A 57,671-nucleotide genomic window follows, 5' to 3' on the forward strand; every position below is an offset into this window, starting at 1 on the left:
CATCCCTCCCGTGATAACGGGGCGCGGGCTCTTTCTGCTTGTAGGAAGCCTCGTGTTCCTCGTCTACAATAATCAACCCCAGCCGCCGGTAAGGCAAGAAAATAGAGGAACGCACACCGAGCACCACGGGATAAGGCTCCGTCCCGTTCTGTTTGCGCCACATCTCGGCACGGGCATTGTCCGTCATTCCCGAGTGATACACCCCCACTCGGTCGCCGAACACCCGCCTCAAACGCTTCACGATCTGCACCGTCAATGCGATCTCCGGCAACAGATACAACACCTGTTTCCCCTGCCGTATCGTTTCTTCTATCAAATGTATATATACCTCCGTTTTCCCGGAAGAAGTCACCCCCTGCAACAACACGCAATCCTTCTCCTTGAAATCCTCCCGGATCTTCACCAACGCCTGTTCCTGCGCCTCGGATAAAGCGTGCATGTCCCGCGTTTCCTCCCCCGCGCTATCCAGACGGCTTACCTCAACCGCCGCGATCTCCAACACCCCCCGTTCACACAATCCCTTCAACGCTGAAGCAGAATTGCCGATCAACCGTGCGAACTCCGCCCTCGGTAACGAATCCGCGTGATTCTCGTCGCAATATATAATCCAGTCGCACAACATCTTCTGTTGCGCCCTCGCCCGCTTCAACTCATCCATGATCTTCCCCAACTCTTCGTTAGAAAACTCCCTCGCCCAACGAACCAACCGTTCCAACTTGGGCTTAAACAGATCATCCACGGACTCTTTCACTTGAATAACACCCCGTTCCAACAAAGAGCGCACCGCCACGTACACGTCTTTCTTCCGCAACAGCTTCTCCACCTCCGCCATGCAAATCTCCCCGTTTTGCCGGAACACTCCGAGGACCTCCCGTTCTGCCGGACTCCACTCTCCCGCCTCAAACCCTCCCTCTTTCCATTCTCCCGACAGGCAAAGGCTCGTGTAACTTTCCAGACGCATGGCGACAGGCAACGCCGCCCGGGTCACCTCTCCCGGGGGAGCCATATAGTACTCGCTCAACCACAGCAAAAACTTCAAATGAGATTCGGAAAGGGCAAAACCTTCCTCTATCACCCGTTCGATAGGTTTAGCCTCGAACCCCACGGGAGGATTAGAATGTAACGCGTAAATGACCCCCGTGTAGCGTTTGTTTCTCACGAACGAAACAACCACAAGTGCCCCCACCGTTACCGAACGTTCATATTCTTCCGGTACCGAATAAGTAAAAAAACTCTCCACACCCAGGGGGATGATGACGTCAGCGTACAACAAAACGAATTACAATTATTCAGTGATTTAGTGATTGCCGATAGAGTGATTAAAGAATCGCCTAATCACTCTATCGGCAATCACAGAATTATTAAATGGACAAGATTTCCGTCAACCCCAACAAATTATTGTTCAACGGTTTGGTATTCTTGATCGCTTTATTGAACGGAATATGCACGATATCCTTGTTCATGATACCCACCATAATACTGGTCTGGTCATCCAGCAAAGCATCCACGGCTGCCACGCCCAGCGTACTTGCCGTCACGCGGTCGAATGCCGAAGGCGATCCGCCCCGTTGGATATGCCCCAACACGGTCACCCGCACGTCATACTCGGGATGCTTTTTAGCGATCTTATCCGCGATCGTGTAAGCCCCTCCCGACTTATCCCCTTCTGCCACGATCACGATACCGCTCGATTTATGGGGTTTATAATCATGTTCCAAGAACTTGTCCAGATCGTTCACGTCCGTTTCGATCTCCGGCACCAACACCGCTTCCGCACCCGTGGCAACCGCCGAACGCAAGGCAATAAAACCGGCATCACGTCCCATCACCTCGATAAAAAACAAACGGTTGTGAGCGCTCGCCGTGTCGCGTATCTTGTCGACAGCCTCTACCACGGTATTCACCGCCGTGTCGTACCCGATCGTGTAATCCGTACCGTACAAATCGTTATCTATCGTACCGGGAATCCCCACGACAGGCACATTATGCTCTTGGCATAGCAAGCGGGCTCCCGAGAAAGTTCCATCCCCGCCGATCACCACCAGCGCATCCAGCCCCAACTTCTGCATTTGCTCGTAAGCCTTCGTTCGCCCCTCCGGGGTACGGAATTCGGCACTCCGCGCCGTTTTCAGAATCGTTCCTCCCCGTTGGATGATATTACTCACGTCATGAGATTCTAATTTTCTCACATTCCCTTCGATCAACCCTTCATAGCCATCGTAAACCCCATACGCCTCGCAGCCGTTAAATATTGCCGCTCTCACCACCGCCCGAATCGCGGCATTCATTCCCGGTGCATCCCCTCCCGAGGTTAAAACACCTATTTTATTAATCTTTCCCATAACTCGTATTAATTGAAAATTGTATCTCTTCCATCACCCATCTCGGTGTAGAGGTCGCCCCGCTGATTCCGACGCTTTCCGCTCCCTCGAACATGTCAGCCCGCAAGTCGTCTACTCCCTGCACGAAATAGGTTCTCGGGTTCACTTCCCGGCACACGGCGAACAATTGTTTGCCGTTAGAACTTTTTTCCCCGCTCACGAACAATACCACGTCATGCTGCACGGCGAACTCCCTCAACTGTGGTATCCGGTTAGCCACCTTGCGGCAAATCGTGTCGTTCACCTCCACACTACCCCGGGCATTTTCCCGCACCAGCTCCACGATTCGCTTGAACCCGTCGAGGCTCTTCGTCGTCTGCGAGAACAGGATCACCGGTTGCGAGAAATCAATTCCCCCCAAATCTTCCTCCCGCTCCACGACCAGCGCTTCCCCGTTCGTCTGTGCCACCAGCCCGTTCACCTCGGCATGCCCCCGCTTCCCGTAGATCACCACCTGCCCGCCATTCACTTTCACCCGTTCGTATGCCGCCCGAATCTTCTGCTGCAAATTTAATACCACGGGACACGAAGCGTCAATAACTTCGATACCGTTCTCCTTCGCCAACACGTAAGAACTCGGCGGTTCTCCATGCGCCCGGAACAACACCCGGCAATCTTTCAACCCGGCAAATGCCTCGTGGTCTATCGTCCGCAGTCCCAACCCCTTCAAGCGGTCAACTTCACGGCTGTTATGCACGATGTCCCCGATGCAGTAAAGCTCTCCCCTTTGCAATTCTTCTTCCGCCTTGGCAATGGCGTTCACCACACCGAAACAGAAACCGGAATTTTCATCAATCTCTACTCTCATATCTTGAACGAATGATCTGTATCATCTTCTCCACTTCTTCCTCCACCGTCATATCGCTATTATCAATCAACACGGCATCCGGCACCCGCACCAGCGGGGCAGTTGCCCGGTGTTCGTCAATATAATCCCGCTTCCGCACGTTCGCCTCCACCTCCTCGTAAGTTACCCGCTCGCCCTTCTCCGTCAACTCTTTGTAACGCCGCTCGGCACGCACCTCGGGACTCGCCGTCATGAAAAACTTCACTTCAGCGTTCGGGAATACCACGCTGCCGATGTCCCGTCCGTCCATGATCACCCCCCCCTCGCGTGCCATCTCCCGCTGCTTCTCCACCAACAACTCCCGCACGTAAGGCAACGCGGCAACCACGCTCACGTTACCGGACACATCCATTCCCCGGATCGCCGCTTCCACGTACTCCCCGTCCATGTACGACTCGTAACGCCGCTTCCCTTCATCATATTTAAAACCGAAAACGATCGTCGGGAGCACCCGTTTCAACCCCTCGTCGTCCACCTTGCCGTCACGGATTAACCCGTCCCGCATTGCTTTCAACGTCACGATCCGGTACATCGCTCCCGTGTCAATATAAGTATATCCTAAACGTGCCGCCAAAATCTTGGACACCGTGCTCTTCCCTGTCGAAGAATGCCCGTCCACGGCAACTATCAAACCTTTCTTTTTCATCTTTATCAAATCTATTCGAATGGCGAAGATACAAAAAAAGGAGACACCATAAACCTCCACATGAAATAAAGAAGAAATCCTTATGTATTCCTACTAAAGAGAGAGAGAGCTAATAAATTTTATATATATCTTATTTGTAGAATAACGTTTTCATATCCTAATTATTTGCTATTAACTTCCTATTAAAATAGGAGTTGAATGGGAGATGATATAAACTAAATAGTAATTATATACATATTTTATAAATTATATATATATTATCTCATACTATACTCCTCGTGATTTTCCAACGCACTCCCCCCATCTCAAAGACGTGATAAAAGAATGTTTCTACTTTTAAAATATTAACACTATATTTGCATAATCAATTCTCGGGACATGGAAAACAATATAAATGGCATTGATACATTCAAAGAATTGTACATAAACCACTTTCAGGCTGTGGTAGGCTTCTGTCATACCTATTTGAAAGATCGGGAACAATCCATGGACGTTACTCAAGAAACCTTCTTCAAACTGTACGAGCGGCTCGACGACGCTTATTCCCGCCAAAATGCCATAGCCTTTCTTTATATCACGGCTAAAAACCTCTGCATGGACATTCTGAGACATGATAAGTTCAAAACAGAGGACGTCAACGAATTGAAAGAAAAATTATACTCCGATGAATTTTTTCTGGATGAAATCACGAACCGGGAAATGATCCGTTTCGTTCAGGCTGCCGTTGAACAACTAACCGGTCGCAGCCTTGAAATAGCCCGCCTTTCGCTCGACGGAATGGGGAACCAGGAAATAGCCGACACACTGGGTATTTCTATCAATTCTGTCAAATCTCTAAAAAAAGAGATGTACACAAAACTTCGTAAAATCATTGGTAACGAGTATATTATACTATTCTTCGCAAAATATTTGTTAAAAATCGAGAAATAAACTCACCCAGTTTTCAACTTCATCCGTATTCATATAGCATAACAAAAGAATATGGAGAAGCAAATTATAAAAAGAATCGAGGTCGCCCGGCTGGTTGCCCTGCACAAGCTGGGGGTTCTCCCCAAGAGCGAGGAGCAACGTCTGGCGGCATGGGTGACACGAAGTGAGGCAAACCGCCGGCTTTACGAGAGATTGCTACGCCAGGGAACTTCCAGGGAGAAGGGAATGCCCACTACCGATAAAGCGTGGCAGGACTTCACACGAAGATACCAGATACGCCCAAAAAGATACGCCACATGGCGCCGGATAAGTTACATGGCTGTTGCCTGTTGTGCAGCACTGCTACTTGCGACGGGTATTCTGCATTTCTACTCGCGGGATAAAGCTAACGAAATTGCGACTCCACGTCCGCTCAACTCGGTACAACTCGTGCTCGATAACGGCAATACCATCGCCCTCGACCATCAGGAAGCCGCCACTATCAAACAAGCCACAGGTATACTTCTCGGAAAGACTCAAAAAGAGATCGACTACACGGCTGCGAAGCACAACCCGGTACGTAATACATTGACCTACCACACGATTATCGTACCGAAATACGGGGAATACACCGTGAAACTTGCGGATAACACTGTCGTGAAACTGAACTCGGAGAGTCGGTTGAAATACCCGGTGACATTTAACGGGGAGAACCGGGAAATCTGGTTAAATGGGGAAGCCTACCTTGAAGTGGCACGCGATACATCCAAACCATTTATAGTCTATGCCGCAGGAACCGAGATCACCGTGCTAGGCACCACGTTCAACGTGAACGCATACGACACGAGAAAAGAAGTTGCCACGACTCTCGTCAGCGGCAGAATAGAAGTAAGCAACAACGTCACATCTCAAATTATCAGCCCCGGGCAACAAGCTATCACCAACCGCAATAACCCTCGAATAGAAGTAAAAAAAGCAGACACGAAAGTGGTGACAGCATGGGTACGAGATATGTTCTATTTCGACGAAAAACCCCTTGCCGAAATCATGGAAACTCTTGCCCGTTGGTACGAATTTCAAGTGGTCTTTGAAAATGATAGCGTCAAACAACGGCGGTTCACCCTTGAAGTTTCACGCTATGGCGATATAGACAAAATACTTCATTTAATAGAGGAAACACAGGTCGTCAAATGTAGGAAAGAAGGCAAAACCATATATATCAGGTAAAAAAAACAGGTCATGCTACCAACACGACCTGCCGCAAATTTAATGATATACACTCCCCCGTCAAAGCGAGTGTAATTATAAACCTATAAAACAAAAGTATGAAAAAAGATTGTTTTATTCATGCCCCCGTGCATGAAAAATTAAAAAAACTATTGCTAATTATGAAGTTAAGTGCATTATTCGTATTGTTGTTCTGCATGAACTTGTCGGCAGGAGTACTCGCGCAAGAGACGCTCCTGACGGTTGAGGTGGAAAACGGCAGCATCCGTGACGTGATGCAAACCATCAAACAGCAAAGCGATTACACGTTCGTCTACAACGTGGAAGAAGTCGGGCATCTCGCGAACATCTCCATCCACATGAAGCATGCCGCCGTCCGTGCCATTCTTGACGAATGCCTGAAAGGCAGCGGGTTGGAATACAGCATCCACGAGAACGTCATCGTGATCCGCAAGATGATCGCCCCAAAGCAAGACGAGGTCCGGAAAATCAAAGGTATCGTCACGGACAAGCAAAAAGAACCGCTTCCGGGCGTGACCGTCATGATCAAAGGAACAACGCTCGGGGTATCCACCAACGCGGAAGGACGCTTCGAGCTCGCACAACCGAAAGACACGAGCGACATCGAGTTGATCATCTCGTTCATCGGGATGAAAACACGAACGATCCGCTACAAGGGAGAAGAACTTCTAACCGTGGTGATGGAAGAAGACACGCAGGAAATGGAAGAGGTGGTGGTGACGGGGTATCAAAAAATTAATCGAAAGAAAAACACGGGATCCATACAAAGCGTCAAAATGGACGAGATCATGACAGCGGGAGTTTCCAATCTCGACCAAATGCTGGAAGGACGGATATCCGGGATGACACTAGTAACCGGTTCAGGAGAGGTGGGTGTTGCCCCAAAAATCCGTATCCGCGGTACCTCCACGTTAATCGGGAACCGCGAACCGTTATGGGTAGTCGACGGGATCGTCGTGCAGGATCCGGTGCCCATCTCTGCCCAAGAACTAAATGACCCGGACTACATCAACCGCATCGGTAACGCCATTGCCGGCCTGAACCCACAAGACATCGAACGTCTGGACGTATTGAAAGATGCCGCCGCCACCGCCTTGTACGGGACAAAAGCGGCCAACGGGGTTATCGTGATCACAACCAAAAAAGGACGTATAGGAGCCCCCGTCATCAACTACAACATGAACACCACATTCCGTCAACGCCCCCGTTACACGGACCGCAATATCAACTTGATGAATTCCAAAGAAAGAATCCAATTCTCACGCGAATTAAACGACCAGCACTACGTGTTCAGCACAACCGTCAATTACGTGGGGTACGAGGGATTGCTCAATGATCTCTACACGGGGAAAATCAATGACACGGAATTTGCCCAAAAGGTGGCATACCTCGAAACACTCAACACAGACTGGTTCAAATTATTGACAGAAGATTCTTTTTCCCACCAGCACACGATCAGTATGTCCGGCGGCTCGGAAAAGACACGCTACTATGCCTCAATCGGTTACTCGCGGGACAACGACGTGATCAAAGGGAACTACAACGAACGATACACCAGCAGCCTCAATCTTGAATCGACGCTGAAAGATTGGTTTACAGCTTCGTTTCAATTACAAGGAAACGTGAGCCGCAGAATGTATAACCAGAGTTCAATCAGTCCCATGGACTACGCCTACAACACCAGCCGGGCAATTCCCGCTTACGATGAGAACGGAGAATATGCTTATTACACGTTACTGGAAGGCCATGATTACCGGCAATACAACATCTTGAATGAATTGGAAAACAGCTACAACGACCAACACACTTCGAGTATCACCGTAACCTCCAACCTACAATTCAAGTTCACCCCGTGGCTGGATGCATCCGCCATTGTTTCCTACACGAATTCCAACGCGGAAATCGAAGGGTACTGGGGCGAGAAAACACACTATATTGCAGCCCTACGGGGTTCCGATTACGGCGAAGTTCCCTCCTCTTACGCGACCTGCCCTTACGGCGGTGAACTCAATACCAATAACACCAGAAATAACTCTTACACGATACGTTTGCAGCTTAACGCGAACAAAACTTTCGGAGTGGACGAACAACACAACATCCTTGCCAGCGCCGGAATGGAAATGAGTTCCACCAAATACAAGGGATACAGCCGCACGGACCGATGCTACTACCCGGACCGCGGGATGACTTTCGTGTCCAATATCGACCTGGAAAAATTTCCTTCATACGGGGCTTGGCTGACTTCCAATGTACCAGCACTCACGAACAACTTGACAAACCTTCTCTCCGGGTACGCCACACTCTCTTACAGCTATTACCAGTATTTCACGCTAAACGTGAACGCTCGGGTTGACGGATCAAACAAATTCGGGGACCAAAGCAACGACAAATTCTTGCCCATCTGGTCGGCCTCCGCGGCATACAATATCTCGGAACACGAAACTCTAAAAACCGATTGGATCGACTACATCACCTTGAAAACGTCTTTCGGTTATCAAGGGAACATGCTCGATAGCGAATCCCCCGTTATGCTGATCCAAAAACTTCCCACCAATCCCTATTACAACGAGGTGGAAAGCAGTATTTCCAAATACCCGAATCCCAACTTAAAGTGGGAAAAGACCAGTTCATTCAACGCGGGGTTACAATTCTCCCTGCTACAAAATCGCATTCAACTGGAAACACAATATTATTACAAGCGCACGAAAGACGCTTTCATGACCAAAGAGGTAGCCACCATGAACGGGGTCGACTCCTACACGATCAACGGGGGTGACATCGAAAACAAAGGATACAGTTTCGATCTTACCGTGTTGCCGATCAAACGGAAAGACTTGTACTGGACAATCTCCACCTCGTTCTCGAAAGACAAGAACACGATTAAAAACGATCCGGATTCCCAAACTTACAATTACTCAGACTTCCTGAGTGGAACAGCCGTGATCAAGGGCAAAGCAGTCAACACGTTCTATTCCTACGATTTCATCGGTCTCAACCCCATGGACGGAGGTCCCATGTTCAACGACATGGAATTCCAGAAACACGAACTTTACGGGCTCAGCAAATACGAGACATTCACCCGCGTGTTGAAAGCCACGGGACGCCGGGAACCGTTCATGTCCGGAAATCTTTCCACATCCCTCCGGTACAAACAAATCCGCCTGAATGCCCACTTCGCGTATAGCCTAGGGGCAAAGACCAGGTTATTCCGCATGTTCAACAAAAACCTATCCCCGGAATACAACGTGCACCGGGATTTCATGAAACGATGGAAAACACCGGGCGACGAATTGAAAACCAATATTCCATCCCTCTTGTCGTACTCAAGCACGGCATATTGGAATTACCTGACACATTACTCGGACATCACCGATAACATTCAAATGTTTGCCGAAGACGCTTGGATGATGTATGATTACTCGGACTCCCGGGTTGTAAGTGCCAATTACCTGAAATGCAGTAGCTTGAACATCACTTACGCATTCGGGGAAAACATGCTGTCCAAGATTGGTCTTTCACGCTTGGAACTCTCCCTGTCCGGTACTAACCTGTTCACGCTCTGCTCGGGTAAACTAAAAGGACAAACCCCGACTCAAGGCGGGTTCAGCGAGATACAACTATCAGATAGACCCACCTACACATTTGGATTAAGTGTTTCATTCTAAAAAACGAAAACATCATGAAAAATATATTCATAATCGGATGCCTTCTACTCACGCTCAACGCTTGCGATAGTTTTCTTGAAGAGTATTCACAAGATTTGGCAAGAGTGGAAACAATCACGGACTTAGATGAACTGTTATTGGGAAGTGCATATTACCAACCTGCATATTACTATCTCAGTATGAGCACTCTTTACTTGGCAGGCGAACCGTTTTTTCCCTTCATCCACTTCATGAGTGATGAATTAAAACAAAACGAGATTACAAAGGGGGGAGATGCTGGCAGCATGGAAAAGTACTTCGGGTATTTCACATGGCAACGACAAGTCGGTATAAATCCGGAAGGAACCAGAGTGGGAATAGAAAATACTGATTGGAAAAAAGCCTACCAGCATATCAACGCGGCCAACATGATTCTCGACGAATTAAATGAAGTCAAGATAAACAACAAGAAAGAAGAAGAAATGAAAAACCGCATAAAAGGAGAAGCCCATTTCCTGCGCGCATTATACTATTTCACCCTCGTGAACCTGTACGCTGCCCCGTACGAACCGTCAAAAGCGGAAAGTACCGTCGGGATCCCGTTAAAACTGACCTCGTACGTGGAGGACAAAGAGTACGAGAACAGTTCCGTGGCACGCGTGTACGAACAAATTCTTCAAGATCTGGAAGATGCCATCGATTGCTTGTCCAAGACCTCCCGTAAAAGCGTCTACCGGGCCGATCTTACCGCGGCTTACCTGTTAACCGCACGCGTTTACCTGTACATGCAGGATTACCCGAACGCCCGCGAATACGCCCAACTCGTGCTGGATCGGAACAACGCGTTGACAGATCTCAACACGTTCTCCGGGGAAGATAACGTGTTCACTTCCGAGAACCCGGAAATCATATTCTCCATGGGCGGTCATTACCTGACTCTTGATATGTATGGAAGAGACCGTTACGAGGACGAGTGTTCCTATTATATCTCCAATGACCTTATCGAAGCATTCTCCGACGAGAATGATTTGAGAGGAACGAAATACATTCAAGAAGGAGAAAGCGGCTATTCTTACAAAAAAATCTACTGGGGACGTGCACATTACGGTTCAGCTTGCAGCGTTTCCGACAATTTCCTGTTCCGCACCTCGGAAGCTTACCTGATCCTCGCAGAGGCTTGCGCCTTTGATGAAGATGAAGGTACTGCTCGACAGAAAATCGGCCAATTGCAAGCCAAACGCTTCCACACCCCTCCAACCGTCAACGAAAGCGGGAATGCCTTGATCGACCTAATCCGGCAGGAACGGCAACGGGAATTATGCCTGGAAGGTCATCGCTGGTTTGACTTGCGCCGCTACACGGTATGTGAAAAATACCCGTGGTCAAAAACGATCCGCCACACGTATATAGATTACGACACCCAATATCCTTATCCCATAGAAAGAACACGGGTATTTGAACTAGAACCTTTTGACAAAGCATACACGCTGGCCTTCCCGAGGGAGGTATTAGATTTCCAGAACACGCTGAACACGAACGACAGACCGGAACGCACACCGGTTAGCGACTCAAACAATCAATAAAACAAAATTACCATGAAAAGAACATATTACTTTATATCTCTTTGTATCCTGACACTCATCTTTTCTTGCAGCAAGGAAGATGCACTGACCCCGACGGATACGCAATATGACTATTTCACGGTTTCTCCCGATGCCACAGATGCAGAATCCGTGTTACGCCGAAAATTTCACGAAGACCACAATATTCATTTACTTTTCAACGACACGCTGCGCCACGAATTGCAAGGAACATACGCAGATGGGACACCTTATTATTTCACGGAATTACTCGATTTACCATATAATATAACAAGCACCCTAGACGACGTCCAATTCACGTACATCAAGAATTACGAACAGAAAGAAAGTAGCGTCAAGTTTGTCGAGAAATACATACTCACTCATTTGGGAACAAGTTTACGTCCCTATTCCATATTCTTGGTAGATGAATTGTATGAAGCAGACTACTACGGAGACTGGGATCCTATCGATTTTTATATCGGAAGACGCTGTTTAGCCCTGGCGACACGCGATATTCCGGAAACCGACGAAGATGAGATCAGCGAATACGCCTTGGATGTACTTTACAATTTTATCAAAAGTCAAATATCGTACAGAGACGCGGAATTCACCGAATTTCTATCTTTCGGATCAGAATACTACGGGGAAGATTTTATTGACCATAACGACGTATTCAAGAATGGATATGAAAAACCGCAACACGATGATTTATACGCTTTGGGATTCATTTCTTGGAATGGCAGGAACAAATATTTCCCGTATGAAAACAACGATTTATCAGCCTATTTGCGAGCTCTTTTCTATGATGACGAGGAGGAATTTAAAGCCCAGTACGCAAACTACCCAGTTATTATTCAAAAATACAACATTTTGAAAGAGGTCGTGAAACAAAAAGGTTACATATTCTAAAATCAAACACATGAAAAAATTACTTTATATATTAAGCGTTGCATTAGTTATTTTCGCTTCCGGATGCAGCGATGATCATGAAAACTTACCACACAAAACCCCGGAAGCAACGGGAACATTTACTGACACGGACGGGACCGAATACAAGTGGGTACGCTACAACGGACTCGACTGGATGACCTCGAATTACAAGGGAGGTTCTCCTTATTACGAAAGTACAGACTACTGGGGAGATGACCTTATTTATTTTGAAGACAAAGATTTATCCATCTCAGACTTCGAGATTTTCGGGAACATGTACACCTACGACGAGGCAAACACGCTCGCACCCGAAGGGTGGCGCCTGCCGACAGACGAGGATTGGCAGAAACTGGAACAAGCCATGGGCATGTCCGCCCAAACAGCGGACACCCGGGGCTGGCGCGGAGCCGGAGTCGGGACATTGCTTCAACAAGATGAATCGGGAACGGGAATAAACCTGTTGTTAGGAGGAATCGTCTGCAATAGAGCCGGACGCCCCGAATCTTTCATGTTGCGTCATGTCAGGGCATACGGGTATTATTGGACCGCCGACTTGGACAGCACCTACACCGCTGAACGCATGGCATATTACAGGAGAATCCGCTATAATTCCACAGAAATAGAACGAGAAGTAACCGGTATCGAAGTATATGACTACTGGGGTGACCTGTACCCGACCTACATGAGTGTACGTTACGTGCGGGATGCCCAATAAAACACGAACCATATTATATCAAATACATGAATAAATTATTTTACCTTGCCCTGGCGCTGCTTTTTTGCAGTGCCTGCGGCAACAAGAACGAATACGTCATTGAAGGCTGCTTCCCCGGCTTACAAGACGGGATGACGGCCACACTTCGAAATGTTGAAGGAGAAGAGGCTATCCTATTGGCTTCGGACACGATCCGAAACGGTCGTTTCGAATTGCGCGGACAGGTGGCTTCGCCCACTTTTTGCGAACTGACTGTTTCAAACAGTCCGCTTGTCAACCAGAAACGTGACGTGAAAGCCCGGAAAGCCTGGCTCTTTCTTGACAACTCCCGTTTAACCCTTGACGTTCCTCATTTTGACAGCATTGGCTACGTGAGCACGCTTATGCCTTTCGCACAAGAGCGTATCGGGGCCGTGACGGGTAGTCCACTGCAAACAGAATTCAACGCGTACCGGAAGAAAATGCTTCCCCTAGAACTGGCTGCTTATCAACCCTACGACACCTTGTCGAATCTCCGGTTCTGGCACAAGCACGAGTATCCGAAGGAAATGTACGACAAGATTTTCGCCGAATTCTATCCCCAACAAGTGGAGCAACAGGCGATTGTCGATGCCGCCCGGATGGAATTTATCCGACAACACCCCACTTCTCTCCTGTCGCTTTATATAGCAGAAGACCTGATTAAAAAGGAATTTACCCGCACAAAGGAGGAATTGGAGGAACTGTCCCGTGTAGCGGAACAAATCACGGACACGGTGCGCGTACCCCGTTTCCTCAAACGGATGGAATTAGCCATGAAGCAATATAAAAGCGTCAAGTACGCTGATGTAGAACTGGGAACACCTGCGGGAACAAGGGAAAAACTCTCGTCACACGTTCGTCCGGGAAGCTACACGCTGATTGACTTTTGGGCATCGTGGTGCGGACCGTGCAAAGCGGCAATCCCTTCCGTGAAGGCGCTCTACAACACGTACAACCGGGAGCAATTGAACGTGGTCAGCATCTCCATGGATGAAAAAAAAGCGGATTGGGAAAAGGCGATGAAAGAGGAAAACATGCCGTGGGCGCAATTGCGGTGTGACGACCAAAAGAGTTATACCGAAATCTCCAAGGCTTACCGAGTCACCAGCATTCCCCGCCTCGTGCTCCTCGACCCGCAAGGAAGAGTGGTGTTCAGTAGCTTTGATGCGGATGCTTTGCAATTGACTATACACCAATTACTGGGAAATAATTAATTTATAAATCGTATCGTAAAAATTACTTGTATGAAAAGAATCTATTTGTTGATCGCTATCCTGTTTGTGCAAATCACGGTGTTCGCACAGGAAGGCGTGAACTTCCGTGATTTAACTTTCACCGAGGCTTTGGCGGAAGCCCAAAAAGAGAACAAACTAGTATTTATGGACTGCTACACCTCGTGGTGCGGACCATGCAAAAACATGACTAACAACGTATTCCCGCAAAAAGCGGCGGGTGATTATTTCAATCCCCGTTTCGTGTGCGTGAAATACGACATGGAGAAAGGCGAAGGTGTGGAACTGGCTAAAAAATTCGACGTGCACGCCTACCCCACTTTCATCATCATCCGTCCCGACGGCACAGTGCAACACAGGCTGGTAGGAGGCGACAAGCTGGAAAGCTTTATCAAGAGAGTGGAAAAAGGCTTGAACGAGAAAACTTCGTTAGTGTACCTGACCCTGGAATACAAGCAAGGGAAAATGAGCAACCCGGAACTGCTAGTGTATAAAAATACGCTCTCGGATGCCGGCAAGGACAAAGAGGCCGCACAAGTATACCGGGAATTGCTAAAACGCCTCACGGACAAGGAAAAAACAGAAAAAGAATACTGGTCGATTTACGAGGATGAAAGTTGCGTAATCGGTTCGCCGATGTTCGACTTTTTACTGGCAAACCTGGATGCCATCCGTGCAAACACGGGGGAAGCGACCGTGGACAGATTCCTGTTCCGTCACTACGCCGACATCTTGCAGGACTACATTGCCGGGTACGCCAAGGAGGATGCCGCACCCATAGAAAAAGTGAAAGCACAGATCTACGGGTTCCGGATAAAAGGACAGGCAGAACTGGAAAAAATGTTGATTTTGGCTGAACCCGTCAGCCAACGGGACATCGAAAAGGTTGCCGCCATCGTGAAAGAAAAAATCCCACTCGCAAGTGCCGATGAGTTGAAAATGTACGCTTTCGGTTTTCGTGCCATCCTCTGGAAAAGTGAAGAGCCTTATCCCACCCTCTACGGGAAACTCGGAAAAAAACTCACACACCAAGTGATCGCCCACATGGAGAAAAAGGCGAATAGCTTATCCGATGACGATTTTAGCACTTACGATATTATCCTGTCATGCTTCGGCGAGGGATTGGAGAAAAAGGATTATACCCGGCTCATCGCAGTGGGAGAAAAAGTGCTTTCCGGATTGCCCGATGACGACAGGAAACGCCACGCAGAATGGATACTCAACGGGTACAAGAAACGCCTGGAAAAAATGAAACAAACCCCTAACAAATAAGATGAACATGAAAAAAAGATACCTTTCACTCCTGTTGTTGGCAGGCACGATGGTGTGCTGCAATAACAAACCGATGGATCACTTCGTGCTCCGCGGAACGATTCCCGGGGCAATGGACAGCACGGAAATAGAACTGGTTATTCCCGGGGAAGGTTACAAAAACGAGCGACTGCGAGCATTCATCGTCAACGAGCGATTCGAGTTCCAGGGAAAACTGGAACAGCCCGTGCGTTGCGAACTACGCCTGAACAATTACGACATTTGCGAACGGAAAGGAATAAAAGAGGAGAACAAGGTCGTGTACGCAGATATCAATTTCTTCGTCGAAAACGGGCAACTGACTTTCACCACGCCCCACGTGGACAGCCTCCCGAAATCCTTCTGGCAATACGACATCCGCAAAGAGAAAAACTACTCCCTGAGCGGCTCGCCCGCACAAGAAGTCTACCACGCCTACCAACAACAGACGATCCCAGCGCGCCATCTCCTCCGGAAATACCAGATGACCAAGGACAAGCGACCGGAAGATTTTCAAAGGAAGCAGGCGGCACAAGCCCAACTTACACAACAAACCCGTGAATTTATTGCGGGACACACGAATCTCGCCGTGAACCTTGTGCTCGCGGAGGAATTAAAAAAAGAACCATTCACTTACAACCAACATTACCTCGATGACCTGGGAGAATTATTCGCCTCCTACCGGGACACCTGCCCGGGGCTGGAAAACTTCCGCCGCTACCTGCAAGAGGCTAGCGCTTTCGCCCAAGACAAACCGTTGCAGGAAGGAAAAGTAATCACCCCGAAAGGCGACACGTTGTCCTTACCCGCCCAATTGAAAGCGGGACAATACACCCTGATTGACTTCTGGGCATCGTGGTGCGGACCCTGCCGGGCAAGTTTCCCCCACTTGCGGGAAATGTACAAATTACACGGGGAAAAAGTCAATTTCATCAGCGTGTCGCTGGATCAAAATGAAGAAGAATGGCAAAAGGCAATGCGGGAAGAAAAATTGCCTTGGGCACAATTCCTCGCCACCCGCACTTTGAGCAAAGAGGTCGGCAAACACTACAACATCAAATCGATACCGACATTCTTGTTCATCGATCCCGCGGGAAATATCATTTTCTCCGGACATGATAGCGATGAACTGGAATCAGAATTAGCGAAAACACACTAACTAACATCTCTATTTTTCTTTATTAGATTAATTGTAAACGAGGCTGTTTCGACTGCCTCGTTTTATTATTCTCCCCTCTTCGAACAATAAAATCCTACAATTTCATCCAGCATTATCAAAAATTAATAACTTTGTAGGATTCTTATGTGTTTACGTGTTTATGTATTTTTTTAATTAGTTGATGATGGAACAAAAGAAAAACTCTTACAGCATGGGGATTATCATTATCGGTATCCTCTTCTTTATTTTCGGGTTCGTCACGTGGTTGAACGCTACCCTAATCCCTTATCTTAAAATTGCTTGCGAGCTGCAACACGAGTGGCAAAGCTACCTCGTGACCTTCGCCTTTTACATTGCCTACTTTGTCATGGCTCTGCCCTCGTCATGGGTATTGCGCAAGACAGGCTACAAAAACGGAATGATGCTCGGGTTGCTCGTGATGGCAGTCGGGGCATTGTTGTTTATCCCCGCAGCTATGACCCGCACCTACGGTTTATTTCTGTTAGGTCTTTTTATCATGGGTACCGGGCTTTCCGTGCTGCAAACCGCATCCAACCCTTACGTGATTGAACTGGGAGCCCCGGAAAGTGCCGCCCAACGGGTGAGCATCATGGGTATTTGCAACAAGGTGGCTGGCGCCATCAGCCCGCTTATCCTCGGGTCAATCATGTTGAAAAATATCGACGCGCTGGAAGCAAGTCTAAAGACAATGGACCCTATCCAGAAAGCGGCAGAACTCGACCTCTTGGCATCGAAATCCATCGTACCTTACGTCGTGATTATGGTATCGCTCGTCGTGCTGGCATTATTCGTGCGATTCTCACCGCTTCCCCAGATCGAAGATCCGGAAGAAGAAGAAGGCAGCATCCAACACGGGGGTAAATCAAGCATATTCAGTTTTCCGCACTTGTGGATCGGCATTGTCACCCTGTTCCTTTACGTGGGAGTCGAGGTGATCGCTATCGACACGGTCATCGGGTACGCCAAATCATTAGATATGAACATGGAAACCGCACGGATATTCCCGACCTTCGGTATGATCGCCATGATCGTCGGTTACATTATCGGTATCATCGCCATCCCGAAATACATCACCCAAGAACGAGCTTTAGCTTACTGCGCCATCCTAGGCGTGATCCTCGGGATATGTACTGCCGTTCTTCCGGCTAACACATCCATCTGGTGTTTAACCTTGTTAAGCCTTGCCAACTCGCTGATGTGGCCTGCTATCTTCCCGCTTGCCATCTTCGGCTTGGGACGCCACACGAAAACCGGATCGGCACTGCTCATCATGGCTATCGCCGGGGGAGCCTTGCTTCCTATGTTATACGGTTCGCTTACCCCCTGCATGGGCTTCCAAGGCGCATACTGGATGGTAGTGCCATGCTACCTATTTATCCTTTATTTCGCCGTGGCAGGTCACCGGGTGGGTATCAAACATTTATACAGTAAATAAATAGTTACAAGTTGCAGGTTACAAGTTTAAAATGAACTTGAAACTTGTAACCTGCAACTTGCCCAAAGTAAATAACAAATTTATGGAAAAGACAAAAGCACTCAAGAACAGAAAACTATTCGGCATTGCCGCTATCCTATTGCTCTGCGTCGGCATCGTCCACGTGGGTTACCAAATCATACAAATTGCAGACCACCCGGAATGGGGAGCCCCATGGTATTTTGCCCTGTTCTCGCCCGGCATAGTTTATCTTTTCCCCTTGCTCGTGTCCTTCGCCGCCTATCGCTTCTTCTTGAAAGAGGCGGGGAAGAAGGAAGAAGAATAAATAATTATAAAGGAGGGTGCTGAAGAATCACCGTCACCCCTCTTGCCCCGTGAGCCCCGATGACTAGAGCCTGCTCGATATCGGCAGTCTTCGAGGGACCGGCGATAAAGCACCCGTAACCGTAATCATCAAAATCGGGGCGGGCATAAGCTTCATGCATATTATTCACCAACTCATTACGATCCAGCAAAACCACCAGCGCCTCGGCGATAAAAAACAACGCTTTATAACGGGTATGTTGATTAATCCACACCATCCCGTTTTCCAGCACCCCGAACTCTCCTCGAATCACCCCCACATCCGTGCCGTTCAACTCCCGGGGATCATCCAGTTTATCGGGATTCACCGTTGCACAAGTAACCTCCGGCAAATTGGAAGCGATCGTCTTCGCCTCCGGGTACGCCTTCCGGATAGCCTCGTTCACGTCCTGCCCCTTTTCCAGCAACACGTAATTCGCCCCCACCGCTTTCAGAATCTTCTCGAACTGCACCAGCGGTTCGGGAAAAGTCAACGGTGTAAACGTCATCTCCGGACGTTCCACCTGATCGACGCCATGCGCCTTTATCCTTGCAAATATTTCTTCTTTACTACCCATAACCTAATTTTAGATTTTAAATTTTAGATCTTAGATTAAAAAACTCTCGACAGACAATAACAAGAATACTCGTAAACTTCAATTATTCAATTTAAAATTTACAATTTAAAATCTAAAATCATTTCATTTTTCCTTTCTTCCACATTGCATTAAATGTTTCTTCGGCAAATTGTGGTAATTCCCGCCCGATACCCCACGCGTCGAGGCTGTTATATAGCACGAAGCGAGGCATTTTCTCCGCAATCCGTCCGGCTTTTATTGCCGGGTAGAACAGACCGGGATGCTCCATCACGAACTTCATGCCCTTTTCCATGAACTTCTTCGACGGGGCGGCAAGATGCAGCGGTGCCAGATTCTGCCGCCACTTGTAGATTTGCTCCGCCAAGTCGATCTTCACCGGGCACACGTTCGAGCAGGAATAACACAGCGAACAAGCCGACACGTTACCCGAGTATTTCTCCGGAGACTTCAGCATCCCCAGGTTTATCCCGACCGGTCCCGGGATAAAATAGGAGTAAGAATACCCGCCCGTACGGCGGTACACCGGGCACGTGTTGATACACGACCCGCAGCGGATGCACTTCAACATATTCACGTGTTCCGTGCAAGCCAGGATATCAGAACGCCCGTTATCCACGATCACCACGTGCATCTCCTGCCCCTCCACCGGTTTCTTGTAATGCGAGGTATAAGTCGTCGAGGGTTGCCCGGTCGCCGAACGAGCTAGTAAACGAACATACAACGACAACGCCCCGTAATCCGGGATCACTTTCTCCAATCCCATGATGGCGATATGCACTTTCGGGAAAGAAGTACCCATATCGGCATTCCCCTCGTTCGTGCAGACCACGAAAGCCCCCGACGAAGCCACGGCAAAATTGACCCCCGTCATGGCAATATCCGCATGCAGAAACTTTTCCCGCAAAGCAGCACGAGCGGCATGCGTCAGGTAAGTCGGGTCACTGTTCCCCGGCTCCGTGTGCAACTCCTTCTCGAACACCTTTCCCACCTCCTCCCGCCTCACATGAATAGCGGGAAGCACTATATGGCTGGGCGGCATCCCCATCAACTGCATGATCCGTTCCCCCAAATCCGACTCCACGGCATCCACTCCCCGAGCCTTCAGGTAGGGCGTCAATCCACATTCTTCCGATAACATTGACTTACTCTTCACCAAGTTTTTACCCCCGTGTTTCTGTATGATCTCGTACACGATACGGTTATGCTCCTCGGCATCCTTCGCCCAATGCACGTGTATCCCGTTCGCCGTGGCGTTCCGCTCGAACATATCGAGGTAATACGCCAGATTACTGATCGTGTGCCGCTTCATCCGGCTAGCCATCTCCCGCAATTCCTCCCACTCGGGCACATCATGCGCCATCTTATCCCTTTTCTCCCGGACGAAATAGAGTGCCTGGTCATGCCACGCCGTCCTCTCCCTGTCCGCGATAAACTTCTTGGCTGCTTTCGCGTGTGAACTCATAATATATAGATTTACATTATTTACAAACCATTACTTAATATCTCCGCCACGTGTATCGTCTTGATCGGCAACTTCTCCCGGCGAATGATACCTTCCATGTGCATCAGGCACGAACTGTCGGCTCCCGTGATGTATTCCGCCCCGGTAGACATATGGTCATGCACCTTGTCCTGCCCCATACACACGGATGTCGCCGCTTCCTCCACGGCAAACATTCCCCCGAAACCACAGCACTCGTCCACCCGTTTCGGCTCGAACACCTCCACGTCCTTCACCAGCGACAACAGATCCTTCAACTTCGAATAGCGAGGGATCACCAGCTCGCTCGGCGACGACAAGTGCAACAACCGCTCGCCGTGGCAACTGTTATGAATGCTCACCTTGTGCGGGAAACGGGCATTCAGCTTGTCGACCTTCACCACGTCGTGCAGGAACTCGCAAATCTCAAATATCCGGCTGCTGATACAAGCGTGTTCCTCCTTGTGCAGCAACGTCGGGTAATGCTCTTTCACGAAAACCACACAACTTGCCGAAGGCCCCACCACGTAATCATACTTCTCGAACAACCGCTCCATCCGTTCCGCCAACTTCGCGGAATCCTTCTGGAAACCTCCGTTCGCCATGGGTTGCCCGCAGCACGTCTGATCCAGCGGGTAATCGACATCCAATCCCAGCGACTTCAATAACTTGTACGACGCTACTCCCACGTTCGAGTAAATCGCATTAATATAACAGGGTATAAATAATCCTATCTTCATAATATAATAATTAGTTACAAGTTTCATTTTCCGGTTTTCCCATCACGCAAAAAGATACACCACCCCGGTAATCACCACGTAAACCAGCACGTAAGGGATAGCCGCCTTCAATGCTACCCTCCTGCCCTTGCTGGTCGCAAGCGGAAGTCGCAATGACGATGCTCTGCGGCGATATGATCTTTCCACCCGTTGCAGCAGGCAATTCCCCGTAGCGATCGCTTTTCGCTAAACTTTCTCACGTTTAACACTAACGAAATTAAAGAAAAATATGTTACAATATTATCACGATTTATTCATTCAATATTAGAATCACAGAATCGGCAATCAATAAATCACAGAATTTATTAAATCTAAAATTAATTCGTACTTTTGCGGTATGATGAAAAGAGCGAATTTCAAGGGCATATACGCCAGAACACGGGAAATGCTGTTCCACCCGGACACCGAGTGGCAAGCCGTGAAACGGGAAGACATCGCAGGAGCCGAAGTCTTCCGGGGATACCTCGTACCCCTAACCCTAACCAGTTCCGCCTGTACCCTAGTTTTACAGCTATTGCACACGCCCCCCCTCTACGCCCTCTTGACAGCCGCCATCACCTTCGCTGCCTCCGTTGGCGGGGCATACCTCACGTACCGCATCACCCGCGAATACCTCACCGACAAGATCGCCGAAGCCAACAACGTGGCACTCCGGCTGTCGGTCTACTGTTCGGCAATATTCATCGTGTTCCATTGCCTCTCGGAAGGAATGCCCGACGGCTTTTTCAGCCAGTTGCTGGGCTTGCTCAGCCTGCTTTGCCTCCGCACGCTCTACATCGGGATAAACCAAATGAGCCGTCTGAACGTACAACTCCGCAAGAGTACCCTTATCATAGCGGGGCTACTGCTCGTCGTATCGCCGATGATTATCCAGCGGTTGCTCATGCTCCTGTTCAGGGTACCTACCATCACGCTTAATATATAAAAGTATGCAAAACGACATCAACATAAAGAACAAAAGAGCCTCCTTCGACTACGAGTTTCTTGAGGAATACACCGCAGGCATCGTGTTAACGGGGACGGAAATCAAATCCATCCGTGCCGGGAAAGCCAGCCTCGTCGACGCCTACTGCTATTTCCACAACGGGGAACTGTGGGTAAAAGGGATGTACGTTGCCGAGTACAAACTGGGCACCTACTACAACCATATCGAACGCCGCGACCGCAAGCTCTTGTTGCAACACAAAGAACTTGTCAAACTCGAACGCAAGACGAAGGAAAGCGGGCTCACCATCGTGCCCGTCCGCCTCTTCCTCAACGAGAAAGGATTCGCCAAACTGCGCATAGCCCTTGCCCGAGGCAAAAAAGAGTACGACAAACGCGAAACCCTCAAGCAGAAAGATGCCAAACGAGAAATGGATCGCTACATGAAACGATAATACCTGCATCCCGAGAACGCTGTTCCGTCCGCCCGCTCGAAAAACACGTACACGTGAACGCCGCCTCCCAAGCGCCCGTCCAGGCGGAACGCACCTTCCCGCTCCCGCCTCGTCCCCCGCACCTCCAGCGCCACCCGGGGCGACAACGGCATATCACCATATATCACGCCAACCCGCAACCGGTCGTCGGCCGTGGCCTTATCCCACTCCCGCTCATCCTCCCACGTCACCCGGAAACAATCCCCGTCACGCCACACCTTTATATCTCTCGGCAACAATAACCTTCCCGTCGAGAAACTCAATCCCTCGAAATCCACCAGCGCCCCGCTACCGTCAAAACACGTGTAATTCTCCTTGAAAAACAAATTATGCGGGGGCATACCTTCCACCTTCCCCGCTATCCTCCAGATAACAGGCGACACGGACAAGCCGTAAGCCCGGTAAAAAGCCTGCACCGCGGCAAACCGCGTGATCGCCCCCTGCTTCTTCTCGCTATGCCCGTTCACCTCCCACGCCCTCTTCTTGCCGGGAATCGCCGCCCGCCGCGAGCACCACGTCTCGCCTCTCTTGTAAATAATCAAATTTCCTTTCTTGCCACGCAACACGTCATTTATAAAATCTTCTATTCTCATAACGTAAAAATTAAAAAGAGAGGTGTGTTAAACACACACCTCTTAATTCCCGCTCTCGATATTCACGTGCAAGGTATCGGACGCCATCTTGCCGTCCGCCCTCACCGCGAAAGCGTACGCTTCAACACTCTCCGCCTTCCACGTCCCCGGGATCGTCACCGACGTGGAGCCGCTCTCGCCTCTCTCGCGAAGCGCGACCAAGCGGCACAATTTCTGCTCCTTCTCGAGCAGGACACCATACACCCGGTCATCCGGGTAACAATTCGAGTCCACTTCCATCCCCGTTTGCGAGAAAATAATCTTACCGCTCTCCGCGTTTAACGTGGCACTCGCGTCGGGCAACTGCAAACGCCCTTTCGAGCACACCAGACGCCCGTAATCCACCTCAACCGTCCCCTCTACCACCGAACAAATGTCCTTGTTACACGAGACAAACGCGTTCTCCGGCGACCATCTCCGCTTCCTCCGCGGGAAACCCACTTCACAGGCCGGACTCATGGCAAGCGCCAGAATACCTAATTCAGCAAACTTCATACGCTGTTCAACAGCCTCTCCCGATTTTGATTTCTTACCGGGAACACCTTTTTTACGGGCGATATTATCACCCTTCCAGAAATAATACGTGGTTCCGCCCACGGACCCCTTGTAACCTCCAGCGAGGTCTGGGTAAATTTTTGCCATACAGAAATTATTTTGACAAAATTATTATTAAAAACCCCTCAATCCCTCAACCTCTTCTCACGTGTCGAGCCTCCGCGCGCCATCTACAAATTTTATCCTATTTCCAAATTTAATAACAACCAAGCCAAAATTTAAAGGTGCCTTTCCCAGGCAAAAACGCTTGTAAAAATTTTACACATTAAAAAATTTAATCTCCTGCACACAACCATTCCCTCGACAGTAAAATCAATAACCCGTGATCACAGTATGTTAAATTTTACAATGCAAATATACATCATTATTTTTAATATTCCAAGAAATAACAACAAAATTTTTACAATTTTATTTACAATCTTATTTTTTACCCACGTGAACCATTATGAACTTGACCGATACATCACCTTTGTCATACATTCGCGTATTAATTCACAAATAAATACACATACGGTATGAAAAAATTGACTTTATTATTGATTGCCGCTCTCGCTCTTTTCATGAGCAGCTGTTCCACGCTTAGCAAAACAACCAACGTGGCGAGAAACTCGAACACGGACGTTTTAATCAACCCGATCGGTGCGTCTTTAGATTTAAACAACGTTCAAAAAATTTCAGGCGAAGCACAAGCCTGGTACTTCTTATGGTTCAGGGTATGGGGAGACAAAAAATACACGGAAACACCACAAGAAGGTGCCGCATCCGTGTTCAAAGGAAGAACCTTGAAAGTTCGTTCGGCAGCCTTGTACAAGGCACTGGAGGGAAAAGACTACGATGTCGTGCTAAGCCCGCGCTACGATTCAAAAATGAAAAGCGTCTTGTTCGGTCTGGTAAAACGTTACCGGGTAAAAGTAAACGCTTACGGTAGCAATATCAAAGAATTTAAACATCGCATCCCGGGAGAAGAAGACTTTGACATCATGTTCTATAACCGCAAACGCTAAACTTTTTATAACTTTTCTTTTATAACTTGAAGGAGAGATGTGTTTCGGCACACTCTCCTTTTTTCCGGACAGACATACAAGATTTCCAACTCGTCAGCCCCGATAAAAACCGCCTCACCACCGCCTCATCACCCCGCGCACGGGATGATGAGGCGGTGGTGAGGCGGGTATGATGTGATGACACTCCCCACCAACTCCCTCTATACCCACTTCACCAAGGCAAAGTCCTGCCTGTGTGGTAACAATATATTCTTCGGGAATATCCGTAAGCCTAGCATGAACTGCCCGGGATCATCCGGAGTTACCTCTATTGAGTAGAGCGCCTTGCCATTCTCGAAAGACACGGGAACGAACTCCTGCGTAAAGCAAACTTCAAGATTCTCGTCTTTCTTCATCATTGCAACCAACTCGATACCAACATCATCAATAGACAACTCGCCCAAATCGAGGGTGACTTTCGCCTGATAGGATTTACCGAGAGAAATGATCTGTTTAGATTTATCCGGCAATATCAAACCGTCCACTTGCACGGAGTCCCATTCACGGCCGACCTTCTTCTTCCACTCCGCAATTTGATTTGCCACGGCATAGTTATTCTCGCGCAAACGGTGATAGCGGCGGGACATGGGAAGGTAGAACTTCTCCTCGTAGTCCGTCAACATCCGGTTGGACGTGAAGTTAGCCGCCACCTTAGCGATTGTGTTCTTGATGTATCCCGACCACGAAGCGGAGATACCGTCGGCAGCCCGGTCATAGAAAGCAGGAGCGATCTCCGATTCAATGATATTGTATATCATCTCCGAATCCAGTTCATTTTGGAACTCTTGATTCTCGTATGCTCTTTCCATCGGCAATGCCCAACCGGCATCCTTTTGGTAACCTTCTACCCACCAACCGTCGAGTACACTGAAATGCATTACCCCGTTCATAGCGGCTTTCTCGCCACTGGTACCGGAAGCCTCCTGCGGGCGGGTAGGCGTGTTCATCCACACATCCACCCCTTGCACCATCAAGCGTGCCAAATCCATATCGTAATTCGGCAGGAATAGTATCTTACCCAAGAACTGCGGATATTTCGATACTTCCACGATCCGTTTAATCAGATCCTGTCCCGCTTGGTCGGCAGGATGCGCTTTCCCAGCGAAGATAAACTGCACGGGACGATCCGGGTCATTCACTATCTCATTCAGACGATCGAGATTACGGAACAACAGGTGCGCCCGCTTGTATGTCGCAAAACGACGGGCAAAACCGATAGTCAGAATATCATCCCGCAGGGTGTCCTGTATATCAACAATCTGCTTCGGGGTAAAATATGCCGTGACTTGTTCGTCAGCCAAACGATGTTTGATATGACGAATCAACCGACGGCGCAACACGCTCCGCACCTCGCTAATCATCGAATCGGGCACTTGATAAATGCCCTCGAAACAAGCCTTGTCGTAATGATGTGTCTTGAACTTCTCGCCGAACACGCTCATCTGTATCTTTTTCCACTCGGGAGCCGCCCAAGTCGGGTAATGCACCCCGTTTGTCACGTAACTGATGTGTAATTCCTCCGGCATATACCCGGGGTATAGCCCCTTGAATATATCCCGGCTTACCTTGCCGTGCAACCAGCTCACGCCATTCACTTCCTGCGACAGGTTTGCCGCAAGGAAACTCATGGAAAACTTCTCGTTCGGGTCGTTCGCGTTCACCCGTCCCAATGCCAACAACTGCTCCCACGTGATCTTCAACCGATCGGGCACGAACCAGAAATAAGTCTTCAACATTCCTTCCGAGAACGAATCATGCCCGGCAGGCACTGGCGTATGGGTCGTGAACAACGAAGAAGCACGAACCACCTCCATCGCCTCTGCGAACGAAAGTTGCCCTTCAGAAACGTATTCCCGCAAACGCTCCAAACCGATAAACGCAGCGTGTCCCTCGTTGCAATGATAAACGTCCGCATCAATACCTAATCGGCGCAAAGCCCGAATACCACCGATACCCAATAATATCTCCTGTTTCAACCGATTTTCCCAGTCGCCCCCGTACAGGAAATGCGTGATACTGCGGTCAGCCTCCTGATTGTCCTCGTAATCGGTATCCAACAGGTAAAGCTCTACCCGTCCCACGTTCACCTTCCAGATTCGGGCATACACCTCCCGTCCCGGGAAAGTAAGACTGATCGTCAACCAATTGCCATTGGCATCGCGAGCTGGAGTAACCGGTATTTTCGTGAAATCCTGAGCCTCGTACTCCGCCTCCTGATTCCCGGCAGACGAAAACTTCTGCGTAAAGTAACCGTAACGATACAACAAACCGACACCCGTGATCTTCGTTTTCTTGTCACTTGCCTCTTTCAGGTAATCCCCGGCAAGAACTCCTAAACCACCGGAATATATCTTCAACGATGAATGTAACCCGTATTCCATGCTGAAATAAGCGATAGAAGGTTCACTCATCTGCTTCTTCTCCTCCATATACTCCGAGAACTTCGCATATACAGATGTCAGACGTGCCACGAATTCCTCATCATTCTCCAACTCTTTATAACGGTTCAAGGAAATCTTATCCAACAAGGCTATCGGGTTATGGCGGGTTAGCATCCACTGCAACGAATCGATGCTTTTGAACAACTCGACAGCTTCCTCGTTCCAGCACCACCAAAGATTGTTTGCCAGCTCTTCCAACGCCCTCAGACGTTCCGGGATGGAACGGTGAATAATCACCGATATCCAGTTCGGCGTGGTCGAGACTGTCTTCTTCTCGATAAACGACCATTGCTCCTCCTCCACGATCGGGAGTTCGGCAATACGCTCGTTCACCTTGTTTGCCGCCATACGGTAGGCATCCCTGTAATAAGAAACCAGATTCTCCCACAAGGCAATCTTGGAAACCTCCTTCGCATTCTTGCAGATCGCTTGGAAATCCCGTTTATTCATGGCAGCCACCTCTTTGATCTTGTCGGCAATCTTCTGCACCACCTCCTCGTTATTCCGGTCGTCCCGATGGATAACCTCGATTCCCGGGTGCGCCTTCTTGTAATAGGATTCCACCCACAAGCCGAACCCCGCCAACGTGGTCGTAATGGTCGGCACCTTGAACGCCAGACTTTCCAACGGCGTGTAGCCCCACGGCTCATAATACGAGGGGAATACCGTCAAATCCATACCCACGAGCAGGTCGTAGTACGGCATATTGAATACCCCGTCGTTCCCGTTCAGGTAACTCGGGGAGAAAAATACCTTCACTTTGTCTTCCGTCCGGTTCAACAGCTGTTCCTCGCCCAGTTTCTGTAACACGGGATCATTCTGCGGGTCAGACAGCTCATGCGTCACGTATGGCAACACAGTTTCCACCGCTTGATAGGGACGTTCCAAATTGTTCACCAGTTCCCGGTTCACCCCCTTGTATCCCGCCGGTACCAGGATGAAAGCGAGCACATCCCGTTTGTTCTCCCCGTTCCGGTTCAAACGCCCGAGAGCCTCTATAAACACATCGATTCCCTTGTTTTTAAACTCGTATCGCCCACTGATACCCACGATCAAGGCATCTTCAGCCACCACCTTGCCCAATTGTGCTTGGGCTACTTTCAACAACCGATCCCGTCCTTCTTGCCGTTTCTTCGGATAGTTTGCCTCATCCGGGACAAAACTATTCTCGAAGCCGTTCGGGGTAACTATATCCACTTTCTTTCCAAGGAAATGGTCGCACTCCAATGCTGTGATGTCGCTCACCGTCGTGAAGGCATCCGCCCATTGCGCCGACTTACTTTCCAGCGACTGTTTTGCTACCACTCCGAAACGGCGAGCCGTTTCCATCGGGTCGTACTCCTTCATCGGATCATACAGCGGCAATCCGTTGCCGGCGATACTACGCCCCAACACCGTGGCGTGCGTGGTAAACACGCAGCCGATCTGCGGCATCACGTCCCGCAAGTAGAGCAAACCGCTTCCGGTCATCCACTCGTGGAACTGGGCGATCACCTGCTGGCGAGCCGACACGTGATAACGCACGAAACTCTCGATCACCTTGCCTGCCGTGAAACCGAACAGCACGGGTTCTATGTAATCCCATTGACCCGTGATTGAATCTATCTGAAACTTCTCCCAAAAAGAAGTCAGTATCTGGTCTTTCTGTGGGATAAACGAGGTAAAATCCACGAGGATCACCACGGGATTGCCCGCTATATTCCAACGTCCCACTTTTATACGCAGTCCCTCCTGAGCAGCCTTCAACCTCCATGATTTAAACAGATGGGGGTCTTCCGTGAACTCGGGGTTCGGCACGTCATACCGCCACACGTCAGGTCCGATCAGTATATGGTTGTTCTTGAATTCCCCGGCCATACTCAACACCTTCGTTGAGATCACCGTGTGTATACCTCCAACCTTATTACACACTTCCCAGCTTACCTCGAACAAATAGGCGGGATTTTTCAATTCCAAATTGTTCATACTTTTTAATGTTTTGACTTAACTTTTTTCTCCTTAGCGTCCACCTTTTTTGATGTCTTCGCGGCACTTTCAGCACTTTTCACACGAGGAGCCCGAGTCGTTTTCTTAGGTTTCACGGGGTTTTCCTCGTTATCGGTGTCCTTTTCATCTACAAGTATACGCTTTTTTTCCATATCTTCCACCCGCAAGATAACATCACTTAACACATTCATGTAATTTATGAATGCCTCGTAAGGGGTTTCATAAGGAGAAATGTAACGATGGAAATCGTTGTCCGAGAACAATTTTGTCCTCATATAATAGAAATGGTCACTCGACTGCAACCGTGCGTAATCTTTATCCAAAACCGGATCATTCAAAGCCCTCACGCGGGACTGTATCTTGAACAACTCCTCGAAAGCCTCCGTCTGCAACTCGTTACCCATCCAGCTGGTAATATCTTTCTCCTCGTCCGACCACGAGATCGGGTACGGCACGTGCAACGGCGCCACGGGCTGGTGTTTCTTCACCGCCTCGTTCGGGGTCAGGAATTCAAAATCCGTCATCGAGAATATATATTCGGGCAACGACCTCATGAATTCAAAGATACCCGTTTCCGCCGGTTGGTTTTCACCGAACGTCTCGTAGTTCATAAAGAGGTTCACGATCTCGCTGTCTTTTGCACTATCATTCAGCCAGCGGACATACTTATCCGCAGTAATCGGCCACTCGCCCCACTCCCGTTCGCCAAAACGCATCGAGAGGTCATCGCTCAACCGGGAATTCTTCAACAACAATTTCAGTTTCGGGTTCGCCGCATTCGTGTACAGGAAATTCGGACTCTTCCAACCTAACACGTGTTTCGCTCCATCCGTCAACATGGCTTCAAATCCCATTGCCGCCACCCGTTCCCCGATCTGGTCGGAATAAATCAACGACGAGTTGCGCAACGTCACCGGTTTCTGCCCGAATAATTCCTGCATTCTCTCTACGTGGCGTTTTACCTGCATTTCAAACTCGTTCGTCGACGAGAGGGATGCCAGCGAATGGGGATACGTTTCCGCCAAGAACTCCACGCACCCGGTTTTGGCAAGTTCCTGAAAACTCTCGATCACTTCCGGCGTATGCAGGGCAAACTGCTCCAATGCCGACCCGGAAATGGAAAAACTAACCTTGAAGTTCTCCCCGTAACGTTTTATCATATCCATTACCAGCCGGTTCATCGGCAAATAACACTTCTCCGCTACCCGCCGGATCGTTGAACGGTTCACGTACTCGTCAAAATAATCGTGGCGCTTGCCTATATCGAAGAAACGATACCTCCTCAGTCTCACCGGTTGATGTATCTGAAAATAGAAACACAATGTCTTTCTCATAACCATACATTTTTTAATTGAGAATTGAAAATTGAAAATTGAAAATGACTTTCCCTTTCTCCCTTTCCAATAATTTATTTATTTTTTATTGTCAACTATTATAAGCCTTGTCCGGAGGACACCCGTGACCTTATCATTTCTAACGCACTTTTGTAAACCTCCGCAACCTTTAAAGCGGCATTCTCCCACTTCAGTTGGTTGACTTCTTCCAGTCCCTGTTCACCTGCCATTTTACCCAGTGCGGGGTAAGACAACAAGGCGTATATGGCATCCGCCAAAGCGTCTACATCCCAGTAGTCCACCTTGATAGAATGCTTCAAGACTTCTGCCACCCCGGATTGCTTGGAGATGATCGTGGGCACTCCCGCCCTCATCGCCTCCAACGGGGATATCCCGAACGGCTCGGAAACAGAAGGCATCACATACACGTCGCTGTACGAGAACATCTTCTGCACATCGTCACCACGCAAGAAACCGGTAAAATGAAACTTCGTCGCTATTTTCAACTGAGCCACCCGCCGGATCGACCGGTTGAACAAATCGCCGCTTCCCGCCATCACGAAGCGGACGTTAGGATAACGTTTCAAGACTTTATTCGCTGCCTCGATAAAATACTCAGGACCTTTCTGGAAAGTAATTCGCCCCAGAAAAGTAACTACTTTCTCCTTCACGCCCCGTTCTACTTCGACATCCTCACGTGTCTGAAAATCCACGGCATTGTGGACGGTCACCACCTTATCGGGATCAATACCGTAACGATTAATCACGATATTCCGTGTCAGATTACTCACGGTAATCACCCGATCGGCTGCTTCCATACCTCGCCGCTCTATATCATACACTTGCTGGTTCACGTGTTCCCCGCTCCGGTCGAACTCCGTGGCGTGTACATGGATCACCAACGGTTTGCCGGAAACTTTCTTCGCCACGATCCCGGCGGCATACGTCAACCAGTCGTGGGCGTGTATAATATCAAAATCCTGTTGCGCCGCTATCGTCCCAGCCACCATGGCGTAGCGGGCTACCTCCTCCATCAGGTTCGCCCCGTATTTACCGGAGAATTGAAACTTGTTACGGAAAACGATATGTTCCCCGTGCTCCCCGGTTTTCACCGCCTCCGTCACCGTCTTCTCGAAAGTCTCCGGGTCAAGATAGGGCACCAGATTGGAACCGATCTCCATAAAGTTCACGTTCTGCCAATACTCGTCCAACGTCGAGTACTCGCTCATCATTTCGACATCACTCGCATTAATGATCTTTGCAACACTCTGGTCTTCATCACCACCGGCTTTCGGCATGACGAACATGATCTTGACTCCATGTTTGGCAAGACCCTTCGTCAAACCGTAGCTAGCCGTTCCCAAGCCCCCTGCAATATGTGGTGGAAATTCCCACCCAAACATCAATACTTTCATATTATATAATTTATATGTGTGGCAATGTGTAAATTCAATTTTCACATTTTCTAATTAATTCCATACTTCTCAAAACTTCTCCCACACTCCATGCTTGCGATATACTTCCATTCGGGTTATGTGGCGGATCGCCGTCGTAAACCTCGGCAATCGAGCACACCCCGTAAAGCGTCATATCTTCCTCGTACCCGTCCAGCAACTCTTTCGCCTCGGGTAAAAACTGTTTCCCGTGCAACTTCAAGTTCGCCTCGATGTACGCCCCGATCAACCAAGGCCATACCGTTCCTTGATGATAAGCCTCGTCACGACGGTTCTGGTCGCCCTCGTAATGCCCGTGATAATTCGGGTTCTTGGGCGACAACGTACGAAGTCCTTTCGGAGTCAGCAACTCCCGGGTAATCACGTTCAACACGCTTTCCTTCATGTCATCGGTAATCGGGGAATAAGCCAACGAACAAGCGAAAACCTGATTCGGTCGCACCCACAGGTTCTGCCCTTCCAAATCCACGTAGTCTGCCAAATATCCCTTCTCCTCGTTCCAGAAGGTTTCCACGAACGACTTCCGGATTAACTCGGGCATCTCTTTCCATTCTTCCACAAATTTCTTGTCTTTTTCCTCTTCCGCCAGCTTCAGCGAGTAGCACACGGCATTATACCACAAGGCATTAATCTCCACGGCATATCCAGCCCTCGGCGTCACGGGGACTCCTCGAACCACGGCATCCATCCACGTCAGTGCCTTGCCGGGCTGTGCAGCCCATATCAATCCGTTCTTATCCATGTGCAAACCGGGATTGATCCCGTCCCGGAACGCCGCCAGAATAGCTTTCATCTTATTCCCGTAAGCCTTCCATATCGCTCCCGGCTCGTTCAAAGCCTCGTCATACTGTTGCACCGCCCAAAAATACCACATCGGGGCATCGATCGAGTTGTAAGCCGCCTTATCCCCCTTACCGATATTCGGGAACAACCCGTTGTGCAACTGTCGGGACATCGTGTCAAGCACCTCCTTGCAGGTCTTTAGATCCGGGCAAGCCGCCAGCGTCAAACCGGGCAGGGCAATAAAAGTATCGCGCCCCCAACGACCGAACCACGGGTAGCCCGCCACGACCTCCGTGTCCTTGCCGTCATGCACGATAAACTGTGAAGCCGAATACGTCAGGCAATTCTCGCAATCATCGCGTTGTTTCCGTTTCGCTTCCAGTTGTTGGAACTTGCGTTTCAACCCGGAGGTCTTCGCCTCCTCTGTCGATGCCGAAAAAATAACGCTTTCCCCCTTCTTGATCGGAACCTCGAAATAGCCCGGAACAAAAAGGTCTTCCTTGTAATCATACCCGCGGGCTTTCTCCTCCAGGTACTCTATATTATAATACCAGTCCGGCACCGCCACGAACTCGTTCGCCTTGCTCAACTGCATATTCAATGCAGGAAACCCGACGTACAGCTTGGAACGGATACCGTTCTCCACTACCTCGTACTTCGTGTTCGCCATCATATTCGCTTTGCTCAGTGAATGTGCGTTACGGTAAGCCAAGAATGGTTTCAACCGCAAGTACGTCTCCGAATGGGCATCCTCCAGCGTGTAACGAACCATCAATTGTGCTTCATTGTGCACCATCAATATCTCTTTTTTCAAAACGACACCTCCCACCCGGTAGGTCAACGTGAACAACGGATCGTATTCCAAATCCACGATATATTTATGCCCCCGGGGCTCGTATATTCCCGGGTATTTGTGTATGCCCAAGTTGAACTCCTGCCCGTGTTGAATGATCGTTTCATCCAGCGAGGACAACAACACGTGGTTCTCCCCGTCGAACTCCTTGATCGGCAGGACTAATAACCCGTGATATTTCCTCGTGTTACAACAGACTATGGTTGTCGAAGAATATCCCCCCGCCCTATTGGTCGAAAGCACCTCTCTTTTCAAGGAATATTCCAAGTTAACCAATTCTTCTTTGTTGAAATTCAAGTAACTCATATCTTAATTTTAGATTTGATGATTTTAGATTTTAGATTTCCACGCTCGTGTCAACGCTTCTTTCCTCTCTAAATTCCTATTTTTTTTATCTTTTATCTCTAAAAACTCCCCCCTTAGGGGTATTGAGCCCGAGGCAGTCTCGAATCGGCTCTCGCTCAACAAACACGGAGCAAGCTCCTGTCTGTTCTTGCTTACTCGCCGATTTCCCTCTATAAACAGAGGAAGAGCTAAAATACTTACCGTCTTCGGCTTTGTCGACGGAGGAGTTCATTTTCAATTATTCATTTTCAATTATTCAACTTCGACGTAAAACCAGCCCCGTCCGAGCGGGTATATATAAACTCAACTGTCCCCTTCCGGGCGACACGTAACGGGTGAAATGTTCCGTCTCGGGGTTTATCCGTCCCGCCCCGTCAAATGCCTTGTCATCCGTGTCCAGTATATAAGTAAATTTTCCGGAGGGTGCATCGAACTTGTAATCCGGGAAAGACTTTTCCGGGTTGAAGTTAAAAACGAACATCACGTCCCCGCGCATAAAAATCAATATCTGCCGTTCGTTATCCCGCACCAGCGGTTCCGGGCGCCACTCGAAGATATTGTTGTCCGTCACCGCCTGTAACATTGCCTTGTCAAAGACGTTCAAAAAGCGAAAGCGCAAACTCTCGTCGTCCACGAGGCTCCACAATCGACGAGCGTGCTCGTAACTCCAACCGTTCCCTTCCCGCGGGAAATCTATCCACTCCGGGTGTCCCCACTCATTGCCCATGAAGTTCAAGTACCCGTCCGCTGCCGTACCTATCGTCACGAGACGGATCATCTTGTGAAGCGCCATCCCCCGATCGATAATCACGCTCGTATCAAACACGCTCATCGACGAGTATATCGCCTTGTCTACCAACCGGAAGAATATCGTTTTATCACCCACCAAAGCTTGATCGTGACTCTCGGCGTAACTAATCGTGTGTTCCTCCTCCCGCTTGTTCGTCAACTCGTAGAACAGGTCTCCCACGTGCCATTCTTCATCCCGCTTCTCCTTCAGCAACTTGATCCAGTAATCCGGCGTACCCATGTTCATCCGGTAATCGAACCCCATGCCCCCGTCTTCTACCGGGGAAGCCACGCCGGGCATACCGCTCACGTCCTCGGCTATGGAGATCGCTTCCGGTGCCACTTGATGGATCACCCGATTAGCCAGCGCCAGATAAGTGATTGCATTCTCGTCCTCGTTCCCGTCGTAATACATAGAGTATTCAGTGAAATTGCGTTCTATCCCATGATCCCAGTACAACATACTCGTGATGCCGTCGAAACGGAATCCATCGAACTGAAACTCTTCCAGCCAATATTTGCAATTCGACAGCAAGAAATTCAACACCTCGTGTTTCCCGTAATCGAAACAACGGGAATCCCATAACGGGTGGCGTCCCCGTGCACCGGGATAGAAATACTGGTCTGTCGTCCCGTCAAAACGACTCAACCCTTCCAGCTCGTTATTCACCGCGTGGGAATGCACTATATCCATGATTACCCGCACGCCCAAGCCATGCGCCGCATCAATCAATGCCTTTAATTCTTCCGGCGTCCCAAAACGGGAACTCACCGCAAAAAAATTAGCCACTTGATAACCGAACGACCCGTAATACGGGTGCTCCTGTACCGCCATCAGCTGGATGGTATTGTATCCCAAATCCACGATCCGCGGTAGCACGAACAGGCGAAACTCCGTGAACGTCGATACCCTTCGGTGCTCCGTCGCCATTCCGACATGAGCCTCGTAAATCAAGGGATTCTCCGCCCGCGGCGGTCTGCCGTAACGCATCCGGTAAGGTTGCGCCGGTTCCCATACCTGTGCGCTGTACACCTTCGTGTACTCGTCCTGTACCACCCGCCTCACGTGCGACGGCAAGCGTTCGCCGCTTCCCCCGTCCCACTCTACCAGCAAACGGTACAGCATCTCGTGCGCCAACGCATCCGCCGGCAGGCGAATTTCCCAGTTCCCGCTTCCAGCTTTTGTCAGCGCGTAGTCGGGATGCTTGCGCCAGTCATTGAATTCCCCCAAGAAATAAACCGCCGTGGCATTCGGCGCCCATTCCCGAAACACCCAACCGTCCGCCACGCGGTGCAACCCGTAATAGAGGTACGAGTTACACGCATCCGCCAGCCGCGTCGTCCGGTAAGTGAACTCCCGCTCCATATCCAACACTTGCTGGTGTCTTCTCTCGATCACTCCCGCGTATGGTTGTAATAATTTATCTTGTTCCACGAGTTTTAGCATCATATATCTTTTTTTATATTTTAATCTTTCAAATAAACCGTCTTTATGTTACAATCCGGTTAGGATATTGTTACCATTAATTTACGTGGAATCATGGCTTTTGTTCTATTCGCGGGGTAAAAATTATTCTCCTTTCTTGCCTATCCCGTGAAGTCCTTTACCGAACCCGGACATTTTGTTAATTGTTTTACAAGATACAACAATCGAACCAAAAACCATACTTTTTTGGTATAAATTCATTAAAGAAGAGAAAATAATACAGATTTCCGCCCAAGTGAAAAATATTAAGCTCTTTTGCAGTTTAACGCCGCCTTAACTCCACGTGAACAGTCACTCTTGGGCATTCACAACCCGAGGAAGCCTGTTTTGCACGTCCGCAACCACACCTTGCCCAGGTATTCCTCTTGCACGGAGTCAAAATAACGCGTAACTTGCGAACCCGTAATTTGTAATGAATAAATCATGAGCAACATTCTAGTCAACACGGCATATTTTCCCCCGGTACAGTACTTCTCGGAGATCAAAGGCTGTTCGGAAATACTCGTAGAACAGTATGAAAGTTATGGCAAACAAAGTTACCGCAACCGCTGCGACATCATGACCGCCAACGGCGTCATGACCCTCTCCGTCCCCGTCGTAAAAGGAGCCTCGCTGAAGATGTTGACAAAAGACGTACTCGTGGACTATTCCACCCCTTGGCAGAAACTCCATTTCAAAGGCATCGAATCCGCCTACAAGAACTCTCCCTACTACGATTATTACATGGATAATTTCATGCCCTTTTTCGAGCGGAAAGAGAAATATTTGCTCGACCTCAACACTAAGATTCTACGTGAACTTATGGAGAACATCGGTCTTCGCCGTCCCCTGTCATTCACCGAAGATTACTACCCGACCCCCGAAAACCACGAAGACCTGCGCGATGTCATTCACCCCAAGCCCTCCCGCCGCCGTGCCGAACGCCCTTTCACCCCGAAGCCTTACCACCAAACCTTCGCCGAGCGTTTTCCCTTTGTCCCGAACCTCAGCATCATAGACCTGCTCTTTAACATGGGACCGGAAACAGACGGGTATCTATAAAAGTTTAACAGCGCCTGGAGGCGCTGTTAAAAAAGTCCAGTACACGATCCATTTCCGTGCAACCCTCGTTGCCCAAGATAGAATCGACCATCAAGGCACAATAGTACGCATCACGCCAATAGCGGCAGGCGTACGCCCGCCCGCCACCGAAGCAGGCTTCCAACGCCTCCCGGTACGCCTCCACCGCCGTGGTTTCCCGCCCCAATTCCCGGGCAAAATCACCGAGGAACATCAGTTCCCGGATCACGACATACGTCCTCCCGTCCGACAACATAGCCTTCCGATACGCCCAGATAGCCGCATCTACACCCTCAGCGCTCAGCCACAACTGACCTTTTCCCGCCGCCGCCACTCTCTGACTTTTTCTTTTGTTACTCATGTATCAAATAAATAAAAGTTTATAAATGAATAAACTCTTACGCCCCCCGCAAAAAAACAGGAGACGTAAATCCACACCCCTCCTGGGTATATAGATTTACGTCTCCTGTATTTGAATACAAATATATAAAAAAAGCACACGAAATAAAAAGCAAAAAAATACAAGAAGCTACCAACAATACAAGATACAAAGGCAGATTGACAGCAGTTCTTCCCCGGGCAAAAGCGTGTTTACCCTACCGGAAAAATACAGAGAATTTATTTATCTTTGCGCCACAAACAAGAAGCAGACCATGACACGGGAACCATCTGACTACATACACGACCGAATAGAGGAAGGGGAACACCAACAACAGGATTTCAAATTTGAAATATCCGATGCCCGAAAAATAGCCCGGTCACTCTCCGCCTTTGCCAACACCGACGGCGGCAGGCTGCTTGTCGGGGTTAAGGACAACGGCAAGATAGCCGGGGTTCGCTCGGAGGAAGAAATATACATGGTCGAAGCCGCCACCTCGCTCTACTGCAAACCACAGATAGAATGCGAGATGCACACCTACCGCATCGAGGGACGCACCGTGCTGGAAGTCATCATTCCGGAAGGAAAACAGAAACCGTATTACGCCAAAGACCACGACAACCACTGGTGGGCATACGTCCGCGTGAAGGATGAGAACATCCTCGCCACGCCTGTCCACCTCAAGGTATGGCAACAGTCAGGAACCCCGCTCGGTTCACTCGTGCGCTACACCGAAAACGAACAAATACTGCTCGACCATCTCGCACGCCACGACACCATCAGCCTCAACCAATACTGCCGCCTTGCACGGGTTTCCCGCCCGAAAGCGGAGACGATCCTCGCCAGATTCATTCGTTTCGACCTTATCGAGGCATTCTTCGACGGCAACAAGTTCCTGTTCAAGGAAAAGAAATAGACTTCACCCACAGCAACACGGTTTGGTACGCCCTGCCCTGTTCGCTCATCATCCCGCAGACTTTCAATTTTTCGTTCGTTTGCAGGTGGTGATACGGCACCAGATCGAAGAAATTAAGGTCAATATCTTCGCTCATTTTCTGTATCAACAAGGGAATAATCCGGTCGCCCATCTTCACGAGCTCCTTGTATTCCGGCACCTCTTTGGAAGACTCCGTCCGACTGCTAAGCCGTATTTCATGATTGTTCATGTAAGCATCCTTCCAAGCCTTGTAACGCTTGTCGAATGTCTTCCGGGTAGAATCCGGAATCTCGGAAACAGCCTTCTCTATCACCTTTTTCTCCTTGGCAGTAAACCGCCATTTGTTCTCCCCCATGACGCATAGAGAAAGTAAAACCAGCATAGATGTAACAACCGTTTTCATGGTCTTGATTATTTTGATTTATCCTTGTTTGAAGTGACATTCTCTTTCAATTGTCCGATCATCATCTCCGCGAACCGATCCGAGGCACCCGGTTCCCCGAGACGCTCGTTTACCTCCCGGTAACCGGCAAGCATCGCGGCACGGCTCTCCCCGTCGTGCAGGATGGCAGACAGTTCGTGCAGGATGTTCCGCTCATTCAACTTCTGCATCAGCAGCTCGGGAACGACCTCTCTCCCCGCAATCAAGTTAACCAGCGAAATGAATTTTACCTTCACGAAGGTCTTGAACAAGAAATAGCTGAAAGCTCCCCCCTCCCCGCTATAACAAACCACCTGCGGGGTTCCCAGTATGGCGGTTTCTAACGTCGCCGTCCCGGAGGTAACCAGTGCGGCACGGGCTTGTTTCACGAGGCGGTAGGTCTGCCCGTACACGATACGCACTCCCGTTCCCTGTATATAAGACGCATAGTCGGCATCCATCATCGAGGGAGCCCCGGCAATCACGAACTCGTGCCCCGGGAAGTGGGGTATCATCAACAACATCTTCGGCAACACGTGTTTCAACTCCTGTGCCCGGCTACCCGCCACGAGGGCGATGATTGGCTTTCCCGACAAGCCGTTCCGCCGGGTAAATTCCTCGAACGTCTCGTCCTTGTGATCCCGGTCATGGATGGCATCCACCAGCGGGTTACCCGCGTAATAAACGGGATAATCATACCGGGCATAAAACCCGACCTCAAAGGGGAAGATAACGAACATCCGATCGACGAGGCGCTTGATCTTCTTCACCCGTCCCGTGTTCCACGCCCATATCTTAGGCGATATATAATAATAGACTGGGATACCCGCCTCCTTGATAAACTTCGCCACCCGGAGATTGAATCCCCCGTAATCGACGAGAATCACGACATCCGGGCGCCACGCCAAAATATCCCGGCGACACTCGTCTATATTCGCCTTGATCTTGTCGAGGTTCTTCAACACGGTAAGGAACCCCATGATGGCGGTATCCTTGTAATGGCGCACGATCTCGCAGCCAGCAGCACGCATCAGATCGCCCCCCCAGCCTCGCGCCAGCGCATCCGGGTCTCGACGTTTCAGACCCTTGATTAAATTCGAGGCGTGCAGATCGCCCGATGCCTCTCCGGCAATAATGTAATACTTCATCTACTCCTAGTTTTATCGCCTTCGGCGAGTTGCAAGTTTTGAGGTTGCAAGTTACAAGTTTTTTACACGGTCACAAAATCAATTTTCAATTTTCAATTTTCAATTTTCAATTATTTACTACCTTTGTCCACTCAAGACATAAAACAATCACGCATGAATATAGCAGGGAAGAGTGTAGCGTACATCACGTTAGGATGCAAATTGAATTTCTCGGAGACCTCCACCATCAAACATAGCCTCGAACAAGCGGGTGCCGTGACTGTCGGGGAGAAGGATGGGGCGGATATTTTCGTTATCAACACGTGCAGCGTCACCGACATAGCGGAGAAAAAGGGACGGCAGATGATACGGAAAATCATCCACCGTAACCCCGGCGCTTATATTGTGGTTGTGGGATGTTACGCCCAGCTACGGGCACGGGAGATCATGGCTATCGAGGGAGTGAACCTCGTGCTCAGTGCCCGTGACAAATTCAACGTGGCTCACTACCTCACCCACCTCGAGGAACAGGAAAAACAGGAACCGCACTCGTGCGACATCTTCAAGGTAGCCGGTTTCGACCTTGCCTACTCGTACGGCGACCGCACCCGCAGTTTCCTCAAGATACAGGACGGATGCGACTATTTCTGCACGTATTGCACGATCCCTTACGCCCGCGGGCGCAGCCGCAGCGCCTCGATACAAGCCGTACTCGAAGCAGCACAGGATGCGGCGGCACGGGGTATTCGCGAGATCATCCTCACGGGTGTGAACACAGGCGATTTCGGGAAAGGCTCGGGAGAAACATTCATCCAGCTATTGCAGGCTCTCGACGAAGTGGAGGAAGTTGACCGCTTCCGCATATCGTCCATCGAACCAAACCTGCTGACCGACGAGATTATCCGTTTCGTGGCATCGTCCCGCCGGTTCATGCCACACTTCCACGTGCCACTACAATCCGGTAGCAATGAGATATTGCACCTCATGAAACGCCGCTACGAGCGGGAACTGTTCGCTGCGAAAGTACAGGAAATCATGACTCTCATGCCCGACGCTTTCATCGGCGTGGACGTCATCGCCGGGATGCGCGGGGAAACCCCGGAGGCATTCGAGGACGCACGGGAATTTATCGCAGGACTCGACGTGTCGCAACTGCACGTGTTCCCCTACTCGGAACGTTCCGGAACAAAAGCACTCGATATCCCGTATATTGTAACGCAAGCGGAAAAACACCGGCGGGTAAACGTCCTGCTTGACGTGTCCGAACAGAAACTGCGCTCCTTCTACGCGGCTCACCGTGACGAGGTGCGCCCCGTGCTGTTCGAGGATAGCGACACGAATGGGTCGATCTGCGGATTCACGGACAACTATATCCGGGTGGAACTTCCTTACGACCGGACGCTGGCGAACCGGATCGTGCCCGTCAGGCTGGGCACACTAAACGAGAATGATAACTTGAACGGAACGATAGAACAAACTCAAATAACGAAATAACATGAATATTCTAGTAACGGGAACGGCGGGCTTTATCGGGTTTTACCTCGTGCAGAAACTACTGGCTTCGGGGCACACCGTGTACGGTATCGACTCAATCAACCATTATTACGATGTTTCACTCAAACTCGACCGCCTGCACGAGTGCGGTATCGACTATCCGGAACCGAAAAAAGAAATCATGTCGGAAAAATACCCGGCATACACTTTTTGCCAGATAGACCTCTGTGATGCAGAAGCGGTGAATCGCCTGTTTGAGGCTCGCCACTTCGATTGCGTGGTGAACCTCGCTGCCCAAGCCGGGGTAAGATACAGCCTGAGCCATCCCGAGAGCTACATGCAAAGCAACGTGGTGGGCTTCCTCAATCTATTGGAAGCAAGTAAAAAAACGAATTGCAAGAAATTCATATACGCCTCGTCATCGTCCGTGTACGGGAATAATCCCTCCGTGCCCTTCAAGGAAACGGACAACGTGGATCACCCCGTCAGCATCTACGCCGCTACCAAGAAAGGCAACGAACTCATGGCATATACTTACGCACATCTCTACAAGTTGCAAACCATCGGCCTGCGTTTCTTCACGGTGTACGGACCTTTTGGTCGCCCGGACATGGCTCCCATGCTTTTCGCCAGCGCCATACAAAACGACGAAACGATACGTATTTTCAACAACGGCAACCTATCGCGTGACTTCACGTATATCGATGATATCGTCACGGGCATCGAAAGGATCGTCACCACTCCCGGCATTCTTCGGGAAGACGTGCCCGGCACACCTGCCACCATATATAATATAGGACACGGGAATCCCATGCAACTCATGGACTTCGTGCGCCTGCTGGAAGAGAACATGGGGAAAGAGGCTCGCAAGGAATTCGTGGGGATGCAAGCCGGCGACGTTTACCAAACATGGGCGGATACCACCCGCTTGCAAGAAGACTACGGCTACACACCTTATACTTCACTGGAAACGGGGATTGCCCGCTTCGCACGATGGTTCAAAGAATATTACAAGAAATGAGAACAATACAACGGGTACGGGCAATCTATTTCAGCCCGACAGGCACCACCCGACGGGTGGTCACAGCCGTGGCAAAAGGCATCGCAAAAGCGCTGCACGCCACTTGTGAGGAATATGACTTCACCCTTCCCCGGGCGAGAACCACTCCGCTGACCTTTGCCGACAACGAACTTGTCGTTTTCGGCACCCCGGTTTACGCCGGACGGGTGCCCAACGTGTTGCTCAAATACCTCGACACGATCACGGGCAACGGGGCGCTGGCAGTGCCGGTCACCGTGTTCGGCAACCGCAATTACGACGACGCCCTCGTGGAACTCCGGGATATTCTCTACCGGAGAGGTCTATACCCCATTGCTGCCGCCGCTTTCGTGGGTGAACATTCATTCTCCCGCATGCTAGCGAAAGACCGCCCCGACACGAAAGACATCGAAACAGCCACCGCCTTCGCCCTCGACATCGCCGCCAAATGCAGCACGCTCGACGCCAAGACTCCCCCACCCCTAGTGAAAGTGCCTGGCACTCCTTATCCTTACCGGGGATACTACACCCCACGGGATCGCCATGGCAACCCGGTAGACATCCGCAAGGTGAAACCTCTCACGAATGACCGCTGCAACGACTGCGGGCTATGCGTCAAAGTATGCCCCATGGGTTCCATCAACCCCGACAACGTGAAAGAAATCACGGGCATCTGCATCAAATGCGGAGCCTGCATCAAAAAATGCCCTCGAAACGCTAAATACTACGATGACCCCGGCTATCTCTACCACCAACACGAACTAGAAGAAATATACACGGAGAGAGCGGAAAATGAAACAATTGAAAATTGAAATAGTTTCCTGCTTCGGCAATCTTTGCATTTTCAATTTTCAATTATTTAATTTGTTTGCAATTTTATTAATTTCGCGACGAATTTAATTCCATAAACTACTTGTAAAATGGTCAAAGAAATATTCAAATTCTCCATCAGGAAATTGATACAAACCAAAGTAAACGGGGGTATCATTCTTCTATTCGTGGCAGTCGTAGCAATGCTCGTTGCGAACTCCCCCCTGCAAGAGCATTATACCGCCCTTCTCTCGAAGAACATCTCCCTCACCATCGGAAGTTTTAACCTCTTCGACCGCCATGACGGTAACCCGATGACGCTACTGGACTTCATTAATGATGCCCTCATGGCAATCTTCTTTTTCTCCGTCGGGTTGGAAATCAAACGGGAACTACTCGTCGGGGAACTTTCCACCCCACGTAAAGCCCTTCTCCCGGTCGTTGCCGCTTGCGGGGGAATGATACTCCCAGTTATTCTGTTCCGGCTGATCGGTCAACCCGGTCTCGCCATGCGGGGAGCCGCCATTCCAATGGCAACAGACATCGCCTTCTCGTTAGGAGTTCTCTCCTTGCTGGGGAAAAAAGTACCCCTTAGCCTGAAGATATTTCTTACCGCCTTCGCCGTAGTTGACGACATCGGGGGCATCATCGTCATCGCCCTCTTCTACAGTTCACACCTCGTGGTCAATTACCTCATTGCTGCCGCCGTGATCGTCACCCTACTATACATCGGCGGACGACGAGGTATTCACAACAAATTATTCTTCATCTTCTTCGGGATCGCCGTGTGGAGCCTGTTCCTCAACGCAGGAATACACCCCACCATCGCCGGGGTCATCGTGGCATTCACCGTACCCGCCCGTCCAAAGTTGCACATATACAAATACGTCAACAACATCCGCGAAAGCCTCAAACACCTGCCAGAAAAATCAGACGATCCCATATTAAGTAATTCAGAACTATCCATACTGAAAAGCATAGAGTCAGCATCAGACAAGGTAGTCAGCCCCTTACAAGCCATGGACGACGACCTGCGCTCCCTCGTGAATTACATCGTGATGCCGCTTTTCGCTTTCGCCAACGCCAGCATCTCGTTCGAAGGTTTCACGTTCGCCTCTCTACACGGAGTATCTGTCACCATCTTTATCTCGCTAGTATTCGGTAAACTCATCGGCATATTCTCCTTCACCTACCTTAGCATCAAGGCTGGCTGGCTCACGATGCCCGACAAGATGGATAACCGCCTCCTTTTCGGGGTATCCCTGCTCGGGGGAATCGGTTTCACAGTATCCCTGTTCATCGCCAACCTCTCGTACTCGGGCATGGGAGAAGAAGGCGCCATGCTACTCAACCAAGCTAAGATCGGAATCATCGGCGGCTCGCTATTCGCGGGTGTATGCGGTTACTTATACTTAAAACACATGTTGAATAAAAAAACACAAAAATAATTTTGAAAGCCAGAGAAAGTCGTTATCTTTGCATCCGCATTTGGAGAGGTGGCAGAGTGGTCGATTGCGGCGGTCTTGAAAACCGTTGAACTGCGAGGTTCCGGGGGTTCGAATCCCTCCCTCTCCGCGAAATCGACCGAAAAAAGAGAGTTAGCCCACGAAGGCTAACTCTCTTTGTATATTTGTCCTTCCCTTCTTTCATCACAACACTCTATCTTTATGATATTCACACTCCACCACCAAGCGCTTGATATAGATTTACAACAGATTGCAATTCTTTCATTTGATTAGCTACTTGGTTTAATTCTGCATTATAAAGTGATTGTCGTGCAGTAAGAACTTCTAAATAAGTTGTATTCCCATAAGACATTAATAATTCCGTATTTCTTACAATAGCATTCAAAAACGCTATTTGCTGTTCATACAGTTTCGATTTTTCATGTGCCGTTTGATATTGACATAAAGCATCATTAACTTCCGTACCCGCATTCAGTAATGCTTGTTGAAAGTTTAAAGTCGCTCTTTCTTGTAAAGATTTAGCAACTTTTAACCGTGCGGTTAATCGCCCATTAGCAAACAAAGGTTGTACAAGAGAACCTATGGCTAATACCAAAAAATTCCCCGGATTAACAATCAATTCCCCAGCCGCATTTGTCCATCCGGCAATTCCATTTAATGTAATATTTGGATAAAAGTCAGAACGGGCTTGATTGGTAGCATAGAAAGCATTTTCAAGCGAGCGTTCAGCCGCACGAACATCCGGACGGGTGGTTAACAACTGCATTGGTATTCCTATCTTAACGGAAGTTGGCAGGTATTGGTTCTTGATACAATTTCTTTTTATAGAATGTGGTACTTCTGCCAACAACAAACAAAAGCTATTTTCTACTTGTTTGATTTGTTCCTGCAAATCTAAAATAGAAATAGCTATAAATTGACAAGCTGCTTCCGATTGGCTTACGGCGATTTCGGTTGCTCCTCCGATCGACTTCAATGTACGAGTGGATGCTAAATTTTCCAACCAGCTTCGTTTTGTGGATTTGGCAATATCAAGTTGCCGGTCAAGCATCATCAATGTATAATAGGTGTTAGCCACATTAGCCACTAATTGACTGCGTACAGCTTGTGCGTAATCCTGACTTTGAAGAAACAAGGCTTTTGCTTGTTTTTTAGCATTAGATAGCCTGCCAAAAATATCAATCTGCCAGTTAGCAGTTACGGGTAATTGATAGGCCTGTGTTGCCTTCTCTCCGTTTAGACTTCTGATATGACTTTGAGGGGTTAATGCGAATGAGGGCAAAAGCGTCAAACGAGCAGCAGAAAGTTGGGCTTTCGCTTCATCTATACGAAGTTGTGCTGATCGGACATCTACATTCTGTGACAAGGCTTTTTCTATATAATCCTGTAAAAGCGTATCCGTGAAAATCTCTTTCCATGACAAAGAAACCATAGACAGTGTGTCTTCGGGAAAGTATTCCATACCGTATAGATTTTCAGCCTGCATTTTAGGACGAGTGTATGGTTCATATACATTACAAGCTGTCAATGACAGTATTGTAACACTAATTGTTAATATCTTTTTCATCATTCTTTTATAAATTGTTTTCTTGCTTTTCTGCTATGGCTTTATTTGCGTATTCAAATTTGCCTGGACGGATAATTTCTTCTAACCATTGGAAGAAGATAAATAATACTGGCACGATAAACAACAAGGCAAGTGTTCCTGTCAACATTCCACCCACCGTTCCTACTGCAAGCGAACGGCTCCCATTAGAACCGACACCTGATGAAAATATCATCGGAATTAGTCCAAACACCATTGTCAACGAAGTCATTAAAATTGGACGCAAGCGCATTTTAGCAGCCAACATGGCAGATTTTGTTATGCTCACCCCTTGCATTCTCCGTTGTGAAGCATATTCCGTTAGCAGAATAGCCGTTTTAGACAAAAGTCCAATCAACATAATCACACCTGTCTGCATATAAATATTGTTTTCCACCCCGAAGCATCTAGCAAACAGAAAACTACCTGCTAATCCAAATGGAACGGACAAAATCACAGCCATTGGAATAAATAGGCTTTCATATAATGCACACAAAATAAGATAAATGAACACGATACAAATGCCAAAAATAAAAATGGAAGTATTTTCTGTAATCGCTTCTTCTCTTGTCATTGCTCCAAATTCATAGCTATAACCACTAGGTAAAGTTTGTGCTGCTACTTCCTGGATAGCTTTGATAGCTTGACCGGAACTATACCCGGTAGCCGGAGTTCCATTGATAGCAATAGAAGAAAACAGATTGAATCGGGAAAGCATTTCAGCACCATACACTCTTGTTAAAGTCAGATATCCGCCTATCGGTGACATTTTTCCACCTGCTGTCCTCACAAATATGTTGTCTAAAGATTGCGTATTTAGACGATATTCGGGTGATGCCTGCACCATCACCCGGTAAAGTTTGGAGTATTTATTCATATTGGACGAATAAGTTCCACCGATATAACCGGATAAAGCGTTCAAAATCTCTGCCGGAGAAATTCCGTTACGTTTACATTTTGCAGCATCAACTTCCACGATATATTGCGGATATTTTGCATCAAAATTGGTTTGTACCCTTGCAATTTCGGGTCTTTCATTCAAAGCTGTTATAAACCGTTGTGTATGATTGAACAAATTTTCCACGTTACCCTCCATGCGGTCTTGTACATGTACTTCAAAGCCATTAGTAACTCCATAGCCCGATATAATCGGCTGAGCAAAAACCATAATCTTTGCTTCTGTTATATCTGCAAGTCGTTTATAAACTTGTGCAATTACTGATCTGTTATCATCAAACTTTCCCGTACGCAGGTCCCACGGTTTCAGACGTATAATAAATGTACCGTTAGATGCCCCTTGCCCTGCAATCATTCCCATTCCAATTGATTTGGAATAAATTTGGAATTGCGGAACATCTTTTATACGTTTCTCTATTTTATGCAATATTTTTTCTGTTTGGGCAAGACTGTTACCCGGTGCTGTTTGTACATCAACCACAATCGTTCCGGTATCTTCATCTGGTACTAATCCCGTTTTTGTTGTGTTCAATAGATAAAAGAATCCTAACAGAGCGATGCCAAGCGAAATACCGACGATCCATTTCCGTTTAAGAAAGAATAAAATAGCTCGTTTGTACTTTCCAACAATGCGATTAAAAGCGATGTCAAATGCAATATGGAAACGAGAGGAAAAGCTCATTTTTTTCTTTAATTCGTTTTCTTTATGCGGTGTCATTAGCAAAGCGCATAGTGCTGGACTTAATGTCAGGGCATTAAAGGTCGAAATACAGACAGCTACCGCCATAGTCATACCGAATTGTGTATAAAAAGTTCCCGTTGCTCCATTTATAAAGCAAACTGGAATGAATACCGCCATAAAAACCAAAGAGGTTGTCACCAACGCAGAGCTAATCCCTTTCATGGCATCGACCGTTGCCAAATAAGAGGATTCATACCCTTCGTCAAATTTCGCTTGTACTGCTTCAACCACAACTATTGCATCATCAACCACAGTACCGATAACCAGCACTAATGCAAATAAAGTAAGCATATTTAATGAAAAACCCACAATATACAAGAACGCAAATGTTCCGATTAAAGAAACTATGATAGCCATTGACGGGATGAATGTAGAACGAATATTTTGCAAAAAAACATAGACAACCAGAATTACCAACAAAATAGCCTCAAACAGAGTTCTTACCACATTTTTAATAGAAGCATCCAAGAAACTTTTTATACTCATTAAATCAACCAGCTTCATACCTTGTGGCAGATTTGATGATATTTCCCGAACTACTTTATCAATATCTTTTACAATTTCATTTGCATTAGAACCGGGTGTTTGGGCAATCATGCAATTCGTTCCGGGATATCCTATCAACTCATTTTTTACCATATAACTTAACGACCCTAATTCTACATCTGCAACATCCTTCAAGCGTAGAATCTCGCCATTTTCCTGCGACTTAATAATAAGATTTTCAAACTCTTCTTCTTGATCATATCGTCCCCTATATTTTAATACATACTGGAACGTGTTTTCTGCATCAGCCCCTAATGTACCAGTTGCAGCTTCTACATTCTGTTCTTGCAATACGGCAGTAATATCTGCCGGAACTAATTTATATTGAGCCATTTTATGTGGTTTCAACCAAATACGCAATGAATATTCCGAACCAAATACGGTAATATCTCCCACGCCTTTAATACGGGCGAGTTGCGGTTCTATATTTATCTTGAAATAATTGTATAAGAATTTTTGGTCATAGAAATTGTCGGGACTGTACAAAGCTATGATTTTAGCAGTACTGTTTTGGCTTTTCCGGACAGTAATACCAGTATTTATCACTTCCGCAGGTAATAATCCTTGTGCAGAAGCAATGCGGTTCTGTACGTTGACGGTTGCCATATCCGGATCTGTTCCTTGACGGAAATAGACGGTGATAGTAGCAGAACCGTTATTCGACGCCGAAGATGTCATGTAATTGATATTTTCCACTCCGTTTATTGCTTCTTCCAACGGAACGACAACCGCTTTTTGTACGGTCTCCGCATTGGCACCCGTGTAAGTAGCCGACACGCGTACTGTAGGTGGTGCTATCTCAGGAAATTGTTCCAATGGTAAACGGGATAATCCTATTAAACCGAAAATGACAATCAACACCGAAAGCACTCCTGAAAGTATAGGACGATTTATAAAAGTTTGTACACTCATATCTGTTTGATTTTATTTGTTTGAAACAACAATTCCCTCACGTACCAATCCGGCACCTTCGGATATAATCGTATCTCTCTCCTGCAAGCCGGAAGTAACAACATATTCTTTTCCGTCATTGATACTTTCTACCTCAATACTCGTTGATTTGGTCTTCCCGTTCACAATTTTATAGACAAACAAGCGGTTTTGGATTTCATAAGTAGCACTTTGTGGAATAACAATACAATTTTTCTTTTGTATTGCCAGAATAACCTGCCCTGTTCCACCATTGCGCAACATTTTGTTCGGATTTGGGAATGTAGCACGAATACTGATTGTTCCGACATTATAGTCAATCATCCCGCTAATAGCATCAATCTTTCCTACATGGTTATAAATGTTTCCGTTACTTAAACGAAATTTTATTTCTTTAACCTCATTCATGTTCAAATCTCCTTGCCTTTGAATGATATCCAACATTTGGTTTTCTGTCATAGAAAAATAGACATGTACCTCTTCATCATCAGATACGGTAATCAAGGGTTCCGTAATATTGTTATCTACCAAAGCACCAACCCTGTAGGGAATCATACTTGCAATGCCATTTACCGGACTTCTTATTTCTGTGTATGAAAGATCGGTTGCAGCATTGCTTTGCCGTGCTTTAGCTTCTTCCAGAAAAGCTTCTGCCTCCAATAAGGCGTTGTGTGCTGTTTGCAGGTCAAAGTCGGAAACGATATTTTCTTGACGTAAAATTCTTTTCCCCTCATAGGTAAGACGTGCATTTGCCAATTTTGCTTCTGCACTTTTCACATTGGCATTAGCTGTTTTTAAAGCAGCCACGTAAGGGGCTTGATCAATAATAAATAATATTTCTCCTTTTTTCACGAACGCCCCCTCTCTTGTGCAAATTTCCGTAATTGTACCGTTTACCCGTGGGCGAATCTCCACATTCTGCCTCCCTCTGACAATAGCCGTATAATTAGTTTCCAATACTTTGTTTTCTCGGCTGACAACCATTATCTGATAGTTGCCCGTTTTTTCTTCTTGTGCTTTTTCACTACTGCATGATGCCATTATGGCAACAATCATAACTAAAAAAATACGATGAGTGCTTGTCTTTTCCATATATTTTTGAATTTTATTTGCTGTAAAAATAAAGAGAGACAATATTTTACAAAAGCATGTCGTTGTGAACGACACCAATGTCGTTGTAAACGGACTGTCAAACACTTAATTATCACACAAAATCTATGTAACTTTGCAATGTATTCAATAGCTACCGTTATGACTGATAAAAAAGTACTGATTGCCATTGATATTGCCTGCTGCGTTATTCTTCTTCCGGCAATGATTATGTTTATGCCCGTAGAATATTGGTTTCCGGATAAGCCTTTATTTGTGGTACTGATTATAATATGGCTGTATGGAATTTATTTTATTAACCGAAGAATTTGCACGCCAATGTTGTTTCGAAAGAAACAAATTTTTCAAGCATTGTTATGGGTGTGTTTTACGATTATTGTCACATATTGCTTTATCCTTTACTCTCGTGACATTTCACCTTTGGAAGACCCTTTTGCCAACAAGGCAATAGGCCGGATACGCAGATTGAGCGTCTGGTTCATTTTTTTCATGATTACCTGTTTCAGCTTCATGATCGGTTTTTTAATAGAGCTACACAAGCGTACCTTAGCCCACCAAGCTGTAGAACATGAAAAAAAACAAAGCAGAACTAGCGTTGTACAAGGCACAAATCAATCCGCATTTTTTATTTAATACATTGAATACTATTTATGGTTTAATGATTTCGCAATCAGAGAAAGCAGAATCCGTTTTTTTAAAGTTTACCGAATTGTTGAGATATATCTATTCCAATAGTACACAAGATAAAACATCAATTGGAGAAGAAATTAACTACATATCAAAATATATTGATTTACAACTTCTTCGACTTAACGAGCACACTAAAGTATATTTTACACATAACGAAGATGATGCTTCAATCGAAATTGCACCTATGATATTAATAACATTTATAGAAAATGCATTCAAGTATGGTACATCCTCTTATTCAGATGGTGTTATATCAATAGATATACAAATGAAAAATGGCATTCTTTCACTAGCGACCTATAATCAAATACAGAAAAAACTATTGCCCCCGAAAAAGGGAATTGGAATTAGTAACTGTCGTAAGCGGTTAGATTTGCTCTATTCGGGGGCTTACACGTTGAATATTGTAAAAACAGAGAAGATTCATAAAGTGGCATTAACCATAAACTTGATATAACATGAGATGTATTGCTATTGATGACGAACCGGTTGCCCTTTCCATTATCAGCCAATATTGCAAACGTATAGGGAATATTGAATTGTCGGTATATAGCGACCCAATCTCAGGAATAAATAATGTCATCGAAACCAATCCTGATATTCTGTTTCTTGATATTGATATAAATGGAGTTTCAGGAGTTGAACTTGCCAAATCCTTGCCCAAGGGAACTTATTTGATTTTTACAACAGCTTATGCCCAATTTGCATTAGACGGTTTTGAACTTAATGCGGTTGATTATTTGTATAAACCATTCTCTTTTTCTCGTTTTGAAAGAGCTGTTCAGAAAGTAAGAGACTTGCTTCAAATGCAGAAACTTGTACAAGAAAAACTTTCTGCAAGTAAGGAAATAACGATTAAAGTAGAATATCAGAATTGCGGATATACAATATATAGAAGCTATGGATAATTACATTAAAATACACACGATCGATTCTCGTCCTATTGTTTCACAAATGAATTTGAAAAAAATTAGCCAAATGCTTCCTCGTGAATAATTTATAAGGGTACACAAATCATATATTGTTTCGCTTCATAAAATAATCAGTTTCACAAAAAGAAATTTAATATTGAGTTGTCATTTTGCTGAAATTCCAATAGGACGGGCGTATGCCGATGATTTTATGAGAATAATGTTACAGAATAACATAGAAGAAAATCATTAATGCAAGGTTCAACTCGATCCGAAAGCCTGTATTTTATTTCATATGCAAATTTTCGCAAGTCCAACACAAAAAAAGAAATCACAGGTTTATTTGCGCACTATCAAGCCTAAGTTTCTACCTAATACTCTTGGTGTACCTCTTGACAACAAGACAAAATTAATAATCACGTGGACTTACTACTGTCGCATTACCCCTGTGTGTTTCTGTCTTGCTCAAAGATGTTAATTGGTAAAGTATTTCTTTTATCTATTTTTTCATTTAACGAAACATGAATATTCATTCGCACTGAATAACAAAAAATCATCTCTCAAAAGCCAGTGATTTATCTATTTTCAAGAAATTATTTATCCCGGTTTTATTATTAGTCTCATCTCACCCGCTTGGCTACTTCTATTAGAAACAATTATAATTTTTTGTTCACGCTAATTTAATGATATTTACCATCTGAAACACGACCTGCAAAAGAGAATGCAGGAAAAATGGATGGACGGGTCTTTTAGCATAGAACAGAGAGGGGGAATGCTATACCCGGGGAGGTAATATTGTAGGATGAAAAATTAGGAGTATATATGCTTATCAACGGATTGAAACACTATTCACGCTTGCCGTTTTTTGCCATCGTTTTGTTATTCATGTCTTGTATTGACGAAAAATTGCAAAATGACACACAGGAAGGATTTATAACATTTTCAGGTATCAACTCCCGTAGTTACGAGGGAAGCTTCCCGGGCGACGGAATAGACAGCAAAGTCGAAACACTTCGTATTATCGCGTTCAAAACGGACGGGACACTCGAGAGCAACGTTCTGTACTACGGTTCCGCGTTATCCGAGAACACGCTGCGCCACCCTATCGACCAAGGCGAGTATAACTTTATCTTTTTAGCCAATGAGCCCCCTAACACGGGCATCAAGGCGATTCTCGACAACATTGCCGATTACGACGGAATAAAATCCATCTCCTTCCCGGCGGAATATTTCAACTCGGACAAAATTATCCCGATGATCGCGGAAAATAACGCGGTAAAAATATTGACCGACGGGAAATTCGAGATCGGCGGCAACATAAATTCGGAACTAACGATAGGACTCCGGCGACTTGCCGCCCGTGTCGATGTCGTGCTTAAATCAAAGATTGACTGGGGTATTGACAACAACAGTGAATTTGATGGTATCGCTTTCACGAACCTCCCGGACAGGGTGCCGCTCGTGCATGGCTTACCCAGTGACCATCCCGCGGGAACATGGGTATATGACGATCCTACCCAAACATACAACGGAACGGCTATAACCAGAAGCGTGGAACGCAAGTTCACGATGGCGGACAATGCCGACTATTTCGACGTAGACCCCACCCTTCTCTCGGCAGCCGACAAGGCAAATGGCTTCGTGTGGGCAGTGAAAGTAAAAAAAGTAATCATACCTTCCAGTTTCTTCACCACCAAATCGGCTGAAGGAAACGCGGTAATTTTCACGGTGAATTTAATCAATAAATATAGCCCGTCGTGCAAATTAAAAATTCTGTCCGACCCGGATTACAGGCTGCCTGCCAACGCCCGGCTCGAATTGATCGGGAACATACAAGAACCGCTTGAAGTGAACATCAAGCCTGCGCCGTGGACCCGGATCGAGGAAGAATGGGAAATAGCGGGTATCCGCAAACTCAACGTGTCGCAAACCGACGTCAAGATGACCGACCAGAACGGGGTCAGAATCTCTTTCTGGTCGAATATGCCGGTAGTCAAAGTCCTTGCCACCGTGCAAAAAGAAGGAGAAGCAGCCGAACGTCCCACCAACGAGGTATTCAACTGCCTGACCGTGGACGCCAATAACCCCAATCCTTACCGGTTTGAATTCGACCCGACCACGGGTAGCGGCTATATGGACTTGCTGATTGACGGCACCAACCGAATATCGGGTACCCCGCACGACAGAACCGAGAACATGAGCGGCAAATACACGCTGATCCTGTCGGCTGAAGAGGCTAACGGTAAAAACCCGTTGCAAAGAACGATCACTGTCACGGTAACGCAGACCGGATTACGGTTCGTGCATAACCCCACGGCAAACCAGCACGGGTTATTTAACGCCGTATTCTTCAAGCACGACCAGAAAGGCGAACGCATCATCACCGGGCAACACGCCGTGGATCGTCCGTGGTCAGTAAAGATTCCCGATGCCTTTCAAGATTGGCTTGTAGTAAGTGCCACGCCTAGTTTCGACCCCGCGGTCGGCACCGAATACCCCGGAGATGCCGAACACTATCAAGTGATCCCTAATCAATACAGGGTAGAGAAAGATGGTAAAGAAATCAAGAATATCAACGGGCGCATCTATTTCCGCATCGGCGTCAAGGAGAGCGCCAATTACGTGCCCAGTGAAACTTCCACACCCAAGTTCGGGTATGTCGATCTGACATATTATCCCGGAGGCTGGCAAACCACCATGAGGATTTACGTCCGCCAAGGCGAAGCACCCGCGTACATATACACGTCCACCGATCCCATTCCGGATGTCGTGCACAACGGATGGAACGGCAACACGGATATTACGGCACAAGTCCGGTCGGATATGCGCCTTACCTCATCGAATACACGCCGAAAAGCGGCTAAGTTTGCGCCTTATAACCTAACCACGACCAAGTTATCCGGGTACACAGATCCGGATTACGAGAACGTGGGTATCAAGGGAGCTCGCTTTGTCGATTTCCCGTCGCAAGCAGGAGCACTTTTCCAATGGGCTGTCGATTTAAACGGCACGATAACCGGTATGACTAATTATTACCGGAGAGGCTTCAACCCGAGCCGCTCGTTTCTTGTAACAGGCTTCCCGTGGGATTACCCCGAGTTCCCCATCATGTGGGACGGGGCAACCGGAATAGCCGTATACAAAAATACATTCGAGATTTGCCCCACGGGCTACCGCCGTCCAACCGATGGATATACCAATCAAATATCTTACAACGGGTATTATGACTATTTGCCCGCCGCCAGTACTCCCGGTATAAATCATTTAACAGACGTGGAATATTCCGAGTTCAGGGTTTCTTTATTTAATGTACCCTTCGCGGGTAATGCCGCTTCAAGCGCGGATTATAAAACCGTGTACGACAACGTGGTGGGAACGAAAACCGGTCCGGGAACGTATCCCTACGGCACAAGTGGTATCGCCCGCAAGCAGTTGAGAAACACGACCTTTACTTTTTATTCGGACGGATTCTTCGACAGACGACCGATCAAAGAACCTTCAAGTGGCAATTACGGCGTATCGATAGACAACAGTCAGGTTGGCTACCAAGGGGTATTGTATTTCAATCCCACAACTTACGCTTCGGTCTTTTTCCCCGCTACCGGGCGTCTAAATAACATTACCGGGAAGTTGGAAAGTCCGGGCAGTACCGGCTATTATTGGTCTGCCAGCGCTAGTCCGGCATACACGAGAAGTGAATTAACCGTAGCTCCGAATGACCGGAGAGTTCGTTACGGTGCTTGGTCATTCGAATCCGCGTACAATTCCATGAATTTCAGGGTTTCATACCAAGGTTTTGCACAAGCGGTACGTTGCGTGGCAGAAATCTCCAACTAAACTAAAAGTCTAAAATTTAAAGCGAATAAATTTAGTGATTGCCGATTCCTTAATCATAGAATCGGCAATCACTAAATCACATCATCGATCTACACTCCTGCAGTCAAAGATTTTATAAACAAGGTGATCCCGTCGAATATCATCTGCAACCCGATCGTGGCGACGATTAAACCGATAATGCGAATCAGGGGATTCATGAAATTATACTTAATCAGAAAGTTTCCGATACGGCGAGCTTGCAGCATAAAGAAAAGATTCACGGCAAGCGCCAGCAATATGGATATGATGGTAATCTCCCTCCCGTACTGCACGGGGAAAGTAACGGCAGCCGTGATCGTGGCGGGTCCCGCTATCATGGGAATGGCAATAGGCACGGTGGTCAGGTCAGCCAACTTGATATGCTCGTCCACTTTCAAGAAGAATCCCTTCAACAGACCGGACAACCCGTTGTACATCAACACGGCACCGCAAGTAATCTGGAAAGAATACAGCTCAACATGGAAGACATAGTTAAACGTGATCTCCCCGAGGAAAAGGAAAAATATCAGGATCGCCGCAGCCGTGATGGTCGACTTTATAGAAATATAGCGCAATTCCTTCAACGAGAATCTCTCCTGCAAAGAGGTTACTATTAATACTTTCTGTACCGGGTTTACTAACGCCAAAAGAGCCACGATACATCCTAATATCATTTTTACTGTCATGACCTGTGTATTTTACTTATTCTATCGCAAAAGTACGCGATTAAAAGGACTTATCAATTAAATCTGCCAACAAGATTTCCGTACCCTTGAACGGGGAATAAACAATACTTTATCTATATTGTCGGGCGACTTTTAGGTGGCTTTTAGGCGGCTTTTAGGCGGCATTGCCCACTCATCGCCTACTGTTCGCCCACTCTTCGCCCACGTTTTTACGAAAAATATACTTTTTTAACGTACACGAAAAACACGCCCCACGTATCATTTCCCTTATTTCATTATTTTTACACGACAAACAAAGATATACACAACCCCATGACTAAATCACTTCAAGACATGACTGACGAGGAACGCTGGGCGCTATTCCCGATCCTATTGAGCGAACACCAAGACAAATGGCAAGAAGAGTACCGGAAAGAACAGAAACTCATCCGCGACACCATCGGGCAAGAAAACATTACTCGCATCAACCACATCGGGAGTACTGTCGTGCCCGGTCTGATTGCCAAACCGACGATAGACATTTTACTGGAAATCCGTCCCGGCACGG

Annotated in this window: 46 protein-coding genes, 1 tRNA gene and 2 pseudogenes (2 of these 49 cut by a window edge); 27 read left to right on the plus strand and 22 right to left on the minus strand. The window is 47.7% G+C overall.

Features of this window, described 5'->3' with window-relative positions; all coding sequences use genetic code 11:
* The 4 genes from priA to cmk all read right to left on the minus strand — a co-directional run.
* A protein-coding gene (gene priA / locus BN8899_RS18410; protein WP_065220461.1) for a replication restart helicase PriA crosses the window boundary here: on the minus strand, nt 1–1,273 show its 5' portion. 1,184 nt of this gene lie to the left of the window's left edge; 1,273 of the gene's 2,457 nt are visible here — the first part of the coding sequence; its start codon is at nt 1,271–1,273; its stop codon lies off the left edge, out of view.
* A gap of 88 nt (nt 1,274–1,361) precedes the next feature.
* On the minus strand, nt 1,362–2,342 hold the full coding sequence (gene pfkA / locus BN8899_RS18415) for a 6-phosphofructokinase (protein WP_018336031.1): 981 nt from the start codon (nt 2,340–2,342) through the stop codon (nt 1,362–1,364).
* On the minus strand, nt 2,329–3,189 hold the full coding sequence (locus BN8899_RS18420) for a 4-hydroxy-3-methylbut-2-enyl diphosphate reductase (RefSeq protein WP_018336030.1): 861 nt from the start codon (nt 3,187–3,189) through the stop codon (nt 2,329–2,331). Before BN8899_RS18420 ends, pfkA begins: the two co-directional genes overlap by 14 nt.
* Nucleotides 3,173–3,874 (minus strand): (d)CMP kinase, encoded by a 702-nt coding sequence (gene cmk, locus BN8899_RS18425; protein WP_065220462.1) that lies wholly within the window; start codon nt 3,872–3,874, stop codon nt 3,173–3,175. Before cmk ends, BN8899_RS18420 begins: the two co-directional genes overlap by 17 nt.
* A 378-nt stretch (nt 3,875–4,252) precedes the next feature.
* On the opposite strand from cmk, the gene BN8899_RS18430 reads away from it, so the two are divergent.
* The 11 genes from BN8899_RS18430 to BN8899_RS18480 all read left to right on the plus strand — a co-directional run bounded on the left by BN8899_RS18430 (nt 4,253) and on the right by BN8899_RS18480 (nt 18,386).
* Complete coding sequence (locus BN8899_RS18430) at nt 4,253–4,804, plus strand: RNA polymerase sigma factor (RefSeq protein WP_065220463.1); 552 nt, start codon at nt 4,253–4,255, stop codon at nt 4,802–4,804.
* A 51-nt stretch (nt 4,805–4,855) separates the two neighbouring features.
* Nucleotides 4,856–6,010 carry a FecR family protein gene (locus tag BN8899_RS18435; RefSeq protein WP_065220464.1) on the plus strand — a complete coding sequence of 385 codons (1,155 nt, stop codon included), beginning with the start codon at nt 4,856–4,858 and terminating at the stop codon, nt 6,008–6,010.
* Between the two features lie 98 nt (nt 6,011–6,108).
* Nucleotides 6,109–9,696, plus strand: coding sequence for a SusC/RagA family TonB-linked outer membrane protein (locus BN8899_RS18440; protein WP_065220465.1), 3,588 nt, complete (start codon nt 6,109–6,111; stop codon nt 9,694–9,696).
* Nucleotides 9,697–9,710: 14 nt separating this feature from the next.
* Nucleotides 9,711–11,258, plus strand: a complete 1,548-nt coding sequence (locus tag BN8899_RS18445; protein ID WP_065220466.1) for a RagB/SusD family nutrient uptake outer membrane protein — start codon at nt 9,711–9,713, stop codon at nt 11,256–11,258.
* A gap of 12 nt (nt 11,259–11,270) precedes the next feature.
* Complete coding sequence (locus BN8899_RS18450; protein ID WP_065220467.1) at nt 11,271–12,167, plus strand: hypothetical protein; 897 nt, start codon at nt 11,271–11,273, stop codon at nt 12,165–12,167.
* A 10-nt stretch (nt 12,168–12,177) separates the two neighbouring features.
* The gene (locus BN8899_RS18455; RefSeq protein WP_065220468.1) at nt 12,178–12,903 is read left to right on the plus strand and encodes an FISUMP domain-containing protein; all 726 of its coding nucleotides are present in this window, start codon (nt 12,178–12,180) and stop codon (nt 12,901–12,903) included.
* Between the two features lie 26 nt (nt 12,904–12,929).
* Nucleotides 12,930–14,138, plus strand: coding sequence for a TlpA disulfide reductase family protein (locus BN8899_RS18460; RefSeq protein ID WP_065220469.1), 1,209 nt, complete (start codon nt 12,930–12,932; stop codon nt 14,136–14,138).
* 30 nt (nt 14,139–14,168) lie between these two features.
* Entirely contained in the window at nt 14,169–15,428 is a 1,260-nt protein-coding gene (locus BN8899_RS18465; RefSeq protein ID WP_065220470.1) for a thioredoxin family protein, read from the plus strand.
* Between the two features lie 7 nt (nt 15,429–15,435).
* Complete coding sequence (locus tag BN8899_RS18470) at nt 15,436–16,605, plus strand: TlpA disulfide reductase family protein (protein ID WP_187376952.1); 1,170 nt, start codon at nt 15,436–15,438, stop codon at nt 16,603–16,605.
* Nucleotides 16,606–16,789: 184 nt separating this feature from the next.
* Nucleotides 16,790–18,061: a sugar MFS transporter gene (locus BN8899_RS18475; protein ID WP_231932424.1), complete on the plus strand. Its 1,272-nt coding sequence runs from the start codon at nt 16,790–16,792 to the stop codon at nt 18,059–18,061.
* 82 nt (nt 18,062–18,143) lie between these two features.
* Nucleotides 18,144–18,386, plus strand: coding sequence for a hypothetical protein (locus BN8899_RS18480; RefSeq protein ID WP_148375528.1), 243 nt, complete (start codon nt 18,144–18,146; stop codon nt 18,384–18,386).
* 4 nt (nt 18,387–18,390) lie between these two features.
* Here BN8899_RS18480 and BN8899_RS18485 read toward each other — a convergent pair whose 3' ends face one another.
* The 4 genes and pseudogenes from BN8899_RS18485 to BN8899_RS18500 form a co-directional block, all read right to left on the minus strand.
* On the minus strand, nt 18,391–18,981 hold the full coding sequence (locus BN8899_RS18485; RefSeq protein ID WP_018336026.1) for a LutC/YkgG family protein: 591 nt from the start codon (nt 18,979–18,981) through the stop codon (nt 18,391–18,393).
* A 118-nt stretch (nt 18,982–19,099) separates the two neighbouring features.
* A complete protein-coding gene (locus BN8899_RS18490) occupies nt 19,100–20,467 on the minus strand; it encodes a lactate utilization protein B (protein WP_065220472.1) in 1,368 nt (455 codons plus the stop codon).
* A gap of 17 nt (nt 20,468–20,484) precedes the next feature.
* Nucleotides 20,485–21,222, minus strand: a complete 738-nt coding sequence (locus BN8899_RS18495) for a (Fe-S)-binding protein (RefSeq protein WP_065220811.1) — start codon at nt 21,220–21,222, stop codon at nt 20,485–20,487.
* Between the two features lie 42 nt (nt 21,223–21,264).
* Nucleotides 21,265–21,415: pseudogene (locus BN8899_RS18500) on the minus strand (L-lactate permease); the annotation flags it as partial.
* A gap of 183 nt (nt 21,416–21,598) precedes the next feature.
* On the opposite strand from BN8899_RS18500, the gene BN8899_RS18505 reads away from it, so the two are divergent.
* Nucleotides 21,599–22,186, plus strand: coding sequence for a YIP1 family protein (locus BN8899_RS18505; RefSeq protein WP_065220474.1), 588 nt, complete (start codon nt 21,599–21,601; stop codon nt 22,184–22,186).
* A 4-nt stretch (nt 22,187–22,190) separates the two neighbouring features.
* Complete coding sequence (gene smpB, locus BN8899_RS18510) at nt 22,191–22,640, plus strand: SsrA-binding protein SmpB (protein ID WP_018336022.1); 450 nt, start codon at nt 22,191–22,193, stop codon at nt 22,638–22,640.
* On the opposite strand, the gene BN8899_RS18515 is transcribed toward smpB, so the two are convergent.
* Both BN8899_RS18515 and BN8899_RS18520 read right to left on the minus strand, forming a co-directional pair.
* Nucleotides 22,625–23,272, minus strand: coding sequence for a hypothetical protein (locus tag BN8899_RS18515; RefSeq protein ID WP_065220475.1), 648 nt, complete (start codon nt 23,270–23,272; stop codon nt 22,625–22,627). The genes smpB and BN8899_RS18515 overlap by 16 nt on opposite strands.
* Nucleotides 23,273–23,314: 42 nt before the next feature.
* Nucleotides 23,315–23,953: a DUF6266 family protein gene (locus tag BN8899_RS18520; protein ID WP_065220476.1), complete on the minus strand. Its 639-nt coding sequence runs from the start codon at nt 23,951–23,953 to the stop codon at nt 23,315–23,317.
* Between the two features lie 428 nt (nt 23,954–24,381).
* Between BN8899_RS18520 and BN8899_RS18525 the strand changes: the two genes are divergently transcribed.
* A complete protein-coding gene (locus tag BN8899_RS18525) occupies nt 24,382–24,870 on the plus strand; it encodes a hypothetical protein (protein ID WP_065220477.1) in 489 nt (162 codons plus the stop codon).
* 26 nt (nt 24,871–24,896) lie between these two features.
* Entirely contained in the window at nt 24,897–25,043 is a 147-nt protein-coding gene (locus BN8899_RS20870) for a hypothetical protein (RefSeq protein WP_157237436.1), read from the plus strand.
* Nucleotides 25,044–25,070: 27 nt separating this feature from the next.
* On the opposite strand, the gene glgP is transcribed toward BN8899_RS20870, so the two are convergent.
* The 5 genes from glgP to BN8899_RS18555 all read right to left on the minus strand — a co-directional run bounded on the left by glgP (nt 25,071) and on the right by BN8899_RS18555 (nt 36,344).
* A complete protein-coding gene (gene glgP / locus BN8899_RS18530; RefSeq protein WP_065220478.1) occupies nt 25,071–29,315 on the minus strand; it encodes an alpha-glucan family phosphorylase in 4,245 nt (1,414 codons plus the stop codon).
* A 5-nt stretch (nt 29,316–29,320) separates the two neighbouring features.
* On the minus strand, nt 29,321–30,670 hold the full coding sequence (locus BN8899_RS18535; protein WP_018336017.1) for a glycoside hydrolase family 57 protein: 1,350 nt from the start codon (nt 30,668–30,670) through the stop codon (nt 29,321–29,323).
* A gap of 98 nt (nt 30,671–30,768) precedes the next feature.
* A complete protein-coding gene (locus tag BN8899_RS18540; RefSeq protein WP_065220479.1) occupies nt 30,769–32,085 on the minus strand; it encodes a glycosyltransferase family 4 protein in 1,317 nt (438 codons plus the stop codon).
* 34 nt (nt 32,086–32,119) lie between these two features.
* Nucleotides 32,120–34,066: an amylo-alpha-1,6-glucosidase gene (locus tag BN8899_RS18545; RefSeq protein ID WP_065220480.1), complete on the minus strand. Its 1,947-nt coding sequence runs from the start codon at nt 34,064–34,066 to the stop codon at nt 32,120–32,122.
* A 295-nt stretch (nt 34,067–34,361) separates the two neighbouring features.
* Nucleotides 34,362–36,344: an alpha-amylase family glycosyl hydrolase gene (locus BN8899_RS18555; RefSeq protein WP_065220482.1), complete on the minus strand. Its 1,983-nt coding sequence runs from the start codon at nt 36,342–36,344 to the stop codon at nt 34,362–34,364.
* A 459-nt stretch (nt 36,345–36,803) separates the two neighbouring features.
* Here BN8899_RS18555 and BN8899_RS18560 point away from each other — a divergent pair, with 459 nt between their 5' ends.
* The gene (locus BN8899_RS18560; protein ID WP_065220483.1) at nt 36,804–37,421 is read left to right on the plus strand and encodes a WbqC family protein; all 618 of its coding nucleotides are present in this window, start codon (nt 36,804–36,806) and stop codon (nt 37,419–37,421) included.
* Between the two features lie 4 nt (nt 37,422–37,425).
* Here the strand turns inward: BN8899_RS18560 and BN8899_RS18565 are convergent, their stop codons facing one another.
* Entirely contained in the window at nt 37,426–37,800 is a 375-nt protein-coding gene (locus BN8899_RS18565) for a hypothetical protein (RefSeq protein ID WP_148375530.1), read from the minus strand.
* A gap of 292 nt (nt 37,801–38,092) precedes the next feature.
* Here BN8899_RS18565 and BN8899_RS18570 point away from each other — a divergent pair, with 292 nt between their 5' ends.
* Entirely contained in the window at nt 38,093–38,734 is a 642-nt protein-coding gene (locus BN8899_RS18570; RefSeq protein WP_065220485.1) for an AlbA family DNA-binding domain-containing protein, read from the plus strand.
* Here the strand turns inward: BN8899_RS18570 and BN8899_RS18575 are convergent.
* Both BN8899_RS18575 and lpxB read right to left on the minus strand, forming a co-directional pair.
* Nucleotides 38,718–39,158: a hypothetical protein gene (locus BN8899_RS18575; protein WP_148375534.1), complete on the minus strand. Its 441-nt coding sequence runs from the start codon at nt 39,156–39,158 to the stop codon at nt 38,718–38,720. The two genes, BN8899_RS18570 and BN8899_RS18575, sit on opposite strands and share 17 nt — an antisense overlap.
* Before the next feature lie 8 nt (nt 39,159–39,166).
* On the minus strand, nt 39,167–40,324 hold the full coding sequence (gene lpxB, locus BN8899_RS18580; protein WP_065220487.1) for a lipid-A-disaccharide synthase: 1,158 nt from the start codon (nt 40,322–40,324) through the stop codon (nt 39,167–39,169).
* Nucleotides 40,325–40,477: 153 nt separating this feature from the next.
* On the opposite strand from lpxB, the gene mtaB reads away from it, so the two are divergent.
* The 5 genes from mtaB (at nt 40,478) to BN8899_RS18605 (ending at nt 45,221) form a co-directional block, all read left to right on the plus strand.
* Nucleotides 40,478–41,797, plus strand: a complete 1,320-nt coding sequence (gene mtaB / locus BN8899_RS18585; protein WP_065220488.1) for a tRNA (N(6)-L-threonylcarbamoyladenosine(37)-C(2))-methylthiotransferase MtaB — start codon at nt 40,478–40,480, stop codon at nt 41,795–41,797.
* Between the two features lies 1 nt (nt 41,798).
* The gene (locus BN8899_RS18590; RefSeq protein WP_065220489.1) at nt 41,799–42,818 is read left to right on the plus strand and encodes an NAD-dependent epimerase/dehydratase family protein; all 1,020 of its coding nucleotides are present in this window, start codon (nt 41,799–41,801) and stop codon (nt 42,816–42,818) included.
* A complete protein-coding gene (locus BN8899_RS18595; RefSeq protein WP_065220490.1) occupies nt 42,815–43,648 on the plus strand; it encodes an EFR1 family ferrodoxin in 834 nt (277 codons plus the stop codon). Before BN8899_RS18590 ends, BN8899_RS18595 begins: the two co-directional genes overlap by 4 nt.
* 108 nt (nt 43,649–43,756) lie before the next feature.
* Complete coding sequence (nhaA, locus tag BN8899_RS18600) at nt 43,757–45,094, plus strand: Na+/H+ antiporter NhaA (protein ID WP_082987127.1); 1,338 nt, start codon at nt 43,757–43,759, stop codon at nt 45,092–45,094.
* A 42-nt stretch (nt 45,095–45,136) separates the two neighbouring features.
* Nucleotides 45,137–45,221: transfer RNA gene (locus tag BN8899_RS18605), tRNA-Ser, on the plus strand.
* A gap of 99 nt (nt 45,222–45,320) precedes the next feature.
* Here BN8899_RS18605 and BN8899_RS18610 read toward each other — a convergent pair.
* From BN8899_RS18610 to BN8899_RS18620, 3 genes are read right to left on the minus strand one after another with little or no spacing between them, the layout of a single operon-like run.
* Entirely contained in the window at nt 45,321–46,682 is a 1,362-nt protein-coding gene (locus BN8899_RS18610) for a TolC family protein (RefSeq protein ID WP_065220491.1), read from the minus strand.
* Between the two features lie 4 nt (nt 46,683–46,686).
* Nucleotides 46,687–49,854 (minus strand): efflux RND transporter permease subunit, encoded by a 3,168-nt coding sequence (locus BN8899_RS18615; protein ID WP_065220492.1) that lies wholly within the window; start codon nt 49,852–49,854, stop codon nt 46,687–46,689.
* Nucleotides 49,855–49,866: 12 nt separating this feature from the next.
* Nucleotides 49,867–50,964: an efflux RND transporter periplasmic adaptor subunit gene (locus BN8899_RS18620; RefSeq protein WP_065220493.1), complete on the minus strand. Its 1,098-nt coding sequence runs from the start codon at nt 50,962–50,964 to the stop codon at nt 49,867–49,869.
* A gap of 586 nt (nt 50,965–51,550) precedes the next feature.
* On the opposite strand from BN8899_RS18620, the gene BN8899_RS20540 reads away from it, so the two are divergent.
* From BN8899_RS20540 to BN8899_RS18635, 4 genes and pseudogenes are all read left to right on the plus strand, one after another.
* Nucleotides 51,551–52,129 carry a sensor histidine kinase gene (locus BN8899_RS20540; protein ID WP_082987128.1) on the plus strand — a complete coding sequence of 193 codons (579 nt, stop codon included), beginning with the start codon at nt 51,551–51,553 and terminating at the stop codon, nt 52,127–52,129.
* 1 nt (nt 52,130) lies between these two features.
* Nucleotides 52,131–52,580, plus strand: a complete 450-nt coding sequence (locus BN8899_RS21270; RefSeq protein ID WP_231932425.1) for a LytR/AlgR family response regulator transcription factor — start codon at nt 52,131–52,133, stop codon at nt 52,578–52,580.
* A pseudogene (locus BN8899_RS21275) lies at nt 52,573–52,836 on the plus strand (LytR/AlgR family response regulator transcription factor). The gene BN8899_RS21270 and the pseudogene BN8899_RS21275 overlap by 8 nt, the downstream one beginning before the upstream one ends.
* 569 nt (nt 52,837–53,405) lie before the next feature.
* A complete protein-coding gene (locus BN8899_RS18635; protein ID WP_065220494.1) occupies nt 53,406–56,420 on the plus strand; it encodes a hypothetical protein in 3,015 nt (1,004 codons plus the stop codon).
* An 89-nt stretch (nt 56,421–56,509) separates the two neighbouring features.
* Here BN8899_RS18635 and BN8899_RS18640 read toward each other — a convergent pair whose 3' ends face one another.
* On the minus strand, nt 56,510–57,124 hold the full coding sequence (locus tag BN8899_RS18640; protein WP_018335997.1) for a MarC family protein: 615 nt from the start codon (nt 57,122–57,124) through the stop codon (nt 56,510–56,512).
* 312 nt (nt 57,125–57,436) lie between these two features.
* On the opposite strand from BN8899_RS18640, the gene BN8899_RS18645 reads away from it, so the two are divergent.
* Nucleotides 57,437–57,671 carry the 5' end (the start) of a GrpB family protein gene (locus tag BN8899_RS18645; protein ID WP_065220495.1) on the plus strand. 332 nt of this gene lie beyond the right edge of the window, so 235 of the gene's 567 nt are visible here — the first part of the coding sequence; it begins with the start codon at nt 57,437–57,439; its stop codon lies beyond the right edge, outside the window.

This window comes from Butyricimonas sp. Marseille-P2440 (genome assembly GCF_900091675.1).
Taxonomy (GTDB): domain Bacteria; phylum Bacteroidota; class Bacteroidia; order Bacteroidales; family Marinifilaceae; genus Butyricimonas; species Butyricimonas synergistica.

Bases quoted from the DNA above. Each gene is read 5' to 3' on its own strand.
- pfkA (WP_018336031.1), bottom strand. From the start codon at position 2,342: ATGGGAAAGATTAATAAAATAGGTGTTTTAACCTCGGGAGGGGATGCA.
- BN8899_RS18420 (WP_018336030.1), bottom strand. From the start codon at position 3,189: ATGAGAGTAGAGATTGATGAAAATTCCGGTTTCTGTTTCGGTGTGGTG.
- cmk (WP_065220462.1), bottom strand. From the start codon at position 3,874: ATGAAAAAGAAAGGTTTGATAGTTGCCGTGGACGGGCATTCTTCGACA.
- BN8899_RS18430 (WP_065220463.1), top strand. From the start codon at position 4,253: ATGGAAAACAATATAAATGGCATTGATACATTCAAAGAATTGTACATA.
- BN8899_RS18435 (WP_065220464.1), top strand. From the start codon at position 4,856: ATGGAGAAGCAAATTATAAAAAGAATCGAGGTCGCCCGGCTGGTTGCC.
- BN8899_RS18440 (WP_065220465.1), top strand. From the start codon at position 6,109: ATGAAAAAAGATTGTTTTATTCATGCCCCCGTGCATGAAAAATTAAAA.
- BN8899_RS18445 (WP_065220466.1), top strand. From the start codon at position 9,711: ATGAAAAATATATTCATAATCGGATGCCTTCTACTCACGCTCAACGCT.
- BN8899_RS18450 (WP_065220467.1), top strand. From the start codon at position 11,271: ATGAAAAGAACATATTACTTTATATCTCTTTGTATCCTGACACTCATC.
- BN8899_RS18455 (WP_065220468.1), top strand. From the start codon at position 12,178: ATGAAAAAATTACTTTATATATTAAGCGTTGCATTAGTTATTTTCGCT.
- BN8899_RS18460 (WP_065220469.1), top strand. From the start codon at position 12,930: ATGAATAAATTATTTTACCTTGCCCTGGCGCTGCTTTTTTGCAGTGCC.
- BN8899_RS18465 (WP_065220470.1), top strand. From the start codon at position 14,169: ATGAAAAGAATCTATTTGTTGATCGCTATCCTGTTTGTGCAAATCACG.
- BN8899_RS18470 (WP_187376952.1), top strand. From the start codon at position 15,436: ATGAAAAAAAGATACCTTTCACTCCTGTTGTTGGCAGGCACGATGGTG.
- BN8899_RS18475 (WP_231932424.1), top strand. From the start codon at position 16,790: ATGGAACAAAAGAAAAACTCTTACAGCATGGGGATTATCATTATCGGT.
- BN8899_RS18480 (WP_148375528.1), top strand. From the start codon at position 18,144: ATGGAAAAGACAAAAGCACTCAAGAACAGAAAACTATTCGGCATTGCC.
- BN8899_RS18485 (WP_018336026.1), bottom strand. From the start codon at position 18,981: ATGGGTAGTAAAGAAGAAATATTTGCAAGGATAAAGGCGCATGGCGTC.
- BN8899_RS18495 (WP_065220811.1), bottom strand. From the start codon at position 21,222: ATGAAGATAGGATTATTTATACCCTGTTATATTAATGCGATTTACTCG.
- BN8899_RS18505 (WP_065220474.1), top strand. From the start codon at position 21,599: ATGATGAAAAGAGCGAATTTCAAGGGCATATACGCCAGAACACGGGAA.
- smpB (WP_018336022.1), top strand. From the start codon at position 22,191: ATGCAAAACGACATCAACATAAAGAACAAAAGAGCCTCCTTCGACTAC.
- BN8899_RS18515 (WP_065220475.1), bottom strand. From the start codon at position 23,272: ATGAGAATAGAAGATTTTATAAATGACGTGTTGCGTGGCAAGAAAGGA.
- BN8899_RS18520 (WP_065220476.1), bottom strand. From the start codon at position 23,953: ATGGCAAAAATTTACCCAGACCTCGCTGGAGGTTACAAGGGGTCCGTG.
- BN8899_RS18525 (WP_065220477.1), top strand. From the start codon at position 24,382: ATGAAAAAATTGACTTTATTATTGATTGCCGCTCTCGCTCTTTTCATG.
- glgP (WP_065220478.1), bottom strand. From the start codon at position 29,315: ATGAACAATTTGGAATTGAAAAATCCCGCCTATTTGTTCGAGGTAAGC.
- BN8899_RS18535 (WP_018336017.1), bottom strand. From the start codon at position 30,670: ATGAGAAAGACATTGTGTTTCTATTTTCAGATACATCAACCGGTGAGA.
- BN8899_RS18540 (WP_065220479.1), bottom strand. From the start codon at position 32,085: ATGAAAGTATTGATGTTTGGGTGGGAATTTCCACCACATATTGCAGGG.
- BN8899_RS18545 (WP_065220480.1), bottom strand. From the start codon at position 34,066: ATGAGTTACTTGAATTTCAACAAAGAAGAATTGGTTAACTTGGAATAT.
- BN8899_RS18555 (WP_065220482.1), bottom strand. From the start codon at position 36,344: ATGATGCTAAAACTCGTGGAACAAGATAAATTATTACAACCATACGCG.
- BN8899_RS18560 (WP_065220483.1), top strand. From the start codon at position 36,804: ATGAGCAACATTCTAGTCAACACGGCATATTTTCCCCCGGTACAGTAC.
- BN8899_RS18565 (WP_148375530.1), bottom strand. From the start codon at position 37,800: ATGAGTAACAAAAGAAAAAGTCAGAGAGTGGCGGCGGCGGGAAAAGGT.
- BN8899_RS18570 (WP_065220485.1), top strand. From the start codon at position 38,093: ATGACACGGGAACCATCTGACTACATACACGACCGAATAGAGGAAGGG.
- BN8899_RS18575 (WP_148375534.1), bottom strand. From the start codon at position 39,158: ATGAAAACGGTTGTTACATCTATGCTGGTTTTACTTTCTCTATGCGTC.
- lpxB (WP_065220487.1), bottom strand. From the start codon at position 40,324: ATGAAGTATTACATTATTGCCGGAGAGGCATCGGGCGATCTGCACGCC.
- mtaB (WP_065220488.1), top strand. From the start codon at position 40,478: ATGAATATAGCAGGGAAGAGTGTAGCGTACATCACGTTAGGATGCAAA.
- BN8899_RS18590 (WP_065220489.1), top strand. From the start codon at position 41,799: ATGAATATTCTAGTAACGGGAACGGCGGGCTTTATCGGGTTTTACCTC.
- BN8899_RS18595 (WP_065220490.1), top strand. From the start codon at position 42,815: ATGAGAACAATACAACGGGTACGGGCAATCTATTTCAGCCCGACAGGC.
- nhaA (WP_082987127.1), top strand. From the start codon at position 43,757: ATGGTCAAAGAAATATTCAAATTCTCCATCAGGAAATTGATACAAACC.
- BN8899_RS18610 (WP_065220491.1), bottom strand. From the start codon at position 46,682: ATGATGAAAAAGATATTAACAATTAGTGTTACAATACTGTCATTGACA.
- BN8899_RS18615 (WP_065220492.1), bottom strand. From the start codon at position 49,854: ATGAGTGTACAAACTTTTATAAATCGTCCTATACTTTCAGGAGTGCTT.
- BN8899_RS18620 (WP_065220493.1), bottom strand. From the start codon at position 50,964: ATGGAAAAGACAAGCACTCATCGTATTTTTTTAGTTATGATTGTTGCC.
- BN8899_RS20540 (WP_082987128.1), top strand. From the start codon at position 51,551: ATGAAAAAAAACAAAGCAGAACTAGCGTTGTACAAGGCACAAATCAAT.
- BN8899_RS21270 (WP_231932425.1), top strand. From the start codon at position 52,131: ATGAGATGTATTGCTATTGATGACGAACCGGTTGCCCTTTCCATTATC.
- BN8899_RS18635 (WP_065220494.1), top strand. From the start codon at position 53,406: ATGCTTATCAACGGATTGAAACACTATTCACGCTTGCCGTTTTTTGCC.
- BN8899_RS18640 (WP_018335997.1), bottom strand. From the start codon at position 57,124: ATGACAGTAAAAATGATATTAGGATGTATCGTGGCTCTTTTGGCGTTA.